Below are 57,405 nucleotides of genomic sequence, written 5' to 3' on the forward strand. Positions count from 1 at the left end.
GGCGCCCTGTCGATCCCGGGTGCGGAGTCGGAGCGGTTCCGAGCTGGCCGAGGCCCCCGCATGACCACACGTGACTGCACATGACTGCTATGCGGGAGGCCTGATGTTCCGGCTCGATGTGGATCCGGCGTTGCTGGGAGAGACGGAGGAGCGACGGCAGTTGCGCGCGGTGCTGCGGGAGTTCCTGGCGGCGGAGTGCGGACCCGAGGAGGCCCGGGGGCAGACGGCCGGTCCGCGCGGGTTCGACCAGGTGCTGTGGGAGCGGCTCGCCGGGGAGATCGGGGTGCACGGGCTCGCGCTGCCCGAGGAGTACGGGGGAGCCGGCTACTCGTTCGCCGATCTCGCCGTGGCGCTGGAGGAGACCGGGCGCGTCCTGTGTCCCGCGCCGCTGCTCCCGACCGTCGTGCTCGCCGCGCACGCCCTGCTGGCCGGCGACGAGCGCGCGGCGTGCGAGCGCTGGCTGCCGGGGATCGCGACGGGCGCCCTCACCGCGACCGTCGCCGGGTTCCTGCAACCGGCGCGGATCACCGCCGAGCGCGGGCCGGACGGCTGGCTGCTGCGCGGCGAGGCGGACTTCGTGCCCGACGGCGAGGGCGCCGACGTGGTGCTGGTGGCGGCCCGGGCGCCGGACGGGCCACGGCTCTTCGCCTGCGAGCCGGACACCGGTGGCTGCGACCGTACGGCGCGCCGGGTGCTGGACCTCACCCGCCGTCAGGCCCTGCTCCGCTTCCGGGGAACGCACGCCGAACCGGTCGGCGACGCGGGACAGGCGCCCGGCATCGTCGACGCCGTACTGGACGCCGGGCGCACCGCGCTGGCCGCCGAACAGCTCGGCGGCTGCGCCCACGCGCTGGACGCCGTAGTGGAGTACGTCTCGCACCGAACTCAGTTCGGGAGAGCGGTCGGGTCCTTCCAGGCGGTCAAGCACCGTCTGGCCGATCTGCTGGTGGACGTGGAGGCGGCCAGGTCGGCGTCCGGCTACGCGACCGCCTGCCTCGCCGACCGGACCGCGGGGGAACCGCGGGTGGCGGCGAGCGCCGCCGCGCTGGTGTGCGCCACCGCCTACCGGCGGGCCGTGACGGAATATGTGCAGCTCCACGGGGGGATCGGCTTCACCTGGGAGCACACGGCCCACCTCTATGTGCGCAGGGCGCGGGCCGACGAGGCGCTGTTCGGCACGGCGGACGACCACCGGGTCCGGCTGGCCGGGATCCTCGGCCTCGCCGGGCTGCCGGGCTGAGCGCTCGACGGGACCCGTTTCGGCCGACCCCGCGACGGGACCGTTGACAGGGTGTCGAGTGGCCCCGAGAATAAAATGAAGTCAGTTCAGTTTGAGAGATGTGAAGGAGAGAGCGGATGGCAGTCGAAGACGAGATCCAGTTCGAGCGGGACGGCCACGTGGCCCGCGTCTGGCTCAACCGGCCCCACAAGAAGAACTGCGTGACCGTGCCGATCCTGAACCGGCTGGACGAGATCATCACCGAGGTCGACGCCGACCCCGAGCTGCGCGTGCTGATCCTGCGCGGGCGCGGCAACACCTTCTGCTCGGGCTTCGACCTGGACAGCCTCAAGGCCGACTTCATCGGCAGCTCCACCGCCATCGACGTCGCCGTCCTGTCGGCGAAGGTGTGCGACCGGCTGTACTCGATGCGAACCCCGTCCATCGCGGTGCTCGAAGGGCATGTGACGGCAGGCGGCTTCGAGCTGATGATCTCCTGCGACTTCGCCATCGCCGCGGACGACGCCCTCATCGGCGACTTCCACATCCGCCGCGCTCTCTTCGGCGGCGCCGGACCGATCTACCGCGTGCCCCGCATGATCGGTGTCCGCAAGACCAAGGAGCTGATGCTCACCGGCAAGCTGCTCAGCGGCGTCGAGGCCGCCGAGTTCGGCCTGATCAACGACTCCGCGCCGGCCGACAAACTCGACGCCACGGTCGAGGAGTTCGCGGGACAGCTCACGGACAAGAGCCCGTTCACCATGTGGATCACCAAGATGACCATCGACCGGAGCCTCGACGCCGACATCCAGTCCCTGATGGTCATGGAACACCTCGCGGTCGGCGTCATGCTCAACTCCGAGGACGCGGCGGAAGGCGTCTCCGCGTTCCTGGAGAAGCGCGAGGCGAAGTGGAAGGGGCGCTGACGGCCGTGCCCGGCGCCCACCCCACGACAGACCCGGCGCCGGGGCCCGTGGCCGAGCACGCGTTGCGCGGGTCCCGCTGCGCGGCCTGCGCCGTGACCGTCCACCCGGTGGACCCCGCCTGCCCGAGCTGTGGAGGCCCCGCCGAGCCGGTGGTCCTCTCCACCACGGGCACCGTGTGGACCTGGACCGTGCAGCGGTACGCGCCCAAGTCACCGCCGTACGTGCCGCCCGAGGGCGGGTTCCGGCCGTTCGCGGTCGGCTACGTCGAACTCCCCGAAGGCGTGAGGATCCTGGCGGTCCTGGACGGTGTGCGCCCCGAGGACCTGAGGATCGACATGCCGGTCACGATCACGACGGGCGACGGCGTACCGCGCGCCCGCCCGATCGACCCGGAGGGTCTGTCCCTCGGCCTCCCGATCGCCCCGGGCGGTGTCGCGCGTGGCCGTCCTGCCGACTCGGAAGGGGCGGCGCCGTGAGCGCCGCCGACGTCCTGGTCTGCGGCGTCGGCATCACACCGTTCGGCCGGTCGGAGGCCACCGGGATGCAGCTCGCCGTGGAGGCGGTGCGCGCCGCGCTGGCCGACGCCGGGCTGCCCTGGTCCCGGGTGCGGGCGGCGTTCGGCGGCAGCGACGCCGCCGGGAACGCCGACACCCTGGTCACCCGGCTCGGCCTGACCGGAGTGCCGTTCGTCAATGTCCGCAACGGCTGCGCCACGGGCGGCAGCGCCCTGGTGTCCGCCGTCAACGCGCTCCGCGCCGGCGCCGCCGACGTCGCGCTCGCCGTCGGCTTCGACAAACACCCGCGCGGCGCGTTCGACCCGCGCCCCGCCGACTGGGGGCTGGAGGAGGCGTACGGCGGCGAGGGCCTCATGGTGACCACCCAGTTCTTCGCCATGAAGATCCAGCGCTATCTGCACGACCACGGCCTCACCCCGCACACCCTCGCCCTCGTCGCCGAGAAGGCGTACGCCAACGGGGCCCGCACCCCCCACGCCTGGCGCCGCGAGCCACTGGACGCGGACGAGATCCTGGCCTCGGGCATGGTCAACGACCCCCTGACCCGCTACATGTTCTGCTCACCCGGGCAGGGCGCGGTCGCCCTCGTGCTGTGCAACCGCGCGGTCGCCCGCGAACTCGGCGGCGCCGCCGCCCCGGTCGCCCTGCGCGCGGCGGTCGTCCGCACCCGGCGGTTCGGCTCCTTCGAGGTGTTCAGCCCCTGGGCGCCCGGCGGCACACCGACCTCCGTCAGTACGGACGCCGCGCGAGCCGCGTTCGAGGAGGCCGGGATCGGCCCGGACGACATCGACGTCTGCCAGCTCCAGGACACCGAGAGCGGTGCCGAGGTGATGCACATGGCCGAGTGCGGATTCTGCGAGCACGGCGAGCAGAAATGGCTGATCGCCTCCGGCGCGACCGCGATCGGCGGCGCGCTGCCGGTCAACACGGACGGCGGCTGCATCGCCAACGGCGAACCCATCGGAGCCTCCGGGCTGCGCCAGGTCCACGAGATCGTCCAGCAGTTGCGAGGCCGCGCCGGCGAACGCCAGGTACCGGGCGAACCGCACACCGGCTTCACCCATGTCTACGGAGCACCGGGCGTCAGCGCCTGCACCGTGCTGACCCGCTGAACGGAAGGGAGGGGAGGGAGGTGACGCGTACGCGTACGGCGCCCGGACCCGCACCGGAGCCCGAGGAGTTCCGCGCCGAGGCCCGCCGCTGGCTGGCGAAGGTGGCGGAGCACCGGGGCCCCCGGGGCCGGGAGTGGGGTCACGGCGACGACTCCGTGGCCGTGTTCGAGAACTGGACCGAGGACGAGGAGCGTACGCACACCGAGCGCATCCGTGCCTGGGAGCGCACCCGCTACGACCAGGGCTGGGGAGCCCTCGGCTGGCCAGAGGAGCACGGCGGACGCGAACTGCCCGCCTACTACGAGCAGATGTACCGCGCAGAGGAGGCCGCCTTCGACGTCCCCCGGCGCACCGAGGTCTTCCCCGTCACCCAGCAACTCGTGGCCCCGGCGATCCGGATCTGGGGCACCGAGGAGCAGAAGCGGCGCTGGCTGCGCCCCATGCTCCGCACCGACGAACTCGCCTGCCAGCTCTTCTCCGAGACCGAGGCCGGCTCCGACCTGGCCGCCGTCCGCACGAAGGCGGTCCGCGACGCGGACGGCGACGCGGACGGCGACGGCTGGGTGCTGAACGGCCACAAGGTCTGGACGTCCGGCGCCCGCGTCGCCACCTGGGGAGTCGCCGTCTGCCGCACCGACCCCGACGCGCCCAAACACGCGGGCATCACGGTCTTCCTGGTCCGCATGGACGCCCCCGGCGTCACGGTGCGCCCGATACGGCAGATGACCGGCGGCTCCAGCTTCAACGAGGTCTATCTGGACGACGTCCGGGTCCCCGACACCGACCGGCTCGGCCCGGTCGGCGAGGGCTGGCGGGTGACGCTCACCGTCCTCGCCGCCGAACGGCTGGACTCCGGCACCCTCGGCCTGGACAACGCGGACCGCGCCCTCGACCTCGCCCGCCATCTGCCCCGCCCGCTCACCGGCGGCGAACAGCAACAGGCGGCCGAGCTATATGTCCGTACCCTCGTCCAGCGGCTGATCGGCCTGCGGGTCACGGCGGCCCTGGTCGCGGGCCGTGAACCCGGCGCCGAGGCCTCCGTCGGCAAGCTCTACGCCACCGCGACCCTGCGCGCCACCACCGACCTCGTCCAACAGCTGCTCGGGCCGCGCCTGGCCGCCGACACCGGGGAGTGGGGCACCTTCGCCTGGACCGAGCACCTGCTCGGCGCCCCCGGTTACAGCATCGCGGGCGGCAGCGACGAGATCCAGCGCAACATCCTGGCGGAACGGGTGCTGGGACTGCCCAGGGAGCCCAGACCCGTCGAGCACACCAAGACGCCGAAGGAGCCCACGAGTTGAGCACTCAGACCGACGTGACCCGACTCGCCGGGCGCGTACGCGAGCGCCTCGCCGTACTCCACCCCGGCGAACCGCTCGGCGACCTGGAGACACTGCCCGGCGGCCACTCGGGGCTCACCTACTCCCTCACCGCGGGCCCCACCGCGTACGTCGTCAAGGCCGTGCCTCCCGGGCAGCGGCCGGTCGGCCGGAACGACGTGCTGCGCCAGGCCCGCGCGCTGCGCGCCCTCACCGGCCAGGTGCCCGTACCGGGTGTCGTGGCCGTGGACGAACGCGAACCGGCCTGGTTCGCCATGGAGTTCGTGACCGGTGAGGCGATCGAACCCGTCCTCGACGACCACCGGCTCGACGCCGGCCTGTGCCGTACGCGGATGCTGGCGCTGGCGGGCGTACTGCGCGGGCTGCACCGGACCGGGACGCCCGCCCTGGACGCGTCGGAACCCCTCGGCCCGGCCGCCGAACTCGACCGGTGGAGCCGCACCATGCGCGCTGTACCGCCCGAACTCCGCGTTGGTGCCGAGGAGTTGCTTGAGCGTCTGGCGGCGAGTGTGCCCGAAGGCATGGCGCCGGTCCTCACCCACGGCGACTTCCGGCTGGGCAACGTGCTGTGCGTGGGCGAGCGCCCCGCCGCCGTCATCGACTGGGAGATCTGGGGTTTCGGCGACCCCCGTGCCGACCTGGGGTGGTTCCTGCTCTTCACCGACCACCGGAACTTCCCTCGCCTGGGCCATGAGATCCCGGGCCTGCCCACCGAGGACGAACTGCTCGCCGCCTACCTCGACGGCCGCCCGGCCCCGCCCGCCCTCGACTGGTTCCGCGCCCTGGCCCGCACCAAGATGGCCGCGATCATGGGCCACAATCTGCGCCGCCACCGCGAGGGCAAGCACCACGACCCGGACCAGGAACGACTGCCCCCGACCATCGCGGCGATGATCCGCACGGCACGCGACATCCTCGGCTGAGGGCGAAGGAGCGACACGCGCATGGACTTCGAGCTCTCCCCTAGGACACGGGAACTGCACGCGCGCATGGCCGCGTTCATGGAGGAGTACGTCCTCCCGGCCGAGGCCGTCTACGACCGGCAGCTCGCCGAGGCGGGCAACCCCCACCGACAGCCCGCCGTCATGCGGGAGTTGCAGGAGAAGGCCCGTGCCGAGGGGCTGTGGAACCTGTTCCTCGCACATGGCGAGTGGGGCGCCGGCCTGACCAACCTGGAGTACGCCCCGCTCGCCGAGCTGGCCGGACGGTCCGTCATGGGCCCCGAGGTGTTCAACTGCTCGGCCCCCGACACCGGCAACATGGAACTGCTCGCCCTCTACGGCACTCCCGAGCAGCAGGACCGCTGGCTGCGGCCCCTGCTGGCCGCCGACATCCGGTCCTGCTTCGCCATGACCGAGCCCGAGGTCGCCAGCTCCGACGCGCGCAACATCCGTACCCGCATCACCCGCGACGGCGACTCCTATGTGGTCGACGGCCACAAGTGGTACACCTCCGGGATCCTCGACCCCGACTGCGCGCTGATCATCCTCATGGGCGTGACCGACCCGGACGCGGAGACCTACCGGCAGCAGAGCATGCTGCTGATCCCGCGCGACACCCCCGGCGTCACCGTCCTGCGCGATCTGCCGATGTTCGGCTACACCGACCGCTGCGGCCACGGCGACGTGCTCTTCGAGGACGTACGCGTACCGGTCGGGAACCTCCTCGTCGGCGAGGGGGAGGGCTTCGCGCTCGCCCAGGGACGGCTCGGCCCCGGCCGGATGCACTACGCCATGCGTGCCATCGGCTTCGCCGAACGCGCCCTGGATCTGATGTGCCGCCGGACCCTGAACCGGATCGCCTTCGGCGGCCCCCTCTCCGACCAGGGCGTCGTCCGCGAATGGATCGCCCGCAGCCGCATCGAGATAGAGCAGCTCCGGCTGCTGGTCCTCAAGTCGGCCTGGCTGATGGACACCCGGGGCAACGCCGCCGCCCGCACCGAGGTCGCCGCCATCAAGGTGGCCGCGCTGGAGGTGGCGCACCGCGTGGTGGACCGGGCGGTACAGGCCCACGGCGCGGCCGGCGTCAGCGACGACACCGTCCTGGCCCGGCTGTACGCGATCACCCGGGCGCTGCGTATCGCGGACGGCCCGGACGAGGTCCATCTGCGCACGGTGGCCCGGCGGGAACTCGCCAAGTACCAGAAGGAGCAGGCGTGAACGGACACCCACCGCAGGCACCGCACCCATCGCAGGCACCGCACGCAGTGCGGCCACCGCGGGTTCTGCACGGCCGGGTCGCCGTGATCACCGGCGGCTCGCGCGGGATCGGCCTCGGTATCGCCGGGGCGTACCGGGAGGCGGGCGCCCATGTCGTGATCGCCGCCCGCAAACCGGACGGGCTCGCCCGGGCGCGCGCCGAACTCCTGCGCGTCAAGGGCGACGGTGACATCCACGAGGTGGTCGCCAACGCCGGGGAGCCCGAACAGGCCGAGCGGTGTGTCGAGGAGACCATGGCCCGCTTCGGCCGCCTCGACATTCTGGTCAACAACGCCGCCACCAACCCGTACATGGGCGACCTGCTCGATCTGGATCCGCCGCGCGCGGAGAAGACCGTACGGGTCAACCAGTACGGGATGATCGCCTGGACGCGGTACGCGTGGCGGGCGTGGATGTCCGAGCACGGGGGAGCGGTGGTCAACATCGCCTCCGTCGGCGGGCTGATCGTCGACCCGCACATCGGCTGGTACAACGCCACCAAGGCGGCGATGCTGCATCTGACCCGGCAACTCGCCTACGAACTCGGCCCCAAGGCGCGGGTGAACGCCGTCGCGCCAGGCCTGATCAAGACCGAACTGGCCCGGGCCGTATGGGAGCCGAGGGAGCCGATCCTCACCGCGAAGCTCCCGCTGCGCAGGCTGGGGACGGTCGAGGACGTGGCGAACGCGGCGCTGTTCCTGGCGTCCGACGCGTCCTCCTGGATGACCGGCCAGACGCTGGTGCTCGACGGCGGCGCCACGGTGCTGCCGATCGGGGTGGACGCGTGACGGCCGCCCTCTTCTCCCTGCACGGCCGTACCGCCGTGGTCACGGGTGCCTCCTCGGGTCTCGGCGCCCGGTTCGCCGCCGTACTCGCCGGGGCGGGGGCCACCGTCTTCGCGGCGGCCCGGCGCATCGACCGGCTGAGGGAACTGGCCGGCTCCGACCCCCGCATCCACCCCGTGGCCTGCGACGTCGCGCGCGACGAGGACCGCGTACGGCTCGCCGAGACCGTGCTCGCCGCCACCGGACGGATCGACGTCCTGGTCAACAACGCGGGCGCGCCCGGTGCCGTACGGGCCGAGGACGAGAGCGCCGAGGACTTCGCGGCGGTGCTCGCGGTCAACCTCGTGGCGCCGTTCCATCTCGCCCGGCTGATGGCCGAGGCCTCCGACGCGGAGAGCCGCTCGGTCGTGAACGTCTCCTCGGTGCTGGGTCTCGTCTCCGGTGCCCCACTGGGCGGCGCCTCCTACGCCGCCTCCAAGGCGGGCCTGATCGGGCTCACCCGCGAACTCGCCGGGCAGTGGGGCCCGGCGGGGATACGGGTCAACGCGCTCGCCCCCGGCTGGTTCCGCTCGGAGATGACCGACGAACTGTTCGCGGACGACCGCTCCCGCCGCTGGGTCGAACGGGGCACCATGCTGGGCCGGGGCGGCGCACCGGGCGAACTGGACGGAGCGCTGCTCTACCTCGCCTCGGACGCCTCCACCTACTGCACCGGCCAGGTCCTCACCGTCGACGGCGGATGGACGGCACGATGAGCGGCGACACGGTGAGCGGCGGCCCGATGAGCGGCGGCACGGTCCGCGTCGAGGTCGACGACGCGGGCGTGGCGCATGTCGAGATGTGCCGCGCGGAGGCGGGCAACGCGATCGACCTGGCCATGGCGAGGGGACTGCTGGCGGCCGCCAGGACGTGCGAGGGCGCCGACGGCGTACGGGCGGTGCTGCTCACCGGACGGGGGCGCTCCTTCTGTGTCGGGGGCGACCTGCGGGAGTTCGCCGCACTGCCCGGTGACCGGCTGGCCGCGCACCTCGACCGGGTCACGGACGCGCTGCACGGGGCGCTGCGGGTGTTCGCCGCGCTGGACGCGCCGCTGGTGGTGGCGGTGCAGGGCGCCGCGGCGGGTGCCGGACTCGGACTCGCCGCGGCGGCCGACCTGACCCTCGCCGCGTCCGACGCCACCTTCGTCGCCGCCTACACCGGTATCGGGTACTCCCCGGACGCCGGGGTCAGCTGGTCGCTGCCACGGCTCGTCGGCCCCAAGCGGGCCCTGGACCTGCTGCTGACCAACCGGCGGATCACGGCGTCCGAGGCGGCGGACATGGGGCTGGTCAGCAGGGTCGTCGACGCCGGCCGGCTGACCGAGGAGGCCGGTGCGACCGCCGAACTGCTGGCTCGCGGGGCCACCAGGGCGTTCGGTGCGACCCGCCGACTCGTCGCGGCGGGACTCTCGTCGGGCCTCGACGCCCACCTGGACGCGGAGGCGCGCGGGCTCGCCGACGCGGCGGTGTCGGCGGAGGGCCGGGCGGGCGTGGCGGCCTTTCTGGCCAGGCGACGGCCGGACCACGGTGTTTCCCGTGCCATCTGACTTCGTAACCGAGTTCAAGTAGGTCTACCCTCAGACATCCGATCGGCGACCGGCGCCGGTCATGGAGCGCAGGGAGAGCCGATGGCGAGGGCGCGGATCGTGGATCCGGACCAGGGGCCGAGGTCCAAGCGGGCGGCCATTCTGGAGGCCGCGGTCGAGTACTTCGGCGAGACCGGCTACGAGACCACGAAATGGTCGGACGTCGCCGACCGGGTCGGCATCGGGCAGACCGCGCTCTACCACTACTTCGAGTCCAAGGCGCACTGCCTGCTCACCATCATGCGGCTGGAACTGCAGCGTTCCCACGACATGTTCACCGAGGCGACGGCCGACAAGGAGGATCCCGTCGAGGCGATCAAGGCCGGGACCCGCGCGGCCTTCGCGGTGTCGGAGCAGGAGATCCGGCAGATGCGCGTCCTCCAGGCCAACATGTCGCTGCTCGCCACGCCGAGGAAGTCCAAGCGCGAGGAGGCCGAGCGGATCGCCGCCCGGCAACTGGTGCAGATGGTCGAGCGGGACTGGACGAACCTGCTGGTGCGCGGCATGGCGAAGGGCGCCTTCCCGGTGCGCGACGCCCGTATGCTCGGGCTGGCCGTGCTCGGGATGATCGTGAGCGTGTGGCGGTGGTACCGCCCGACCGGGGCGATCCCGCTCTCGGAGATCAGCGAACTGATCGAGGGATGCGTGGTCCGCATGGTCGGGGAGTAGCTCCGGAACGGGCGCGTGCCCCGCCTCTTGTGGTGGGCGGGGCACCCCCTTATCCTCAAACTGAATTGAACTCAGGTTGAGGCCCGGCAGGGAAGGGGCGGAGAGCATGGTGCTTCGCGAGTACATGGCCCGCATGGACGGTCCGGACCCCGAGAAGGCCCTGGAGCTTCTGGAGCCCGGGTTCCGCTTCCTCATCGCCCTGCCGACCGGTGAGCGGACCGGCGACTCGAAGGCCGACTTCGCCGCGTACATCGCCGGCCGGAACGCCGTGGACCGGGTGCACGAGATCGTGCGGTCCTCCGTGGACCGGGACCTCGAAACCGTCTACGGCTTCGTGGTGGACGCGGGCACCACGACCGGGGCGTTCCTGTCGGCCGCCGTCGTCTCGCCCGCCGGCCTGATGGCGCGCTACCAGTCCCTCTTCACCCCCGCCTTCCACCTCGTCGACCGGCCCTGATCAGGAGGCACAGCGGATGCCCGTGACACAGACGCAACCGTCGACGCCCGCCCCCTTCCTGAGCGCGTGGTTCGCGCTCCTCGACAGCCCGGACGCGTCCCGGATCCTCGATCTGATCAGCGACGACTTCTCGTTCTCCATCCTCTTCTCCACCGGCGGCGACGGCGCCACCGACTTCCACGGCGGCCGAACCGAGATGGAGGGCTACCTCGCGCAGCGCGAGCAGGGCACCCGCACCCATCACCTGCTGACCGGTAGTGCCCACGGCCACGACGAACTGTTCCTCGGCGAGGTCCGCCGCTCCGGCGTGCCCGAGGCGACCTTCGTGGCCTCGGCCCGGCTCGACCCCTCCGGCAAGGTCCGCCGACTCCTCATCGGACGGTCGCCCGCGGTGCTCTTCTCCTGACCCGCTTGCGGCGCTCTCGTCTGACCCGCTCGCCCTCACCCGGGAGGTGCCATGTACAACCTCGTCCTGCTCGCCGCACGGCCGCCCGACTGGACCCATGAACGGTTCATCGACTGGTGGCGGGGCGACCACGCCGAACTGACCCGCCGGCTGCCCGGACTGCGCTCCTGGCGCCACACCGAGATCGACGCGGCGCTGGAGCCGCGTTCCGAGGGCTGGGACGGACTCTCGGTCCTCGGCTTCGACACCGCCGAGGACCTGCGCAAGGCCCTGGACAGCCCGGAATGGGCGGCGGCCGTCGCCCAGGTCGGCGACATGCGGGGCCGCCGGATCGCCGTCATGGGCGACGAGCGGGAGATGCACGCGGGCTGACCGCCCCGACGAGCGAAAGGGCAGGGGCCGGATGCGACAGACCGTACGGGAGTTCCAACAGCTGGCAGAAGAACGCGACTTCACCGCCGTTGTCGACGACCACGGCCACCACACCGCGCGGGACCTCCTCGACGCCGCCGTGACCCTGGCGGAGGCGATCACCCCGGACGGCACGGCCGTCGGCACGGTGCTGGTGCAGGCCGACAACTCCTGGCGCACCGTCGCCGCCACCCTGGCCGTGGGGATGACCGGCGGAGTGCTCGCCCTGGTCAACCGCCACACCACGGCCGCCGAGTTCGAGGCGGCCCTCGACGACATCCGGCCGGACGTCGTCGTCGCCGAGCCGTCCGCACTGCGGGAGTGGCACGGACCGAGGATGCCCACGGGCGGGAAGGCGGAGGCGCTCGGCGGCTGGACCGTGCTGGGCGACCGGGGCCCGCGAGACGTCACGCGCTGGAACGGCGGCACCGTCATCGGCCTCACCTCCGGCTCCACCGGACGCCCCAAGGGCGTCGTCCAGTCCGAGGCCGCCCTGCGCTACGCCTGCGCCCGCACCCGCGAGATCAACGACCTGCGCCCCGGTGACGCGGTGGCCGCGATCGTCCCGCTGTCCTCCACCGCCGCGTACTGCTTCGGGGTCTGCATGTCCCTCATGCTCGCCGGACCGCTGGTGCTGACCGGGCGATGGGACCCCGGGGTCGCGGTCGAGCGGATGGCCGGGCACCGCGTCCGGTGGACCATGTGCGTCCCGACGATGGCCCTGCAGATGGGCGCGGCGGCATCGGGCTCCCGGGCCCTCGAAGGGGTCCGCTCGATCACGGTCGGCGGCGGCCCCATGGACCGGGGCGCGCTCGCCCGCGCCGAACGCTCCCTCGGCACGCGGATCCTGCGGGTCTTCGGCATGTCCGAATGCCTCGGCCACACCTCGCCGCGCCCCGACGACCCCGAGGAGATCCGGCTCGGCCGCGACGGCCGCCCCTTCCCCGGGACCGAGCTGAGATGCGTCGGCGCCGACGGAACCGTCCTCGGCCCCGGCGACACCGGACACGCGCAGGTGCGCGGCCCGTCCCTCTTCCTCGGCTACGCCCGCGACGGCGCCGTCGAGCCGCCCGCCCTCACGGCCGACGGCTTCCTGCCCACCGGAGACCTCCTCATGACCGCCGCCGACGGCACCGTCACCGTCATGGGCCGGGAGAAGGACGTCATCATCCGGGGCGGCCGCAACCTCGACATCACCGAGATCGAACGCGCCGTCGCCAGCCACCCCAAGGTGGCCCGCGTCTGCGTCGCCCCGGTCCCGGACCCCCTCCTCGGCGAACGCCCCGCCGTGCTCGTCGTGCCCGAGGACACCGCCGACGAGCTCCGCCTCGACGACATCACCGCCCACCTGGAACGCGCCGGCCTGTCCAGGGCGAAGTGGCCCGAGTTCGCGTTCACCGTGGCCGAGCTGCCCCAGACCAGGGTCGGCAAGCTCGACCGAGGGGGCGCCCGGGACCTCGTACGCGACCTGTACGAGCGGCTCTCCGAGGCGCACCCCGCACAGCGACGACTGGGAGACGTATGACCACCCGTTTCGACCGAGGACAGTGGGCGCAGGGCGGAGCCCAGACCGTACGGCCCGGAGTGCACCGCGTACCGCTGCCGCTGCCCGACGACGGGCTGCGGGCCGTCAACGTCTACGTCCTTGAGGAGGACGACGGGCTGGTGCTCATCGACGGCGGATGGTCGATCCCCGAGTCCCGCAAGGCACTGGAGGACGCCCTCGCCGGTCTCGGCCGCGACCTCGCCGAGATCACCCACGTCCTGGTCACCCACATCCACCGCGACCACTACACCCAGGCCGTGGAACTGCGCCGCCTGCTCGGCTCCCGGGTCTACCTCGGCTCCGGCGAACGGCGCGGCCTGGAACTGCTCGGCGAACTGCGCACCGACCAGCCCGTCGGATCGCTGCGGACCCTGCGCCGAGCCGGCGCCCGGGAGTTGGCCGACCGGATCGAGGCGATGGACCACGGCGGCTTCGACCCCGCCGTGTGGGAGGCGCCCGACCGCTGGCTGGAGGCGGAGGAACTGCGGTTCGGGGACCGCACCTTGCGGGTCGTACCGACCCCGGGCCACACCAGGGGCCATGTGGTCTACCTCGACGAGGCGCGGGGGCTGCTGTTCTCCGGGGACCATGTGCTGCCGCACATCACCCCGTCCATCGGCTTCGAACTGGGCGACGGCCCCGGTCTGCCGCTGGGCGACTACCTCGCCTCGCTGCGGCTCATGACCGCCCTCGCCGACGCCCAGCTGCTGCCCGCGCACGGACCCGTCGGCGACAGCGTCCACGGCAGGGTCGCGGAACTGCTCGCCCACCACGACGACCGGCTCGGCGAAACACTCGCCGTTCTCGGCGGCCGGTCCCTCGACGCCCACGCCGTGGCACGGGAACTCGGCTGGACCCGGCGGAAGGTGCCGTTCGGGGACCTGAACCCGTTCAACCAGATGCTGGCCGTCAACGAGACGGCGGCACACCTGGACGTCCTCGTGGCCCACGGTCGCGCCGACCGCGCTTCGGTGGACGGGGTGGACCTGTACACGCGATGTGTCCCCGGCGCCGGCGACGGTGACCACGCGTCGGTCACGGCACCGGCGCCGGCGTGACCCGGGCGGGCGGCGCCTCAGCGGGCCGTCCAGCCCCCGTCGACGTACAGCTCCGAGCCGGTCATGAAGCCCGCGTCGTCCGAGGCGAGGAACGCCACGGCGGCCGCCACCTCTCCGGTCGTGCCCAGCCGGCCGAGCGGGGTGCCCTCGATCATCGCGGTCAGCCGAGGGGTGCCCTTCCACAGTTCACGGGACAGGGGCGTCTCGATGAACCCGGGGTGCAGCGAGTTGACCCGCACCCCGCGCCCGCCCCAGTGCAGCGCGGCGTTCTTGGTCATCAGCCGTACGGCGCCCTTGGCCGCGTGGTACGAGAACTGGGCGCCGAAGCCGCCGACCGTACCGAAGATCGAGGCGATGTTGACGACGGAGCCGCCGCCGGACCGCTCGATGGCCGGGCCGCCGTGCTTCATGCCGAGCCACACACCGGTCTGCGTCACCCCGACGACCCGGTCCCAGCCCTCCCGGGTCTCGGACTCCACCGTGGCCATGGTCGCGATCCCCGCGTTGTTGACCAGCACCGACAGACTGCCCAGCCGGTCGGTCACCTCGGCGACGACCGTCTCCCAGGCCGTCTCGTCGGTGACGTCCAGGCCCAACCCCAGGGCGCCGCCGGGCAGTTCCCCGGCGAGCTTCGCGCACCGGTCCGCGTCGAGGTCGGTGACCACGACGGTCGCGCCCTCGTCCGCCAGCCGCCGCACGATCGCCTCGCCGATGCCTCCGGTGGCACCGGTCACCAGCGCCACCTTCTCCGAAAGCCGCATCATCACTCCCCGGATCCCTTCCCATGTCTCTTCTCGTCCCGGACGGCTCGGGTACGCGGCAGGTCGACGGACAGACCGGAGCGCAGCAGCGCGGGCACCGCCGAACCGACCCGGTCGAAGCCCGGGCCGACGGTGCGCCCGGCGAGATGGCGGGCATGGATGCCCTCGGCGATGACCGCCAGCTTGAAGTAGCCGAGGGCCCGGTGGAAGGGCAGCGCGGAGACGTCCCGGCCGGACCGCCGCGCGTACCGTTCGGTCAGCTCCCGCGCGGAGAGGAACCCCGGGTTGGCGGCCGGGACATGCCCCTCGCCGAGGACGGGCTCGCACACCGGGTCCCAGTAGACGAGGAGCAGCCCGAGGTCCGCGAGCGGATCGCCCAGCGCGGCCATCTCCCAGTCGACGATCGCGGCGATCCGCCCCGGGTCCCCGGCGTCGAGGATGACGTTGTCGAGCCGGTAGTCCCCGTGCAGGACCGCCGGTTCGGCACCGTCGTCCCGGGCCAGAGGCAGTGCGCGTACCAACGCCTCGTGCAGCACGTCCAGTTCGGGCAGTTCCCGGGTGGCGACCCGGTCCCACTGGCCGCGCCAGCGCCGCACCTGCCGTGCCACGTACCCGGCCGGGCGCCCGAACCCGCCGAGCCCGATCTCGTACGGATCGAGCGCGTGCAGCGCCGCCAGCTGGTCGACCAGGGCCTCGGAGCACCGCCGCGCGTCCTCGACGGGCAGCAGGGCCGCCCGCTCGCCGTCCCGCAGTACGGCGCCCTCGACGAACGAGACGAGGGTGAACGGGGCGCCGAGCACCGACTCGTCGGCGCAGGACAGCACGGTCCGGGGCACCGGGACGTCCGTCTCGGCGAGCGCGGCCATGACGCGGTACTCGCGGTCCATGTCGTGCGCGGTCGGGGTGAGCGTGCCGAGCGGCGGGCGGCGCAGCACCCAGCGGTGCGTGCCGTCGGTCACGAGGTACGTGAGATTGGACCGCCCGCCGAGCAACAGGCGGACGTCCAGCGGGCCGGCGCAGCCGGGGACCTCGCGCTCGACGAAGCGCTGGAGCGCGGGCAGGTCCACCCCGGCCACCCCGGCCAGGCGCCCGGCGTTGCCGGTGGCCGTCATCCCGCGCCCCCTAGCACGCGGGCGGCCTCTTGCCCCGGCCCGGCGCCCCCGCGCTCCCGCGCCGCCCGTACCGCACGTTTGGCGATGGCCCACCGGTGGGTCTCCGAGGGCCCGTCGTAGATACGGAACGGCCGGACCTCCCGGTACAGCGCGGCCAGCGGGATGTCCTCCGAGATGCCGAGCGCCCCGCAGATCTGGACGGCGCGGTCCACGACCCGGCCCACGGCCTCGGACACGAAGGTCTTCGCGATGGAGGTCAGCTGGGCACCGGGCCCGCCCCGGTCGAGTTCCCAGCAGGCCCGCCAGAGCACCGCCCGGCTCGTCTCGATGTCGATCTCCGAGTCCGCCAACTGCTGCTGCACCATGCCGAGTTCCGCCAGCCGCCCACCGAAGGCCCGGCGCCCGGCGGCCCGGTCCAGAGCGATGTCCTGCGCCCGCCGGGCCACCCCGAGCCAGCGCATGCAGTGCGTCAGCCGCGCGGGGCCGAGCCGCACCTGCGCGTACTCGAAGCCCCGGTGGACCTCACCGAGGACCGCGTCGTCGGGGACCTCGCAGTCGTCGAGGGCGAGTTCGCTGTGCCCGCCGAACAGAGCCCGGTCGAGGGTGCCGATGTTCCTGACCACCTTCATGCCCGGAATGCCGGCGGAGATCAGGAACATGGTCGCCCCGCCCGGGTCGCCGGGTTCGCCACCCGTGCGTGCCATACAGATGGTGAACGCGGCCCCGTCCGCCCCGCTGATGAACCACTTGCGGCCGTTGATCCGCCAGCCGCCCGGGACCCGGACCGCCGTCGCGGCCAGCGCACGCGGGTCGGAGCCGGCCCCGGGGGGAGGCTCCGTCATCGCGAAGCACGAGCGGGTCTCCCCGGCCGCCAGCGGCGCGAGGAACCGGGCCTTCTGTGCCTCCGTGGCCACAGCGGCGAGAAGATGCGTATTGCCCTCGTCGGGCGCGGCGCAGTTGAGGGCGAGCGGGCCCAGCAGGGAGTATCCGGCGGCCTCGAAGACGACCGCCTGACCGCGCAGATCCAGCCCGAGGCCGCCCCACCGCGCCGGGACATGCGGGGCGAACACCCCCGCCGCACGAGCCGCCTGCTGGAGCTCGCGCCTCAGCGACTCCGGACCCGCGTGCACATCGCCGTGGCACTCATCCTCCACGGGCAGCACGGTCTCCCGGACGAACCCGGCGGTCCGCCGCGCGATGTCGGCGACCTCCCGGTCGATGTCGAACTCGATGGCCATCCGGCCCCTCTCGATCCAGTACGTGCTTGTACGGGGGCGTACGACGTCGCTTTCTGCACGGGGCGTACGAGGTCACTCCCTGACCCCGCGCCACGCCAGCGCGCCGCCGTCGATGACGTACGAGGCGCCGGTGATGAACGCGGCGTCGTCGGAGGCCAGGAAGCAGGCGAGCCCCGCCACCTCCTCCGGCCGGCCGAGCCGCCGCACCAGCTGTGGCGCGGTCAGCTCCCGTTCCATGGCGTCGCGGTCGTCGGCAGCCTCGAAGAAGTCCCGGGTCAGGGACGTCTCGATGACTCCGGGGCAGAAACAGTTGCAGCGCACGGGCGCCAGGTCGACGGCGGTGACCTTGGTCAGGTGGATGACGCCCGCCTTGGTGGTGCCGTAGACCGGGGCCAGGGGGAAACCGGTGAGCCCGGACACCGACGCCGTGTTGACGATCGCGGGTCCACGCGTGGAGCGCCGCAGATGGGGCGCGGCGAACTTGGTCGTGAGCCAGACGGCCTTGAGGTTGACCTCGTAGACGGCGTCCCAGACCCCCTCGGGGAGGGTGTCGACCGCACGGTCCTGCGGGCCGTCCACCAGCGCGGATTCGATCACCCCGGCGTTGTTGACGAGGACGTCGAGCCCGCCGAACCGTTCCGCCGTGCGCGCCACCATGGCCTCGATGTGGTCGCGGTCGCGCAGATCGCAGACGATCGGCTCCGCCTCCGCCCCGGCGGCACGGACGAGGTCGGCGGTCTCGGCCGCGGTCGCCCCGTTCCGGTCGGCGACCGCGACCGCCGCCGCGCCCCGGCGCGCCATCTCCACGGCGATGGCCTGCCCGATGCCCTGCCCGGCGCCCGTCACGAGCACCGCCCTGCCCTCCAGCGAACCCCCGCCCATTCCCCTGCCCCCGCTCACAGCTTCTCGAAGATGTCGGAGCCCGCGACCGACATGGCCACGAAGACACCCGCAGACGTCACCAGCGTCATGACGAGCGCGATGGCCGCGACCAGCGGATAGGAGCCGTTGGACCAGTAGTCGAACAGGATGGTGCCCATGACCTGTGTCGTCGGGGCCCGGACCAGGAGCGAGGCCGTGAACTCATGCGTCAGCAGCACGAACATCAGCGCCCCGGCACCCGCGAGCGTGGGACGCAGCAGCGGCAGCATGATGTCGGTGGTGGTCCGCAGCGCGCCGGCCCCGCTGGTCCGTGACGCCTCGACGTACGTGTCGCCGAGCGCCACCATCCCGGACAGCTGCATCCGGGTGGCGAACGGCAGCATCAGCGTGACGTAGACGAGGACGATCACCGTGCGGGTGCCGTACAGGATGAACGGCTCGCGGCTGTACGTCAGCAGGAAGCCGGCGCCGAAGACGACGGCGGGGATCCCCAGGGGCATCGCCACGATGAAGTCGACGGCGGCCCGGACGATCCGGAACCGGCGCCCCTTGAGGAGCAGGGAGGCGGCGACGAAGCCGAGGGGGAGCGCGATGGCGACGGAGACGACGGAGGTGGTGAGGCTGTTGACGATCGCGTCGGTGATCCCCGATTCCTGGAACACCCGCCGGAAGTTGTCGAGCGTGAACCCGCTCGGCTCGATCCTCCCGCTCCAGAAGGAGGAGAGCGACACCACCAGGAGCGCGCCCAGCGGCAGTGCCAGTGCCACCAGGCCGTAGAGGAGGATGCCGGTGACCGCGGCCCACGACGGCCGGCCCCCGGACCGGAACGCCTTTCCGCCATGGGTGACGAAGCGGCTGTGGTCGCCGAGGATCACCTTCTGGAAGAGGACGACGGCGATGCCGAAGAGCAGCAGCGGTGAGCCGATCGCGGCGGCCCGGCCGTAGTCGACGGGGCTCTGCGACACGGCGGCGTACATGTCGGTGGTGAGGACGTCGATGCCGTTGTTCCGGCCGAGCAGCAGGGGGCCCGTGAACTGGCCGAGCCCGAGGAGCAGGGCCACGAAGCCCCCGTACACCAGCACCGGGCGCAGCAGCGGCAGCGTCACCCGGAAGAACACCCCGGCGGCCGACGATCCGCTGACCTGGGCCGCCTCGATCAGCTCCGCGTTGATGTTGCCGAAGCCGGCGCTGACGAACAGGTAGACGAAGGCGGTCAGCCCGAAGCCGGTGATGATCACGATCCACGGCAGGGTGTAGATGTCGACGGGGCCCTCGGCGAGATGGTTCCACCAGGGCAGATGGCGCAGGGCCGCGTTGAGGTAGCCGGGGCGGGGCGAGAACAGGAACGCCCAGCCGGTGACCGCCGCCACGGCCGGGACGACGATGGGCAGGATCGGCACGACGCGCAGCAGCCGCAGCCGAGGGGGCAGCCGGGTCGCCGCCCAGGCCAGGAAGGTGCCGAGGACGAGCGCGATGGCCAGCGAGCCCAGCGCCAGACCTGCCGTCCTGCGCAGTGTCTCCGCCAGGTCCGGGGTGTCGAGGGCGGCACGGTAGCCCCGGGCGTCGTCCTCGAAGGCCAGCCGTTGCAGGCCCACCAGCGGGGCGATCACCAGATAGCCGATGGCCGCCAGGAACACGAGCGCGCCGAGCCGCGGCAGATGGCGCCGCGCCCGGGTCAGTGCCGTCGGCCGCGGCGGGTCCGGGCGAGGCGGTGTCGCCGTGGAGGAAGGTGCGGGAGCGGGTACGGCGGGTGCGGCCATGACGTCACGCCCCCACCGGGGTGGCGGGGGCGTGCGCGGCCGTGCGTACCCCGTCGGCGTCGTAGTAGATGGCCGCGTCCTTGGCGAACCACGCGGTCACCCGCTGTCCCCGGGTCAGACCCCGGGCCCAGGGCGTGCCGGTCAGGGGTGCCCGGGCGTGCAGCCGGCTGCCCGCGATCGTGACGACCACGTCCATATGGCGCCCGCCGAACTGCGCGTCGACGACCTCCGCCGCGAGTCCGACGCCATGGCCCGGCGGCTTCTCCTCGGCCGGACAGAGCTGAAGGTCCTCGGGGCGCAGCCGGGCGGAGATCTCGCCGTGCGCGCGGGGCACCGGGAGTTCGCCCGCCACCGCCCGGCCCGGGTCGTCCGTCCGGCCGTCGGCTTCCGGTTCGCCGGTGAGGGTCCAGCCCTCGCCCGTCCGCCGGAGCGACAGCCGGTTCGACATGCCGATGAACCCGGCGACGTACTCGGTGGCCGGTTCCTCGAAGACCCGCTCCGGAGTGTCGAGTTGCTCGATCCGCCCCGCCTTCATGATCGCCAGACGGTCGCCGAGCGCCAGCGCCTCGCTCTGGTCGTGGGTGACGAACACGGCGGTGAAGCCCAGCCGTGCGTGCAGCTCGTGCAGCTGGGCGCGGACCTGGTCGCGCAGCCGGGCGTCGAGGTTGCTCAGCGGCTCGTCGAACAGCACCAGGTCGGGCCGGGCCGCCAGACCACGGGCGAGGGCCACCCGCTGCTGCTGGCCGCCGCTGAGCTGTGCCGGATAGCGGTCGAGCAGGGCGGCGCAGTCGACGAGTTCGGCCGCCTCCTCGATCCGCCCGCGCGCCTCGTCACGGGGCACCCGCCGGGTCTTGAGCGGATAGCCGATGTTGCGCCGCACCGTCATGTGCGGCCACAGCGCGTACGACTGGAACACCATCCCGATCCGGCGCTTGTTCGGAGGGAGGTTCACCTTCCCGTGTATGTCCAGCACCGTCCGGTCGCCCAGCGAGATGCGCCCCTCGTCGGGTGTCTCCAGACCGGCCAGACAACGCAGGGTCGTGGTCTTCCCGCAGCCGCTCGGGCCGAGGAGAACGATGAACTCGCCCGGTTCGATCTCCAGGGACAGGTCGTCGACGGCGACCGCCGGCGGCTTGCCGGCGAACCTCTTCGTCAGACCCTCGATGCGCACGTGGGACACGGGGGCTCCTCACATCCAAAAGATCAGGTGGGTGGGCACCCGTCGGCGCGGGTGCCCACACTGCTGTGCGTGGGGCCTGGCAGATGTGGTCCACCGCCCCTACTGGAACAGGGACTTCCACTTCTTCTGGTACGCGGCCACGGCGTCCGGCGTGAGCTTGGCCGGGTCCTGCACCCGTACCTTGTCGTTGGTGATCACCGTGCCGGGGATGTCGGGCAGTACCGAGCCGGCCGACGGGGTGATCAGTTCCTGGCCCTTGGCGGTCACCATGAAGTCGGCGAAGAGCTGACCGGCGTTGGGGTGCGGGGCGGTGTTCAGCACCATGCCGTAGTACCGGGCCCCCCACGCGCCGTCGGGCGGCATGCGGTAGTCGACCGGCGCGCCCTTGTCCTTGGCGGGTTCGAGCGCGATCGGCGCGACGAAGCTGCCGGCGGCGATCTCGCCGGACTGCAGCGCCTCGCCCATCGGCAGGGAGCTGGGGTAGATACGCGGCTTCTGGGCGGCCAGCTTCTTCACGAAGTCGGCGCCGTACGTCTCCTCCAGCCACAGGTAGAAGTCGACGAGGGAGGGCGCGGTGGGCTCGACGACGCCGATCTTGCCGTTCGCGAGGGACGGGTCGAGCAGGTCCGGGTAGTCGGTCAGCCCCTGGGGATGGAGTTTGGTGTTCCAGCCGAAGGTGAGCACGGCGGAGTTGGTCTCGAAGTAGTTGCCCTTGTGGACGTACCGCTTGACGTCGTAGTCGCCCTTGCCGGTCAGTTCGGGACCGGTCGGAGCCAGGAAGCGGCCGGCCTCGGCCTGTGGCTTCACCCAGGAAAGGCTCGCGCTGACGTACATGTCGGCGATGCCCTTGCCGGAGTTGAACTCCGTCTCGACCTTCACCCCGAGGTCGCCGTCGACACCGCGCACGGTCTTGACGTCGATGCCCGGGTACTTGGCCTCGAAGGCCTTCGCGAGATTGTTGAGCGAGGTCAGGTCCTGCGCCGAGTAGACGGTGACCTGCCCCTCCTTCTTCGCGGCGGCGACCAGTTCGTCGATGCCCGCCGACGCGGGCACGAGCTTGGACTCGGCGTTGGTGTCGCTGCCGCCGCCGCACGCGGCGGTCAGCAGTGCGGTGATCGATAGCAGGATGAGCAAAGCGCCGCGCCGTCGCGGTTCTGATCTCATTCTCGGCTCCCTTGCCTGAAACCGGCTCCCGGCCCGGACCGGCACCCCATCCGAGTGACTTCGCCCCGGAGGGTGGCTGGACGGCCAAGATTTCAGGGAAATTACCAAACTGAACTAGGTTGGGCAATAGTTCGCGCACGGGTGAGAGGGGGTGGGGGTTCGGTGGGGTGTGCTCGATCCGGGGTGCGTGGGTGAAGAGAAGGGTGCCGCTGCGGCATGTAATGCCTGTCCAGCAGCCATCTGGTGCGGTGGCGGAGGTCGTGCGGGCGGGGTGCGGGCCCTGGTCGGGCAGGAGACCGCGATGTTGATTGAACTCATGTCAGTTCAATGACGGTCGATGGAAGATCCGGTCAGCCGCCGGGGTTCTCACGATGCGCGACGCCGTCGATCCGCACAAGCGTCTTGCCCGTGTTGTCGCCCCTGAGGAGCGCCGCCAGTGCCGCCGGTGCCTGCGGCAGCCCGTCGACGATCGTCTCGCGGCAGTGGAGCCGGCCCTCGCGGAGCCAGGCGCCCAGCTGTCGCCTCACCTCGGGCAGCAGATGGGTGTGGCCGCTGCCGCGGAAGCCGCGGATGGTGAGGCTCTTCGTCACCGCGAGCATCAGATTGCCCGGGCCCTGCGACTTGCCCGGGCCCTGCGACGGCTCCTCCGTCGCGTACTCCGAGATCATGCCGCAGATCGCGACGCGCCCCGACGTCCGCAGCGCGCCGACAGCGGCTTCGAGATGGTCGCCGCCGACGTTGTCGAAGTACACGTCGATACCGTCCGGCGCCGCCTCGCGCAGCAGGTCGGGAAGGGGGCCGTCCTTGTAGTTGAACGCGGCGTCCAGACCGAGTTCCTCCAGGAGGTGACGCACCTTCTCGTCGGAGCCGGCGCTGCCGATGACGCGATGCCCACGGATCTTCGCCAACTGCGCGACGAGGCTGCCGACGGCACCGGCCGCCGCCGAGACCCACACCACGTCTCCGTCGCGCAGCTCCGCGACATGGAAGAGGCCGGCGTAGGCGGTGAGCCCGGTGCCGCCCAGTGCGCCGAGGTGAGCCTGCGGCGGTGTGCCGCGTACGTCGAGCTTCGTGAGGGTGCCGACCCCGCCGAGTGCGTCCTTCCCCGCCTCGACGACCGCGTAGTCCCGCCAGCCGGAGGCGTGCGACACCGTGTCGCCCGGGGCGAATCCGTCGGCGCGGGACTCCAGGACCTCCCCGACGGTCATGATCCCGTCCATCGGCTGGTCGAGGGGGAAGGCCGGAAAGTATCCCGGCGGCGCCTTCTCCCGCAGCCGCACCCGGAGAGCGGCGTCGACGGACGTCCAGGTGTTCCGGACCAGCACCTCGCCCTGTTGTGGCCCGCGGACCCCGACCTCGACGACACGGAAGTCCGACGCCCGGACCTCGCCGCGGGGATAGGCGGTCGGCCGGATCTCACGGCCGACCACCACCGCGTCCGCCGCCGGGGACGGGCGACCCGCCCCGGCTCCGGCGCGTATCTCGTCCATGAACTGAACTTGTATCATGGGGAAGGCGGTGCGTCCATGCTGGCAACGGCAAACTGCTCCTTGATGCGACCATACTTGAAGTGAGTTTGGTTCCAGATGAAAGGGGTGTCGTCGCCGCGTGCGAACCCGTGCCAAAGGCCCGGGTCAACGGCGTAATCTGCGGCGCAATGGACACCGACCTGCGAGGACCCCAGGGCCGGGCTCCCGCCGGCGCCCACCTGTGACGTTCGATCTCCGACGCTCGACGAGGAGCCGCTCGTGACCACACCTGACGAGACGAGACCGCACCCCCGCAACTCGGGCCTGCGCGTCGACCTCAACCTGGCCGCGGCCGTCGCACTCAACGCCCGTCACGAGGGCCACTCCGTCGTCATCCGTTACGCGGGCGGCGATCTCACCTACGCCGAACTGGACGACAGGGCCGCCCGCCTGGCCACCGTCCTGGCCGACGGCGGCGTGGGCGACGGGGACCGGGTCGCGTACCTCGGCCTGAACAGCAGCGCCTTCCTCGTCACCCTGCTGGCCGCCCATCGGCTGGGGGCCGTCTTCGTGCCAGTCAACTTCCGCCTGGCGGCAGCCGAGTTGGAGGCCGTGCTCCACCGCAGCGGCGCCACCGCCCTCATCTGCGAGGAGGGCCACCGGGAGGCCGTCGACGAGGTGCGCGACCGTACCCCGCTCACGCGCTTCCTCCTGGTGGACGACGACCCCGAGGTGCCCACCGGGGGCGCGGCGGGCTGGGAGTCATGGGCGCCCCTCCTCGCCGCCGCCGTACCCGCCTCCGCCGTCGCCGCCAAGTACGCCGACGACCCGGCGATCCTGATGTTCACCTCCGGCACGACCGGCACCCCCAAGGGCGTCGTCCTGACCCACGGGAACGTCTTCTGGAACGCGGTGAACGTCGAACTCCGTCTCGACACCCGCCGGGGCGACGTCACGTACGCCGTCGCCCCGCTGTTCCACATCGGCACCCTGAACAGCTTCGTCCTGCGCACCCTGGTACGCGGCGGCACGGTGGTCGTCAGACGCGGGTTCGACCCGGAGAGGAGTCTCGACGACCTGGTCACCCACCGGGTCAACTCCCTGTTCGCCGTCCCGCAGATGTTCGCCGCCCTGGCCAGACAACCCGGCATGTTCGACCGGGACCTGAGCCGTCTGCGGTCGATCGTGGTCGCGGGCGCGCCGGTGCCGCCCTCGCTGATCGAGACGTACGCCGAGCACGGTGTGCTGCTCCAGCAGGCGTGGGGCCTGACGGAGACGGCCCCGTTCGCCACCCATCTGCCGGCCGAGCGCACGCTGGACAAGCTCGGCTCCGCGGGCATCCCGATGCCGTTCACGGAGGTCCGGGTCGTCGACACGGCCACCAACGCGCCACTGAAACCGGGTGAGCCGGGGGAGATCGTGGTCCGAGGCCCGAATGTCACCGCCGGTTACTGGAACAACCCGGAGGCGAACCGTGCCGCCTTCGACGACGAGGGCTGGTTCCACTCGGGCGACATCGGCCACCTCGACGAGGACGGCTACCTGTACATCGTCGACCGGCTCAAGGACATGATCATCAGCGGCGGGGAGAACGTCTACCCGGCGGAGGTCGAGCGAGCGCTGGCCTCCATGCCCGGCGTGGTCGACGTCGCCGTCGTCGGGACTCCCGACGAACAGTGGGGCGAGACCGTACAGGCCGTCATGAGCGCGGACGGTACGTCGGACATCACCCTGGAGGCCGTCCACGCGTACGCCTCGGGAAGGCTGGCCCGTTACAAGCTGCCCCACCGTCTGACGCTCGTGCCGGCCGTCCCGAGGAACGCCGCCGGAAAGCTGGACAGGGCCGGCGTCCGGCGCCTGGCCGAGGAGGGGAACTGACGACGCTCGGGGATGCTCAGGGTGCCGGCCTTGAGGAGATCACGCGCCGGCGGGGCTCGCGCGTGACGGGCCGACCTCCCTCAAGGCATGCGGCTCAACAGGCGGTCACGGTCGACCAGTTGGCGCTTGAGCACCAGTCCGATGTGTATGGCCGGACGTCCCCCGGCCTCGACACGACGGGAGCCGGCCCCGTGTGCGCTGTGCCGGGGCCGGCTCCGTCGTGTTCCTCGGCACCGGTCAGAAGTCGTCCGGTGTCCTCACACGGTCGCGGATCCAGAAGCCCGCGGGCTTGAGGGAGGACGTGCCGGTCCACGAACCGTTGTTGGCGCAGGTTCCCGGCTTGAAGACGGCGCCGCTGCGATGGTCGTCGGAGAAGTTCCAGTTGACCCAGCTGATCTTCTTGGCCGCCAGCAGATCGAGATAGCGCTGCGACATGGCGAAGTCGTTCGCGCCCTCACCCGCGTAGTTCTGGGTGCCGAACTCGGTGACGAAGACGGGGATGCGGTCGGCCGCGCGGGCGAGGGTCTGGAGATACTCGTCCCGGTGCGAGTACGCGTAGAAGTGGAACGTGTACATGATGTTGGCCGCGTTCACCGGGTTGTTGACCACCTCGGACTCGTTCGCGCCCTCCGACACACCGAGCGAGGACCATGCGCGGGTGCCGACCAGGACCGGGGTGTTCGGGTCCTTGGCCCGGATGACGGGGATGAGCTGCTCGGCGTAGCTCTTGATACGGGACCAGCTCACACCGCTGGGCTCGTTGGCGATCTCGTACAGCAGGTTGTTCTTGTCGCGGTGGCGCTGGGCGATCTCGGAGAAGAAGGTCTTGGCGCGGGCGAGGTTCTGGTGCGGGTCGCCGGGGTCGAGCATGTGCCAGTCGACGATGGCGTACATCCCGCGTGCCGTGGCCTGCTCGATGGCGGAGTGCACCAGGTCGGTGAAGCGGCGCGGATCGGTCTCGTAGCCGCCCTCCTGGACGTACATGGAGACGCGCAGTACGTCCGCCTTCCAGTCGGTGGCGAGGGCGTTGAGCGAGCCGTTCGTGACGCACTGGCTGTACCACTGCAGACCGTGGGTGCTCATCCCTCGGAGCTGGATCGTTTTTCCTTGCTGGTTGCAGAGCTTGGTGCCGCAGACCTTGAGCTGTCCGTTGGCGGCGACGGGGGTGACCGCCGTCGGGGCCGCGGGGCCGGCCTGTGCGGTTCCCGGGAGCAGGACGAGGCCGAGTAGGAGCAGCACGGCGACGAGGGGAGTGGATCGTGCCGGTCTCATGGGGGACTCCTGGCTAACTGGTAGGAAACTTTCCTAACAGAAAGGGAATTAGCAGTTGGTCCGGACCTTTGCAATAGATCTGACAAGACCACGACAACATCGCTCCGTACGGCACCCGCGTCTTCGCGTGTCACATCCCCGCCGTACGGCCGGTCTTACGGAGGGAGACAGAGGACCGCCCCGTCAGGGCGGGCCGCTCCGGGAGGGAATGAGGCGATGGCGACGCTGGACGGGAAACCCGCGAGCGAGGTCGTCCGCGCGGACACCGCCACCGAGGGCCCCGCCCCCGATGCGTCCGAGGGCGTGCCGGACGCCTATCGGCAGGCTTCCGCCGAGGTGGCCGACCGGCTCGGTGTTCTTCCGGGGGTGGGGCTGAGCACGGGGCAGGTCGCCGAGCGTACGGCGGTCTGGGGCGCCAACCGGCTCTCCGAACCGGCCCGGCGGCCGGAGTGGCTCAAGTTCCTGGACCAGTTCCGCAACTGGCTCATCGTCATCCTGCTGATCGCCGCCGTGGTGGCCGGAGCCGTCGGTGACTTGAGGGACGCGGTGGTGATCACCGTCGTGCTCCAGATCAACGCCGTGCTCGGCTACTGGCAGGAGCGTCGGGCCGAGAGCAGCCTGGAGGCGCTGCGCCGCATGCTGGTGCCCATGGCGAAGGTCCGTCGCGACGGCACCGAACAGGTGGTCGGGGCCCAGCTTCTCGTGCCCGGTGACGTGGTTCTGCTGGAGGCCGGCGACCGCGTACCCGCCGACGGCAGGCTGACCGTGGCGGAGACCGTCGAGGCGGACGAGGCGGCCCTGACCGGTGAGTCCCAGCCGGTCGCCAAGAGCGTCACGGCTGTCGACCCGACCTCGGCCGACCCGGCGCCGCTCGCCGAGCGCACCAGCATGCTGTTCATGAACACCGCCCTGACCCGGGGCCGCGCCGAGATGGTCGTCACCGCCACCGGGATGCGCACCGAAGTCGGCGCCATCGCCGAGGCGCTGCGCACCGGGACGGAACCGCCGAGCCCGCTCCAGGTCCAACTGGACAGCCTCGGGCAGCGGTTGGCGCTGCTGAGCGGAGTCGCGGTCCTCGCCTACGCCCTGAGCGCATGGGTGCGCGGCGAGCCGCTGTCGGACATCGCGCCGCAGGCCGTCGCCCTGGCCGTCGCCGCGATCCCCGAGGGCCTGCCCGCCGTACTGGCCCTGACCCTGGCCCTCGGCGTGCACCGCATGGCCCGTCGCGGAGCCATCGTCAAACGGCTCGCCTCGGTGGAGTCGCTCGGTGCGGCGACCGTCGTGTGCAGCGACAAGACCGGCACCCTCACCCTCAACGAGATGACCGCGCGCACCTTGTGGACCGGCGGCAGGCTCTACGACGTCACGGGGGAGGGGTACGGGACGACGGGCACCCTCCGCATCCACGGCGAGGACCGGGCGTCCCCCGCCGATGCCCTCCCCGGCGCGGACGACATGTCTCCCCCGGACGAACTCCGTGACGCGGTGCTTCCCTTCGCCCTCTGTAACGACGCGCACCTCACCGACGGCTACTTCATCGGTGACCCGACGGAGGCCGCCCTGGTCGCCCTGGCGGCCAAGGCCGGTGTGGACGCCGACTGTGCGCGTACGGAACACCCCCGCCTGGGCGAGCTGCCGTTCGACGGCGCCACCAAGTACATGGCCACCTTCCACACCGACCCCGACGGCCGAACCCGCGTCCATGTGAAAGGCGCGGTCGACGTGCTGCTGGGCATGTGCACCGACATCGTCACCCAGGACGGTGTGCGCGCCCTCGACGAAGGGCACCGCGACGAGATCCTCGCGGTGACGGCGCGGTTCGGCGGCGCCGGACTGCGGGTGCTGGGCGCGGCCACCGCCCTGCTGGGCGCCACGCCGAGCACGTTCACCCCGGACGTCCTGCCCGGTCTGACCCTGGTGTCGATCGCCGGGATCGCCGACCCGCCCCGCCCGCAGGCCCGGGACGCGATGGCGCTGTGCCGCACGGCGGGAGTGGCCGTGAAGATGATCACCGGTGACCACGCCGACACGGCGGCGGCCATCGCCCGTGAGCTGGACATCGCCGGCGAGGTCGTGACGGGCGCCGAGCTGGACCGGATGACGGAGCGACAACTCGCCGAACGCGTCGACGACATCGGTGTGTTCGCCCGTGTCGCACCGGAACACAAGGTGGTGATCGTACGCGCGCTGACCGACCGGGGACACATCGTCGCCATGACCGGCGACGGTGTCAACGACGCCGCCGCGCTCAAGGCCGCCCACATCGGTGTGGCAATGGGCGTCACCGGCACGGACGTGGCCAAGGAAGCCGCCGACATGGTCCTCACCGACGACGACTTCTCCACGATCGTGCGCGCCGTCCGCGAGGGACGGGCCATCTACGCCGACATCGTCAAGTTCGTCCGCTTTCAGCTCGCCACCAACATCGGCGCGATCCTCACCCTGCTCAGCGCCTCCCTCGCCGGACTGCCCTCCCCGCTCACGGCGGCCCAACTGCTGTGGATCAACATCATCATGGACGGTCCGCCCGCCATGGCCCTGGCCGTCGACCCCGCCCGCGACGATGTGATGAGCCGCCCGCCGCGCGACCCGGGCGAGCGCATCCTGGACGCCCGCCGCCTCCTCGCCATCGGCTGGGCCGGCGCGGTCATGGCCGCGGGGACCGTGACACTGTTCGCCGTCGCCCGCTCGTACGTCGACGCGGACACCGCCCTGACCATGGCGTTCACCACGTTCGTGCTGTTCCAGCCGCTCAACGCGCTGAGCGCCCGCACGGACGACGGCCCCCTGCTGGGGCGCTACCAGCTCCGCAACCGCGCGCTGTGGCTGTGCCTGGCCGGCGTCGTCGCCGTACAGGTCGCGGTCGTCCAACTGCCCTGGGCGGGCACGGTCTTCGGGACCGTACCGCTGACCCTGCCCCAGTGGGCCCTGTGCCTGGGCACCGCGTCCACGGTGCTCCTCGCCGAAGCCGCCCTGCGCGCCGCACGGTCGGCGCCGCGCGGCCACTGATGTCACACCGGGGCTCGCCGAACTGTCTCTATGGATGACGGACGAGAAACAGAGGGAATCATGCGTGAGATCCTGATCGTCGGTGGCGGTTACGCGGGTTTCTACACCGCGTGGGGCCTGGAGAAGTCGTTGCGGTCGGACGAGGCGAGGGTGACGGTCGTCGACCCGCGCCCGTACATGACGTACCAGCCCTTTCTGCCGGAGGTGACGGCCGGTTCGGTCGAGGCACGCCACGCCGCCGTGTCGTTGCGGCGTCATCTGCGCAGGACCCGGCTGGTCGCGGGGAGCGTGACGGAGATCCGGCACGCGGACCGGGCGGTCACCGTCCGGCCGGCGGACGGAAGCGACTACGAGCTGGTCTACGACATCCTCGTCGTCACCGCCGGCGCGGTGACCCGTACCTTCCCCATCCCCGGAGTGGCACAACGGGCCATCGGTCTGAAGCACGTGGAGGAGGCGGTGGCCATCCGCGACCGGCTGCTGACCGCGTTCGACCAGGCGGCGTCACTGCCGCCCGGCGCCGAACGGCGGAAGCTGCTCACCGTCACCTTCGTGGGCGGCGGATTCTCCGGGGTCGAGGGCTTCGGCGAACTGCTGTCGCTGGCCACCGCGCTGCTCAAGTACTACCCGGAGCTGGGCCCGGAGGACCTGTCCTTCCATCTGGTCGAGGCCCGGGACCGCATCCTGCCCGAGGTCGGCGACCGGCCGGGGGAGTGGGTCGTGCGCTCCCTGGAACGCCGGGGCGCGCACGTGCACCTGAACACGCGGCTCCTCTCCGCCGTGGACGGGCACGTCGTGCTCTCCACCGGGGAGGAGTTCGACTCGGAACTGCTCGTCTGGACCGCCGGCAACGCCTCCAACCCCGTCGTGCACAACCACACGGACCTCCCCGTGGACGAGCGGGGCCTGCTCGTGGTCCGGCCGGATCTCCGGGTGGGCACCGACAGCGAGCCGTTGCCGGACGTGTGGGCGGCCGGGGACGACGCGGCCGTACCCGACCTGGCGCTGCCGATACCGGGGGCGCGGACCGTACCGAACGCCCAGCACGCCGTACGGCAGGGCAGGCGCCTCGCCAAGAACATCGCGGCACACCTGCGCGGGGGCAGGATCCGGGACTACCGCCACGGCAGCCTGGGTGTGGTGGCGACGCTGGGACTGGGGCGCGGCATCTTCCAGTACCGGAGCATCGTCATCAAGGGACTTCCCGCCTGGCTGATGCACCGGGGCTATCACGTCCTGGCCGTGCCCACCTGGGAGCGCAAGGTCCGGGTGCTCACCGTCTGGCTCACCGCGGCCCTGTTCGGCCGGGACCTCGTCTCCCTCGCCTCCGTCCAGCACCCACGGGACGCCTTCGTGACGAGCGCCGACCCGCGCCCCGCCTCCCTCTCAGGAGCCCGCCATGGACGCGCGTGAAGAGGCCGCACGGGGCCTGACCGACATCGAGACCTATCTGTACCGGGAGGCCCATCTGCGCGCGGCGCACCGCCGCGTCGCGGACTTCATCGAGCGGGAGCCCGGACTGACACCGGAGCAGAAGCTCGACATCGAACGCTGGTACCTCGACGAACAGACGTACGTGGCCCGTATGGTGACGGATCACATCGCCGACAGCATCAGCGCGGTGCACGAACAGCACCGTGTGCGCCTCGGGCGCTGGCTGCGGGGCACGATGACCGCGATGACACTGATCACCGTCGCGATGGTCGGGCTGTGCGTGGTGATCGTGGAGACGGTGAGCTGACTGTACGGCTAGGCACGCCGGGCGCGGTAGAGGCCCCGGCCGGCCCGCTCGACACGGGAGGCGCCGACCAGTCGGTCCAGGGTGCTGCGCACACCGTTGATGCTTCCGCTGTCGGTGTCACGGCCGAGGGCCGCGGCGACATCACGGGCCCGCACGTCGACATCGCCGACGCCCGCGAAGTACTCCATGATCTGCTCGGTGAGCCTGCCGTACGACTTCTGGCCGTTGGTGTCGGAGCCGGAGCCGGAGCCAGAACCGGGGTCGGAGTCGATGGCCGCGGGCTCGGCGGGGGCGCGTTCGGTCCGCGGCGCGGCAGGCGGGGCCGCGTTGTTGAGCAGCAGGGGCTGGAGGGCACCGAGGGCCCGCTGCACCGAGCCGAGATGGGCCACGACCGCGGCCAGTTCCCGTTCCAGCGCCTGCTTCTGCATCCGCAGCCGGGCCAGCTCGTCCTGGAGGCTCTCGGCGGTGACCTCGATGCTGTGCCCCGTAACAGTGACCATGCGTTCCTCTCCATCCACGACCTCCGCCATCATAGGCAGTCGTCGGACACATGGTTGTGTGTTGTGAACCGGGAACGCGAACCGAGGAACGCGGCGATCTTGGTCGGGCTGAACACCCACATCAACTGATGGATGCCCGCCGCCGAGGCGGCCATTGTCAGGAACGCGATGGGCTGGTCGGCACGGTAGACCATCACACCGTTGCTGCCGTTGGCCTCGACGAACCGGGGCTCCGCCTCCCGCCAGAGCTTCGGATACGTCACCATCTTGGCCACCCGGGGCCGCCCCCGTACGGGGATGCGCGCACAGCCCCGCATGCCGTTGCCGTCGGACAGGCTGACGGTGTCGGGGGTGAGCAGGGCCTCCAGCGACGCCACGTCCCCCGTCTGGGCCGCCGAGACGAAGACATTGAGGAGCCGGCGGTGCTCGGCGGTGTCCACGGTTCCGCGCTGCTCCTCCGCCAGATGCTTGCGCGCCCGGCTCACGATCTTCCGTACGTTGACGAGGCTGAGGTTCAGGATCCGCGCGATCTCCGGGTAGGCGTAGTCGAACGCCTCGCGCAGGACATAGGCGGCGCGTTCCGTGGGGTTGAGTCTCTCCAGCACCAACAGCATCGCCATTTCGAGGGCTTCCGCGCGCTGCGCGCCCAACTCGGGGTCCGAGCTGGTGTCGACGGGCTCGGGCAGCCACGGTCCTATGTAGGTCTCCCGGCGCACCCGCGCGGACTGCGCGACATTGATGGCCAGGCGGGTCGTCGTGCTGGAGAGGAAGGCGACCGGGCTGATCACCACGGAACGGTCGGTCCTCTGCCAGCGCAGCCACACTTCCTGCACCACGTCCTCGGCCTCGACCGCGCTGCCGAGCACACGGTAGGCGATTCCGAAGAGACGCTTCCGGTGCTGCACGAAGACAGAGACAGCGTTCTCGAGATCACTCGTCGTGGGGGACGGTTCGGGATCCATGGTCCTGCGGTCTCCGTTTCTCGTGGTGCGACTGCCCATGGGCGTGACCGCGCGGCGACCGTGTGGTCACCGAAGTCGCTGGACGTCACGGCTGCTCCCATCGGGTCTGCCTCACAAGACCGAGCACGGAGCGCTTTTGTGACAGTGGAGTCGACGGTGGGGATGGTGGGCGTGGACAGTGGGGCGCGCCGCGGGCGCGTTGAGGGCGCGACCGGCCGTCGCCGGGACGGCCGGTCTCCGGCGAGTCACACGGTGTTCGCGGACTTCTCACACTGTCCGCACGCCCCGCCGTTGACTCGAACGGAACGGCGGGGCGTCGTGGTCACTCGGTGCGCAGGCCCTCCGGGCGCATCATGCGCCACAGGGGTGGCAGGCTCACCAGGGTGACGAGCAGGGTCAGTACCCCGCCCACGCCCGCGTAGGGCAGGAAGACCCACCAGTCCTCGGCTTCCTTCCGCAGCAGGTCGAGCATCACATGGCCCAGCGTCAGGCCGCCGACGGAGGCGAGCAGGGTGCTGACGACGACCGGGACGGCCGTCTGCCACAGCACCGACCAGGCCAGGGTGGAGCGCCGGGTGCCGAAGGCCACGAGGACCGACAACAGGCGCCTGCGTTCCCGGAGTTGCTCGATCTGGGACACCAGCATGCTCGCGGCGATCAGGACCAGCATCAGTGTGCCGCCGACGAACAGACCGGTCTGGACCGACTCGTAGTCCTTGTCGCGCTGCCGGTTCTGCCGTTCCCGCACCGAGAGGGTCGGGTCCACCTCGGCGGCCGTGTTGCGGATCTCGTCCGCCACGTCGGGCACACGGGGGTTCGTGTCCACGCCCGCCCAGGTGAAGGCCCCCGGCAGGGGGCCGTCCGGCAGCGCGCCCGGGGTGGCCAGGATCCCGTCGTGCCGCTGCCCCATGGGGTCGGGCACCGTCGGAACCACGGGGCTGTCCGCCGGCAGCGTCCACCGGAGCGAGCGGGGCGCACCGGCGCTGTAGCCGTCGAGGGTGACGGCCTTGCCGGGCCTGGCCGCCTGGTCGACTCTCCGACTGCCCGCGGTGTCACCGGGATTGTGGGCGACGAAGGTGTCGCCGTCGCGGCACGAGGGCAGGCGGGCCATCTTCCGCAGCTGGGCGCAGTCGCCGACGGTCAGCGACGTCACCGACCGCTCGGATCCGGTCGCGTACGCCTCGGTGTAGGCGAACGCCGAGGTCACGCCCGGTGTACGACGCAGGCCTTCCTCCAGTCGCGCGGTGCCGGCGGCGATCCCGTGCTCCGACACGAGGGTGATGTCCGGCGTCCGGGCGGCCCCGGCGCTACCGCCGCCACCTCCTCCGCCCCCTGTGCCGTCTCCGCCGGAGGGGGTCATGAAGCTTTGCTGCATCGCACCGAACATCAGCTGGAGCACGATCGCGCCCGCCGTGGCCACCATGATGCCGCTGACGGCGCGTGAGGCGGACCCGCTCGACAACTGCAGCCGCCGCACGGCGAGTTGCCATGGCAGGGGGCCGCCCCGCAGCGGGGCCACGGCCGCCTCGACCAGCCATGGCAGGAGCCCCGCGAGACCGACCAGCACCAACGTCACCCCGGCGGCGACGGGGATCGTACCGATCTCCTGCGACCGGGAGGTGACCCGGTCGGAGAGCAGGAGAACCGCCAGGCCCAGACCCGGCAGCACCAGCCGCCACCACAGTCGCCTTCGACGCGGTCGGGCGCCGCGGACGACACCGAGCGGTTCGACGGAGATCGAGCGCATCGCGGAGAGGGTCACCACGACCGAGGCGAGCGGCACCGCGACGGCGACGAGTACGGCCGGACCCAGGCGCGGGACGATGTCGCCCGGGTGGGCACCGACGTCCCACAGCCGGACGTACGCCGCCGCCTGACGGGCCACCAGGAAGAGCGCGGCGCCGAGAACCACCCCGAGGACCGAGCCGAAGAGGGCCTCGCCGGCGGCGATCCGGGCGATCATCCGGCGGTCCGCGCCGACCAGACGCAGCGCCGCCAGCCGCCGGTCCCTGCGGTCGCCCCCGAACCGCACCGCGGTGGCGATGAAGATGCCGACGGGCACCAGGAGCACCACGCACATCGTCACCACCAGCACATACAGCAGCGCGTCGAGGGAGTCGTGGCGGGGGACGTACCCGAAGCGCTCGGCCCGTACGGCTCCGCCGTCGGCACTGATGCGATCGGTGCCGGCGTAGTAGCGCAGTTCGCCCGCGTCGAGCAGACCCGCGGGCGCGATGGTGCCCACGATCCGGTAGTCGAGCCGCTCCTTCAGCAACGCGCCCTCGGGCGTGTCAAGGAGCTTCCGCAGCGCGGGGGAGACGACCATCGCGCCGGGAGCCGGGATCCTCGCGACGCCGGGCGGGGCGGGCGCGTGCGAACCGTCGGCGCGCAGGAGCATGCCGCCCACCCGGTCGGACCGGTAGTCGGTGTCGCCCCGGGCCCAGAGGAAGGAGGAGTCCGAACGCGGTACTGAGGACTCCGACATGGCATTGGACGGCTGGCGGGCGTTGCCGCGTTCGGTACGGGCGGACAGGACGTTCGGTGTGGACGCGGCGAGCAGCAGCAGGGCCACACCGAGGGCCACCCCGGTGGCGGTGAGGACGGTCCTGGCCCAGCCGCCCCGGCCCCCGGCCGACGCGAAGCGTATGCCCAGGCCGAGTTCACGGATCCACGCTCCCGCTCCGCCGGGCCCCTTCGGGGAGTCGCTCGGCGCGGGGGAGGGGGCAACGCTGGCATGGGCGCGGTCGTCGGGGCTCATGGGGCGGGCTCCAGGAGCGCGGGGAGGGTGTTGCTGAGTGACATGGTCCGGAACTATACACGCGACGTATACATGGTGTGTATAGATGTCCGAGCGACGTTGTGACGCCTGCCAAGGCACCTTGGCGAACAGTGTGTTCATCGACGTCGCCTTCACACGCGACGGTGCGACTGTTCCAACGGCGACGGCGGCGACCCGTTGTCGGCGGAGGGCGTTCGGTTCCAGGGGCGGAGCTTGTCGGGGTTGAGGACGACCCAGACCTGCACGACGCGCTGGTCGGCGATGTCGAAGCTGATGACGGCGGCGACCTGGCGGTGGTAGCGGGCGACGAGGCCGGTGGCGCCGTTGACGGCGTGGGTGGTCAGCGTGGTGCGCGGGCGGTGGGCCAGGAGCGTCAGCAGACTGTGGGCGACCTGTCTGTCGCCGTGGACGGGCCTGGTCAGTGCCCGGACCTTGCCGCCGCCGTCGAAGAACGCGGTGGCGTCCGGGGACAGCAGCGCCGCCAGCCGGTCGGCGTCCTCGCTGACACAGGCCTCGCGGACGGCGTGGACGAGGGCGTCGTGCTGGGCCGGTGTCGTGGGCCGTGCGCGCCGCAGCCGGAGGCTGGTGCGGGCCTGGTCGGCGAGCTCGGCGCACTCCGGTTCCGTGCGCCCCACGATCGCGGCGATCGCGTCGGGCGTCATCCCGAAGACGTCGTTGAGCACGAACGCCGCCCGCTCGGCCGGCGACAGACAGTCCAGCGCGTGCAGGACGACCCGGCTGACCTCTTCCGGCGGCACGACCGGACGGCCCGCCACCTCGGCCTCGCGTGCGGCGCCCTCGGCTCCCTCGGCGCTCTCGGCCCCTTCGGTGTCCTGGACGTTCTCAGCCCTCTCGGCCCGGGCGGCGGCCTCCGCCGCGTACCCGGTGTCACCGGCCCGGCCGGGCATGGCCAGCCGGTCCAGACAGAAGCCGCCGGCGGTTTTCGCGAGCCAGGACCGGGGCTGCGTGATCCGGCCGCGTACGGCGTCGGGCAGCGCGTACCACCGCCGGTAGGTCTCGTCGACGGCTCGCTCGGCCTCGACGGGGCTGCCCAGCATCCAGTAGGCGACCTCCAGCAGATACCGACGCTCCTCGACCAACTCCGCGATCGGCACCGCCTCACCGTGATCCATACAGCAGCCTTCCTCTCCCACCGCCCGTTTCTCGCCTCTGTCCGATAGACCGGACACCCCCGCGTCCTGTGACAGGGCCGCATCGGGCCGCGTGTCACACCCGCCCCGGCTGCCCGGTCTCAGAGGGCAGCCCCGGCACCTCGTCGTAGAGGCGGGACGTTCCACGATCCGATTCCGGGGCCTCCGGCCGAATGCCGAACTCTGGAGGTGTGCTCCCATGGCAGCTGGACGAGGAGACGACGCCCTGTACTGGCGCGAACGGGCGGCCTGCCTGCGCGTCGATCCCGATCTGTTCTTCCCCATCGGTGTGAGCGGTCTGACGCTCGCACAGGTCGACGAGGCCAAAGCCGTCTGCGGACGGTGTCCCGTCGTGGAGCGGTGCCTCGACTGGGCGATGCGGGCGGGTCAGGTGGAAGGCGTGTGGGCCGGCACGACGGAGAGCGAACGCCGTGCGATGAGACGGCGCGGGGTGCAGCGCACCAAGGACACGGTCACCACGGCGGCGTAGCGCCGTCCGCACCGCCGAACACAACCCCTTTTGCACGGTTCACGAAGGGTGGCAGGGACATGGGTGACGGGGCTCGGGAAACAGAGAAAAGGACCGGAGGAAAAGGGGAGAGGCTCGCCGAATGGGCCGATGGTCGCCTGGGCGTCCACAGCCTGCTGAAGGCGAAGACGCGGCGGGCCTTCCCGGACCACTGGTCGTTCATGCTGGGGGAGATCTGCCTCTACAGCTTCGTCATCATCGTCGTCACGGGCGTGTATCTGACCTTCTACTTCCACCCCTCGATGGAGACGGTCGAATACCAGGGCAGCTATGCGCCGCTGCGCGGCCAGTTGGTGTCGGAGGCGTTCGACTCGACCATGCACATCTCCTTCGAGGTCCGTGGCGGTCTGCTGATCCGGCAGGCCCACCACTGGGCGGCGCTGGTCTTCGTCGCCGCCATGCTCGTCCACATGATGCGGGTGTTCTTCACGGGCGCCTTCCGAAAGCCCCGCGAACTCAACTGGGCGTTCGGGTTCTCGCTGCTGATCCTCGGAATGTTCGGAGGGCTGACCGGATACGACCTCCCGGACGACCTGCTGTCCGGCACCGGACTCGCCGTCGTCAACGGAACGATCCTGTCCATCCCGATCGTCGGAACGTATCTCTCGATGTTCCTCTTCGGAGGCGAATTCCCCGGGGACGACCTGGTGGCGCGATTCCACTCCATCCATGTACTGCTCATACCGGCCCTCATGGTGGGACTGCTCGTCGCCCATCTGCTGCTCGTCCTCTACCACGGGCACACCCAGAAACCGGGCCCGGGACGGACCGACAGAAATGTGGTGGGCCTGCCGCTGAGGGTGCGCGCGGTGAAATCCGGCGGGTTCTTCTTCCTGGTCTCCGGTGTCATCTTCGTCATGGCCGCGGTCGCCCAGATCAACCCCGTGTGGCAGTACGGCCCCTACCGCGCCGACCAGGTCTCGGCCGGATCGCAGCCGGACTGGTACATGGGCGTGGCGGACGGGCTGCTGCGGGTCATGCCGGGTTGGGAGATCGTCCTGTGGGGCCACACCCTGGCCCTGGACAACCTGATCCCGCTGCTGGTGGGTGTCGGTCTCTTCCTCGCCTTGGGGGCGTACCCGTTCATCGAGGCCTGGGTGACCGGCGACGACCGTGAACAGCACCTCCTCGACCGACCCCGCAACCGCCCGGTGCGCACGGCACTCGGCGTCGCCTGGCTCGCCTTCTATCTGGTGGCCCTGATCGGCGCCGCGAACGACATCATCGCCATCCGCTTCCATGTCTCGGTCAACGCGGTGACCTGGGCGGTACGCATCGGCCTGATCGTCGTACCACTGGCGGCCTACGCCGTGACGAAACGGTGGGCCCTCGGTCTGCAGCGCCGGGACCGGGACGCGGTGCTGCACGGCCGCGAGACCGGCATCGTCAAGCGTCTGCCGCACGGCGAGTTCGTCGAGGTGCACGAGCCGCTCGGCCAGGAACGACTGCACCTGCTCACCCAGCACGAGCAGTACACGCCGATCGGTCCCGGCCCTTCCGTGAACGGCGGAGGCCCGGACACCGCACCCCACTTCGCCCAGCGCCTGCGCGCCGCACTCAGCCGTGGTCTCTACGGCGAGGGCACGCAGATCATCAAGCCGACCGAGCAGGAGTACAGCCGGCGTCCCGAGACAGAACCCTCTCCAGACACGACAGGTCACCGGAGTGCGCTGCCGTGAGGAACGCCTGCACGAGCCGTCGGTGGGCGACGGAGTCCACCGGCTGCCCGCGACGGCCGGTGGCCAGACGCTGCTGGGCCCGTGCGACCTGCTGCCTGGTGTTGGCGACGGAGAGGCACAGCAACTCGGCGATCCGGTCGTACGGACACCCGAAGCCCTCGCGCAGGACGTACGCCGCACGCTGCCTCGGCGTCAGCGTCTCCATCAGCAGGAGCACGGCCCGCTCCACGGCTTCCTGCCGCTCGATCACGGCCTGGGGGGTCGCGTGGTCGTCCGCGAGGTCCGGGAGCCACGGGCTGGCGCAGGATTCCCGGCGGCTCCAGGCGGACTGGACGACGTTGATCGCCAGCCGGACCGTGGTCGTCCTGAGCAGCGCCGACGGGTTCGCGACGAGCGTGCGGTCGGTGCTCTGCCACCGCAGCCACGCCTCCTGGATGACGTCCTCGGCCTCGTTCGCGTTCCCGAGGATCCGGTGGGCGATCCTGAGCAGCCCCGGTCTCGCACGGACGAACACCGACACCGCGGTGTCCAGCTCACCGACCGTCGGGTCGGCCGTCGTCATGGCCGTCTCCCGGCCTTGCGCGGCTCGGGCCAGATAGGTGTCCACGACCGGCTCCTCTGCTCCGCGATCGACCACGGGGGGAATACCGACGGCTGGGAAGGCTGTCGCCACCACCATCACGCCCGTGAGCGGCCGACCGCGCCCTTGGAAACCCGTGGGCGGCTCCGTGGTCGTGCCCGGGCGGCCGCGTGGCCGGGCGCCCGCGCGCACCGCCCCCACACGCTGTCTGGCGCATGTCACACCTGCGGGGGGTGCCCGGTCATATGGGTGACAGCAGGCGGTGGCCTGCCGATCCGAGGAGTGCAGCGATGACGAAGCACGTTCTTGAGACTGCGGCTCAGGAGCTCGCGGACACGGCGTCCATCCCGCCCTTCCTGTACGAGCTGGGTCCCGAAGGTGCCCGGAAGTTCCTCGACGAACTGCAGGCCGAGCCGGTGGAGAAACCGGACGTAGAGGAGAAGTGGATCACCGTGCCCGCCGAGGTGGGCGAGGTGCCGGTACGCGTCGTGAGGCCCGTCGGCAGCCGGGGCCCGCTGCCGGTCGTCCTCTACGCGCACGGCGGGGGCTGGGTCGTCGGCAACGCCGGCACCCATGACCGTCTGGTGCGGGAACTGGCCGTGGGGACGCACGCCGCCGTCGTGTTCGTGGAGTACGACCGCGCCCCGGAGGCCAAGTACCCGGTCGCCGTCGAACAGCTCTACGCGACGGCCCGGTGGATCACCGCCCAGGGCGCCGAGGCGGGCCTGAACGCCTCCCGGCTGGCCGTGGCCGGTGACTCCGTCGGCGGCAACATGGCCGCGGCGCTGACGCTCATGGCCAAACGGCGCGGCGATGTGACCTTCGTGCACCAGTCGCTGTACTACCCCGTCACGGACGCGGCCCAGGACACCGAGAGCTACCGGGAGTTCGCGGACGGCCCCTACCTCACGGCGAAGGCCATGGCCTGGTTCTGGGACTGCTACACCACCGACCCGGCCCAGCGGGCGGAGATCACCGTCTCGCCGCTGCGGGCGAGCCTGGAGGACCTGCAGGGGCTGCCGCCCGCGCTCGTCATCGTCGACGACAGCGATGTGCTGCGGGACGAGGGCGAGGCGTACGCCCGCAGGCTGACCCAGGCCGACGTCCCCACGACGAGCATCCGCGTCAACGGCGCCCTGCACGACTTCATGATGCTCAACCCCCTGCGGACCACCCAGGCCGCGCAGGCAGCGACGGAACAGGCCGTCCGCGCCCTGCGCACGGCCCTGCACGGCTACTGACGGCTCCCCGGAGCACGGCTCTGCGGAGCGGCGCGCAATCCATCCCATCCAGTGCCGAGGCGAGAAAGGGCGATCACCATGAGCGTCACGAGTCGGAGGCCGGCCTCGTGGGCACACTTCGGCCGGCGCCGGACCCCGGCGGGGGACAAGGGGGCGCGTCCCCCGTCATCGAGTCCGCCGGGCGGGGAGCCGCTGTCGGCGGGCCTGCGCTCCCTGCCCCGTCCGGTGGCCGCGGTGGTGGGCGCCGGTGGTGTGCTCGGCGCGGCGCATGTGGGCGTCGGATACGCGCTGGAGCAGCGCGCGTTCGTCCCGGACATGATCATCGGCACCTCGGTGGGCGCCCTCAACGGGGCCATCGCGGCAGCCCATGCCGACAGGGCCGCGCCGTGGCTGGACCATGTGTGGACCCGGCTGCGCCGCCGCGAGGTGTACCCGCTGGGCTATCTGTCCTCCCGGGCCAGCCTCTTCACCGACCGGGGCCTGCGTCGGCTCATCGCCCGGGCCGAACTGCCGTCGCGGATCGAGCAGTTGGCGATCCCGTTCACCGCCGTGGCCATGGACCTGGTCACCGGCGCCCCGGTGCCGCTCGACCACGGCGACCTGGAGTCCGCGCTCCTGGCCAGCGCCGCCATCCCCGGGGTGCTGCCCCCGGTGGTCCGCGGGGGCCGGACGCTCGTCGACGGCGGGGTGGTCGCCTACGTTCCCGTGCTCGCGGCCCTGGAAGCCGGGGCGGCCAGCGTGGTGGTGCTGTCGACCGGTCCGGAGAGCTCGCCGCTGCGGCCCGTCGGCCCCCGCATGCGCGCCGGTGCGATCGCCTCCCGGGCCGGACTGCTGCTGTTGCGCCATCAGATCGAGCGTGACCTGCACGAGGTGTCCCGACACATCCCGACCGTCGTACTCCCCACCGGCATCGAGGCCTGGCCCGCCCCCTGGGACTTCGGCCACACCCAACGGCTGATCAGCACCGCGTCCGACACGGCGGGGCGCTTCCTCGACGAACTGCACATCCGGGGGCCCGGCCTGTACCGGGTCGACGACCCTCCGGCCACCCCCGCCGGTCCGGGCGAGGCATCGACTTCTTCCCCAGTGGAGGCAGGCCTGTGAGCACCATCGCGTTCCTCAACATCAGCATGCACGGGCACATCAACCCGACGCTGCCGGTCGTGGCCGAGTTGGTACGGCGCGGCCACACCGTCACCTACCACGCCCTGCCCGAGTTCCGCGCGGAGATCGAGGCCACCGGCGCGACCGTACGCCTCTACCCCGGCGGCACCCCGTCGCCCCCCGACCCACCGACACCGCTCACCTGGATGGAGGGGCTCGCGGACACCGCCGTCCGCTGGCTGCCCGCCGTGCTCACCGACCTCCGCCGCGACCGGCCCGACCTGATCGTCCACGACAGCGCCTGTCTCTGGGGCGCCGTCGCCGCCCGTGAACTCGGGGTCCCGGCGGTCTCGTCGTTCACCACGTTCGCCTTCGGCCGCCACCTCCACAGCCCCACCCGCGGCTCATGGGACCTGCTGGCGGCGGCGCGGGCCCGGCCCCGCAGCCTCCGGGGCTATCTGCGGTCCCGTTGGGAGCTGCGCAGGCGCTACGCGGCGGGCGGGCTGCCGCTGTTCGACGTGGCGAACATCCGCCAGCCGCTCAACCTGGTCTACACCTCACGGGAGTTCCAGCCCGCCGTCGACGACTTCGACGCGTCCTACCGCTTCGTCGGCCCGAGCATCGGCGCCCGCCCCGCCGTTCCGTCGTTCCCGCTCGACCGGCTCCAGGACCCGGTGCTGTACGCCTCACTGGGCACGGTGTTCAACGCCGACCCGCAGCTGCTGCGGAGCTTCGCCACCGCGCTCGCCCCGCTGGGCGGCACCGTGATCGTGTCCACCGGGCAGAGCGACCCCGACGCGCTCGGGCCGCTGCCGGCCAACGTCCTGCCGTACCGCTTCGTGCCGCAGCCGGAGGTGCTGGCCCGTGCGGCGCTGTTCGTCACCCACGGCGGGATGAACAGCGTCAACGAGGCCCTGTACGCCGGGGTTCCGCTGCTGGTGGTGCCGCAGGGCGCCGACCAGCCCATGGTGGCCCGGCGCGTCGTCGAGCTCGGCGCCGGCCTGTCGATGCGCACGCAGGACGTCGCCCGGGGCTCCGTAAGGGCCCTCGCCCGGCGGCTGCTCCACGAGCCCGGGTTCCGGACGGCGGCGGCCGGCCTGAAGGCCGCCCAGCACAAGGCGGGGGGTGCCCGGCGGGCCGCCGACGAACTCGAACGGTATCTGCGAGCGGCCGGCCCGGTCCGGCGGCCGGTCCCCGCCGACCCGTCGCGGCGAGGCTGAGCGATGTCCACCGTCGTCGTCCTGCTGCTGTTGTTCGCCGGGCTCTCGGAGGCCGCCGGGCGCATCGTGCCCCTGGTGTCGCGTCGGCCCGGCATGTCCCGGACCTTCGTGGCCGGGCTGCTGGTGGCCGCCGGTCTCGTCGAGGGTGCCGTGTTCGCGCTGTGGCCGCTGACCGCCTGGACTCTGGCCGAGCTGGTGCGGTCCGCCCCGCCGCCGGAGGCCGGGCTGGAGTGGACAGCGACCTTGCTGGCCCCGCTGCTGTTCTCCGCCGTCCTCGCGTTCCCGCTGCTCGGGCCCCTGCTCCACATGGTGCTCTTCGTGGGCGTCGGCGCCGCCCTGGCCGGACCGCTCGCCGCGGCGTCCGGGCTCGGCTGGTGGACCGCCGCCGGGTGCGTCGCCGTCGCCGGGACCGGTCTCGGCGTCACCGTGGAGGGCGTACGGCGTCTGGTCGTCAGGGTCGGCGCGACCCGGACACCGGAGGCGATCGTATGAACGACATCCTGCTCTGGATCTGCGCGCTGGGGCCGGTCCTGATCGCCGAGGGCCTGCTCGCCCGCTACGAGGTGCTCGCCTACAGCGCCGGCTGGCGGCACCCGATCACCGAACTCCCGGACGGCGTCCCGTACGCCCGGGGCGCGGCACCCGACAGTCCCCCGGCCGCGTACCTGGTCTATCTGGACGGCATCGGCAAGCGGCGCTTCCGCGACACCCGGGACGGCGGCCAGCTCGTCAAGGCCGTACTCGCAGGGGCGCCGGAACTGCGGGTGCTGGGGCAGGTGCAGCCCTACTCGCCGCTGGCCGACCCGCTTGCCGACCGCCCGGTGTGGGCGTGGCTGCGCCGGCACGTCGGACTGCTGCTGTTCCTGCACAACGTCATGCAGGTCTTCGTCGCCGCCGACCACCGCTACCGCCCCCTGTACAACCGGGCCGTCGGCTCCCAGATCGCCACGCAGCTCACCCTCGCCGGATACCGGCCCGACAGCGGAATCCCCGTCGTGCTGCTCAGCTACAGCGGCGGCGCCCAGGTCGCCACCGGCGCGATCGACGAACTGCACACCCGGCTGCGCGCCCCGCTCGTCATCATCACGCTCGGCGGATTCCACAACGGTGCCAACGACCTCACCCACGCCGAGCACGTGCACCAGCTCACCAGCGCGGGCGACCGGATCGAGCGGGTCGGCACCTGGATCTTCCCGCAACGCTGGCCCCTGCTCCGCCGCAGCGGATGGAACCGCGCCCACCGCGCGGGCAGGATCACCGTGCACCGGCTCGACCCGGCCACCCACCTGGGCCCACGCAGCTACATCAGCCCCGACACCCGTCTGCCCGACGGCCGCACCTACCTCGACCGCACCACCGACACCGTGATCGGCATCGTCCGCGCCCACCACGGCGCGCCCACCGCCACGGACAACCCGCTGCCATGAAGGCCCATGCGCTCACGGGCGTGGCGATCCGAGAGCGTATTAACATACCGGTCGAAGCGTTCGGACCGGGGAGCAGCCATGGCGAGGAGCGGTTCAAGAGCCGCACTCCTCGGGAGACAGAACGAGTGCCGGGCTCTCGACGACCTGCTGACAGGCGCACGCGCCGGGCGCAGCGGGGTCCTGGTCCTGCGCGGTGAGGCGGGGATCGGTAAGACCGAACTGCTGCGCTTCCTCCTCGACCGCGCCACCGGATGCCGCACGGTCAGACTGGCCGGCGTCCAGTCCGAGATGGAACTCTCCTACGCCGGCCTGCACCAGCTCTGCGCACCGCTGCTGGCCGGTCTCGACCGGCTGCCAGGCCCCCAGCGCGACGCGCTCGGTACGGCGTTCGGACTGCGGGCCGGTGCCGCGCCGGACCGCTTCCTGGTGGGCCTGGCCACCTTGGGTCTGCTCGCGGACGCCGGCGGGGACCAGCCACTGGTCTGCCTCGTCGACGACGCCCAGTGGCTGGACCATGTCTCGGCCCAGACCCTGGCGTTCGTCGCCCGCCGACTGCTCGCGGAATCGGTCGTGCTCGTCTTCGCCGTCCGCGAGCCCAATCCCGCCGAGGCTCTCGGCAGCCTCCCGGAACTGCGCGTGACCGGGCTGTCCGAGAGCGACTCCCGCACACTCCTCGACTCGGTCGTCACCGGCCCGCTCGACCAGCGGGTGCGCGAGCGCATCGTCGCCGAGTCGGGCGGCAACCCGCTGGCCCTGCTGGAACTGCCCCGCCGACTGGCCGTGGGAGAGCTGGCCGGCGGCTTCGGGCGGCCCGACGCGGGCCCCCTGTCGAGCCAGATCGAACAGGGATTCCTCCGCCGCGTCCAGTCGCTCCCCGACGAGACCCGACGCCTGCTGTTCACCGCCGCCGCCGAGCCCGTCGGCGACGTGATGCTGCTCAGGCGCGCGGCCGAGCGGCTCGGCATCGACGTCGACACCGCCGCCTCGCACGCCGACGCCGCGGAGCTGATCACCCTCGGGCCCCGGGTCAGGTTCCGGCATCCGCTGGTGCGCTCGGCGGCCTATCGAGCGGCGAGCCCCGACGACCGCCGACAGGCCCACAGGGCGCTGGCCGACGCGACCGACGCCCGCCTCGACCCCGATCGCCGCGCCTGGCATCTGGCCGGCGCGACCTCGGGACCCGACGAGACGGTCGCCGCCGAACTGGAGCGCTCCGCAGGCCGGGCGCAGGCACGCGGCGGCATCGCGGCGACGGCCGCCTTCCTGCAACGCGCGGCCACCCTGACACCGGACCCGGCCCGACGTGCGCGGCGCGCCGTCGAAGCCGCCCGGACGACACTCCACGCGGGCGCGTTCGAGCAGGCGGCCACACTCCTCGCCACGGCCGAGGCCGGGCCCCTCGACGAACTCGGACGCGCCCGGATCGACGTCCTGCACGCCGAGATCGCGTTCGCCCAGAACCGCGGCAGCCAGGCCCCGTCACTGCTGCTCGCCGCCGCCCGCCGGTTCGGGCCGCTCGACGCCGGGCTCGCCCGCGACACCTACCTGGACGCCGTCGCGGCGGCGATATTCGCGGGCCGCCTGGCACAGGGCCCAGGTCTGCCGGAGGTGGGCGAGGCCGCCCGTGACGCGCCGCCGCAGCGGCCGGAACGACTGCCCGACCGGCTGCTGGACGCCGTCACCGTGCGGCTCACCGACGGCTACGCGGCTTCGGTGCCGCTGATGGAACGGGTCCTCGAAGCGTTCTGCGACGAGGAACTCCCCGTCCAGGACGCGCTGCGCTGGCTCTGGCTCGCGGGGGTCCTCGCCTCGGACCTGTGGGACGACGAGCGCGGGCACCTGCTCGCGGCCCGTCATCTGGCGATCACCCGCCGGGCCGGCGCGCTCAGCGCGCTCCCCGACGTACTCGAAGCCCGTGCGCACAGCCATCTCCTCGCCGGTGAGCTGACGGCGGCCGCGACGCTGATCGAGGAGGTCGGCACGGTCAGCGCGGCGATCGGGAGCGACCCGACGCGAGTGCTGCCGCTGGGCCTGGCCGCCTGGCGGGGCCACGAGCGCGAGGCCCGCACCCTGCTCGACGCGATCATGAGCGAGGCCGTGCCGCGCGGCCAGGGGGCCGCCGTCACCGTCTCGCACTGGTACCACGCGGTGCTCTGCAACGGCCTCGGCCAGTACACGGAAGCGCTCGCCGCGGCCCGGGAGGCGGCCGCCCACCCGTACGAGTTCGCCTCGCCCCGCTGGGGCCTGGCCGAGCTGGTCGAGGCGGCCGTCCGCAGCGGCCTGCCCCAGGCGGCGACCGACGCGCTGGAGCAGCTCTCGGAGGCGACCCGGGCCAGTGGCACCGACTGGGCGCTGGGCGTGGAAGCCCGTTCCCGGGCGCTCCTCAGCGAGGGCGACGCGGCGGAGCGGCTCCACCGCGAGGCGATCGAGCGGCTGGCCCGGACCCGGGTCCGTGTGGAGCTGGCCCGCGCGCACCTCGTGTACGGCGAATGGCTGCGCCGCGAGAACCGCCGTGTCGACGCCCGCGACCAACTGGGCGTCGCCCACGACCTGTTCAGCCGGATCGGAGCCGAGGCGTTCGCCGAACGCGCGCGCGGCGAACTGCGGGCCACGGGGGCGAAGGTCCGCAGACACACCGTCGCGACCCCCACCGCCCTCACCTCCCAGGAGGCGCAGATCGCCCGGCTCGCCGGCGAGGGCCTGACCAACTCCGAGATCGGCACCCAGCTGTTCCTCAGCCCCCACACCGTCGAGTGGCACCTGCGCAAGGTGTTCTCGAAGCTCGGCATCTCCTCCCGCAAGGAGATCCGCGCCCTGCGACTCGAAGGCGAGGCGACCTCGGCCTAGCTCAGCCCTGGCCCGCCGTGGTGTCGAGGCCGTCGACCAGGCCGCGAACGAGGGGGCCGTACTCCGGGTGGGCGAGGGCGAAGGCCATCTGGGCGACCAGATAGTCGGCCGGGTTGCCGGTGTCGTACCAGCGGCCCTTGATGACCTGCCCGTACACCGCGCGGGTGGCGGCGTAGGCGTTGATGGCGTCGGTCAGATAGACCTCGCCGGTCCGGTGCTCGTACCAGCGGCGGGTCTGCTCGCGCAGTTCGTCGATGATGCCGGGGGTGACGACGTAACCGCCGATCGCCGCGTACGACGAGGGCGCGGCGGCGGGCTCGGGCTTCTCGACCAGGCCGGTGATGCGCAGCTGGCCGTCGCCGAGGTCCTCCTTGACGATGGGCACGCCGTAGCGCTGGGACTCGGTGGGGTCCATCGGCAGGAGGGCCAGCACCGGGCAGCCGGTCTGCTCGTACGCGCGGATCAGCTGCTGGGCGCGGGGGACCTCGGCCACGAACACGTCGTCGGGCCACAGCACCAGCACCGGTTCGTCGCCGAAGGCACGGGCGGCGTTGAGCACCGGGGTGCCGTTGCCGTACGGGCCGTACTGGTCCAGATAGGTGATGTGGCCCCGGCGGGCCAGCTCCGCGACCTCCTCCACCGCGTCCGCGTAGGCCGTCTTGCCGTCCTCACGGAGCTGCTCGACGAGGGCGGGGTTGGGGCGGAAGTGGTCCTGGATGAGGCTCTTGCCGCCCGAGACCACGATGGTGATGTCGGTGATGCCCGAGTCCACCAGCTCACGCACGGTGTGCTCGATGACCGGCTTGTCGCCGACCGGGAGCATCTCCTTCGGCGTCGCCTTCGTCAGGGGCAGCAGTCGGGAACCGAGGCCGGCGGCGGGGATCACAGCCCTGCGAATCGTCGGGGACATCACGTCTCTCTTGGTCGAGCGCACACCGCACCGGTTGGTACGGCGACCCGGGCACACACGGTCGCGCGGCTCCGGGAGAAAGCCTACCCAGACGCTCCCCGGACCCCGCCGGCCCGCCCCTGGTCCAGCCGCCGCAGGGCGTCCAGGACGGCTCCCATCCGCTCGTCGAGGTCCACGAGCTCCCGGCGCAACGCGTGGACCCGGGTCTCCAGCGCGGTGGCCTCGGCGGTCAGCGACACCACGGTCGCCGCCATGCCGCCCGGGTCCTCGGGGGCTCGGGTCACCGCGGGTTCAGCTCTACGGCGGAGATGTCGAGCATCAGCTTCACCTTGTCGCCGATCAGCACGCCGCCCGTGGCCAGCGAGGAGTTCCAGTCGATCCCCCAGTCGGAGCGCCGCAGCGTGCCGCTGCCCTCGAAACCGACCCGGTTCTGGCCCTCGGCGTCCTGGCCCGCCCCACCGAACTCCAGGTCGAGGTGCAGGGGCAGTTCGACGTCCTTGATCCGGAGGAGGCCGGTCATACCGAAGCGGCCCTCCCCGGCGTCGACGATCCCGGTGGAGCGGAACGTCATCAGGGGGAACGTCGCCGAGTCCAGGAAGTCCGGGCTGGTGACATGGGCGTCCCGCTGCGCGATGCCCGTGTCGAGACTGCCGGTCTGGACACTGACATGGGCCTCGGAGCGGGTGGGATCGGCACCGTCGAGCGTGATCAGCCCTTCGAACGCGGTGAATTTCCCGCGCACGTTGGCGATCATGGCATGCCGTACGGAGAACCCTATGGTGCTGTGGGCCGGATCAATGGTGTAGGCACCCGTCAGTCCCTGATAGGGCGTGGGTTCGGAAACCGCGGTTTCCGTGCGAGAGGACATGGCGAACCGTTCCTTCGTGTGAGGAAACACAAAACTCGAATGTGCGGGGAAACGCGAAAGGCGATGAATTCGGTGGTCCCCCGCCCCTCGGCGGGGGACCACCGCGGGAGCTACTTCTGCCGCGCGATCCAGTCGGCGAACCGGGTCTCGGCGATACGCGCTCCCGGGCCCGGGACGAGCGTGTTCTCCTGCACCTGGGCGCCGGAGTACGGGGCCTTCGGGTCGGTGACGACGGTACGGGGGTCGCCCTTGGCGGCGAGCCCCTTGCGGATCAGCTCGTCGAGCTGGAACACGTCGGGACCCGCGACCTCCACCACACCGTTGACCGGAGCGCCGACCGCGGTACGGCCGACGGCCGCGGCCACGTCGTCGGAGTAGATGGGCTGGATCTTCACCGGGGCCAGACGCACGGTGTCGCCCTCGGTCGACATGTCCGCGATCCCCTTCATGAACTCGAAGAACTGCGTGGCGTGGACGATGGAGTACGGAATCCCGGACTCCTGGATCAGCTCCTCCTGGACCTGCTTGGCGCGGAAGTAGCCGCTCTCCTGGAGACGCTCGGTGCCGACCACGGAGAGCGCCACGTGATGCTGCACGCCGGCCTCGGCCTCGGCCTTGAGCAGGTTGGTCGTGGAGGTGCGGAAGAAGTCCATGACGGCGTCGTCCGCGAAGGAGGGGGAGTTGGACACGTCGACCACGACCGACGCGCCCTCCAGGACCTCGGCCAGGCCCTCGCCCGTCAGGGTGTTGACGCCGGTGTTGGGCGCGGCCGCGACCGCCTCGTGCCCGTGCTCGCCGAGCTTGCCGACGAGCTTCGAGCCGATGAGCCCGGTTCCACCGATCACTACGACCTTCATGACGGAATCCTTTCGGAAGTTCTTCTGTGTACTAGGAGAGACAGGACAGGGGCTGTTCTTGTGACACGGGATGCGCGGGAATCGAGAGATCCGCGAGAATGCCTGTCATTCGACAAGCTTTCCCTCGGTCGTCACTTCCTGCATCAGCGCGGAAATCTCCTCCGGGATCTCCGGAATGCTCTCGCGGGTGATCCCGGTCGCCGGTGACCACACGAGATTGACCTGGAAAGCGGGGTCCAGGTCGGGGTGGTCGCTGCGGTTGTGGCAGCCGCGGGTCTCGCGACGCTCCAGAGCCGCTTCGAGGGTGGCCCGGGCCGCCAGCGCGGAGGACTTGAGGTCGAAGGCGTGGGCGAGGTCCTGGAAGCCGGCGATGTCCGGGTGCACACCGACGTCCTCCATCCGCTTCTCGATCACGGAGAGCTCCGCCAGCCCGGCGCGCAGGCCCTCCTCGTCGCGGACGACGCCCGCGTGCTCGGTCATGGTGTTGCGGATCGCGCGCTGCAGGGCGCGTACGTTCTCCGGCCCGTCGGCCGTGAGCAGGTCGTCCACCTCCGCGCGGGCCCGCGCGACGGCCGACGCCGAGCGCGGCTGCGCGGTGAGCGACTCGGAGTAGGCGGCGGCGGCCCGGCCGGTGATCCGGCCGAAGACCAGCAGCTCGATGAGACTGTTCCCGCCGAGCCGGTTGGCTCCGTGCAGCCCGCTCGACGCCTCCCCGATGGCGTACAGGCCGCGTACGTCGGTGCTGTGGTCCTCGGGGCGCACCCACACCCCGCCCATCGAGTAGTGCGCGGTGGGCGCGATCTCGATCGGTTCCCGGGTGATGTCCAGCATCTGCAGGTCCAGCAGCGTCTGGTAGACACGCGGAAGCCTCGTCATGATCGTCTGCCGTGGCAGATGCGAGACGTTGAGCCACACACCGCCCTTCGGCGTCCCGCGCCCTTCCTTGATCTCCGTGTAGGAGGCCAGGGCCACCCGGTCGCGGGTGGACAGCTCCATCCGGTCGGGGTCGTAGCGGGCCATGAAGCGTTCCCCGAGCGCGTTGCGCAGGATCCCGCCCTCGCCCCGGGCGGCCTCGCTGACCAGGGTGCCGGCCGCGTTCTCCGGCTCGATGATCCCGGACGGGTGGAACTGCACCAGCTCCGGGTCGCGCAGCCGGGCCCCCGCCTCCACGGCCAGCCGGAACGAGTCACCGGTGTTCTCGTCGCGCCGCGAGGACGTACGCCGCCAGATACGGGTGTGCCCGCCCGCCGCGAGGATCACGGCGTCGGCGTGGATCAGATAGCGCGTGCCGTTGGTGAGGTCGAAGCCGTAGGCCCCGAAGACGGCGCCGTCGTGCGTGAGGAGGCGGGTGATGTAGACGCCGTCGAGCACCGGGATCTTCAGCTGGTCCGCGCGCCTGATCAGGGTGCGCTGGATCTCCAGGCCGGTGTAGTCGCCCGTGAAGGCGGTGCGCCGGTACTTGTGCGCGCCGAAGAAGCGCTGGGAGATCCGGCCGTCCTCCTCCCTGGCGAACGCCATGCCGAAGCGTTCCAGGTCGTCGATGCCCCGGGCGGCACCCTGGGTGACGATCTGCGCGGTGCGGGGATCGGCGAGGAGATAGCTCTCCTTGAGGGTGTCGGCCGCGTGCTGCTGCCAGCTGTCCTCGGGGTCCATGGTGGCCAGGGCCGCGTTGATCCCACCGGCGGCGAGCGCCGTGTGGGCGTCCTCCTTGGGGCGCTTGCCGACCGCGAGGACGTCCATGCCGGCCTCGGCGAGTTCGATCGCCGCGCGCAGCCCCGCGCCTCCGGTGCCGATCACCAGCACCGTGGTGGAAAGACGTTGTTCGGTGAGTGCCACGGTCTGCTCCGATCGCTGTGTTGTCACTTACTACGACCAGGCCGTCCCGCGATCTGTGACACGCGTCGTCGTCGGCGGCGACGAGGTGCGGAGGCGCCGACGTGTCACGTCAGGACGCGGCCCAGGGGCACGTCCGGGTCGGCGAGCAGCGTGTCGTCGAGGCCGGCCCCGGAGGCGACGAGGTGGCGAGCGCGGCCACCTCGGGCTGCCGCAGGGCGTTGGCCCAGTGCTCGACCCGGAGGTGGCGGCGGAGCAGCGGATGGTAGGCGTTGGCGACATCGCCCGTGGCGTGGATGTCGGCCGCCGAGGTCCGCAGCCGCTCGTCGGTGACGACGCCGTTCCGTACCTCCAGCCCCGCCTCCTGGGCGAGTCGGACATTGGGGGTGATGCCGACGCCCACGACGACGGCGTCCGCGGCCAACTGCCTGCCGTCGGTGAGCCGGACCCCGTCCACCCGCCCGTCCGTCCCGGTGAGGCACTCCACGTCCACGTGGGGCAACAGTGTGACACCGTGATCGGTCTGGAGTGCCGCGAACACCTCGGCCGCCTCGGGCCCGAGCACCTTCAGCAGCGGCAGCGCCCCGTGCATGAGCACCGTCACCTCGGCACCGGCCGTCCGGGCGGCCGCGGTCTCCAGACCGATCCACCCGGCACCGATCACGACGATTCTCGCCCCCGCCCGGAACGCGGACTTGAGCCGTTCGCTGTCGCCCACCCGGCGCAGATACAGCACGTTGTCGAGGTCCGCACCCGGCACCGACAGCCGACGGGGAGAGGAGCCGGTGGCCAACAGCAGCTTGGTGCAGGGGATCTGACGGCCGTCGCCCAGTGTCACCTTCCGAGCGTCGGGGTCGATCGCCCGCGCACGCGTGTCCAGCAGGAGGTCGACGTCGTGGTCCCGGTACCAGTGCTCGGGCTGCACGAAGATCGAGTCGCGTGCACGGGACAGCGCCCGGCCACCGCCGGCAGCAGTTCCCCGGGCGCGGGCCCTCACCGACGGACACGACGCGTACGTTCATCGCGTACGTTCATCGGGCTTCCTCTCGGGCTGCCGACCGACTTCCTCACCGCGTAGGACAGGAGAGCCCCCGCGCTTGTGACACCCGGGCAGGAAAGAACCGCCGTGCGCGATGGGCACACGACGGCTGCGGAGGCGAACAGCTCGCGAACGGGAGACTGTTGAGCCGACGGGCGGCGGCCGGTGACCGGCCGCCGGTGACCTCGGTTACGAAGCCAGCGTGATGGTGGTCGGTGTTCCCCGCCAGGCCATCTTCGCGTAGGGACACAGCGAGTCGGCCCTCTCCAGGAGCGGAGTGGCGGTCTCCAGATCGACGCCCGGCCACCTGACCACCAGATCGACGTGCAACAGATAGCCGCCGTCGTCCGGGTCCCGGCCGAACGCCACGGTCGCCTCGACGGAGATCGCGGTGGGATCGAGCCCGGCCTGCCGTGCCACCAGGCTGAGCGCCCCGTGGAAGCAGGCGGAGAAGCCGGCGGCGAACAGCTGCTCGGGATTGGTCCCGCTGCCGTCCCCTCCCAGTTCGGCGGGCATCCGCAGTTCGATGTCCAGCACCCCGTCGGCCGAGCGGGCTCTCCCCGAGGCCCGCCCGTGACTGGACGCGCCACCGCTGACCGTCACCGTCGTGGTGTAGATGGGGGCGAAGGCCTCTCCGTCGAAGTCATGCTCGACGGACAGATCGGGCAACGGATTCCGTTCGGTCACCGCGCGCCCACCGAACCGACTTTGCCGAATTTCATGTCGTATGCACCTTTATGTCGTGAGGGAAGCCACTGGCTCCGGACAGCTGGTTGACCGGCAAGTCACCCCGGCTGTGACACCGCCCGCGTCGCCCCCGCCGCCCGCACCGCCAGTACGGAGGGGGCGGCCCCCTCCGGCAGCGGAGCGAACCCGGACTCCCTCAGTTCCCCGATCACCTCCCCACGGGCCGCCGGCCACATCCAGAACGTCTCCTGGTGCTCACGCAGCACACCGCCCTCGCCCCGCACCCAGTACTCGAAGCGGGTCCGGATCCGGTCCCCGTCGGCCGACGCCACCATGCGTCCGCCGTACTCGTGCCGGCCGATCCACTGCGTCGGGAAGTCGTACGTGGTCGCGCGGCGCGGAAGACGGGCGGGCGGCAGCTGGACGAGCAGCACCCCGCCGGGCACCAGCGCCTCGGAGACGGACGGCCACAGGGCGCGCCGCGACACCGGGTGCAGGCAGGCGATCGTGTTGTGGCACACGGCCACATCGGCCACCCCGTGCAGATCGGCCTCGTCGAGCCGGTGCGGGTGCACGGTGACCCGCGTCCGCTGCTCGACGGGCAGCGACGCCAGGCGTGTCATCAGCGGGGACCGCATGGAACGCGTGGGCTCGACCGCGTGCACGGGGGCGTGTGACTCCATGAGGCTCATCAGCGTGACCCGCCCGGTGCCGGCGCCGACGTCCAGCACACCGACACGGGCACTCCCGACAGCGGCGCCGTACAGCCTGCGTACGCGGGCCGCGTCCCGCTCCGCCTGGAGGACGTCGTAGAACTCGGCACTGATCGCATAGGCGTCCTGCTCCTCCCGGTCGAGAGGCGGCCCGGACACCACTGAGAGGGAAGGGCGCATATCCAGCAAGACCGATCACGCACCCCATCTGTGACGCCGCGTCCGGGGCGGGCACGCTCCCCTCCCCGCCTAGCCGTGCCGTTCCCTCTGTAACGCTTTTCGCCCCCCGCCCCAAGAACCAGTGGAACCTCGAAGAGACCCATGAGCCCATGAACTCCCATGAGCCCCTGAGCCTCCGGCGACGAGGACCGGCCGGCCCGACGAGAAGGAGACGCCTGTGGACGACGCGGAACGGTTACCGGGTGGACCCGCGGAAGCGGTACGCGACCCGCGGCTCTTCGAGGAGTTCTACCGGCGCCATGTGGACGCGGTCATGCGTTTCGTGGCCCGGCGCGTCGACGACCCGCACACCGCGGCCGACCTGACGGCCGAGATCTTCCTCGCCGTCCTCGACTCCGCCCACTCCTACCGCCCGCGACTCGGCAGCGAGACGGCCTGGCTGTACGGCATCGCCCGCAACGTCGTGTCGTCGGAGCGCCGCCGGGTCGCCCGCGAGACGGAACACCAGCGGCGTATCTCCGGGCGCCGGTTGCTGGAGGCCGACGACATCGCCCGTATCGAGGACCGGATCGACGCGGAGAGCCCCGGCCGGCGCGCCCTGGCCGCACTGGCGAGGCTTCCCGAGGGCGAGCGGGCCGTCATGGAACTGATCGCGGTGGACCAGCTCACGGTCACCGAGGCGGCGGCCTCACTGGGCATCCGCCAGGTCACCGCCCGGGTACGACTGCACCGGGCACGCAAGGCGCTGCGTGAGGAGACGGACCTCAAGGCCGCGCAGCCGAGGCCGAACCCGGCGGTCCCACAGGCGAGTTCCCCGGGATCGGGGACGCCGGACACATCACTGCTGCACGTCGCGAGGGGAGAGGCATGAGCACGGGGACGAGGTTCGAGGACCGACTGCTGGCCGAGCTGAAGCGCGAGATCGAACTGCGCGAGGCCGGGGCCGAGACGGTCAGGTCTGTGGCGGCCGGGTTCGTGGCGGCCGGAGCCGACGCCGGGGTCGGATCGGGCGTGCGCCGGGCGTGGGCCGCCCTGCGCGGTCTGTCCGCTCCGGCTCTGCTCACTCCGCGACGGATCGCCGTCGTGGCGACGGTCTGTGCGGCGGCCTGGCTGGCCGTGGCGGCCGTGCCCGGTTCACCGGCCGTCCCGAAGGCGTACGCGGTGGAGCGCAACGGCGACGGCAGCGTGCGGCTCACCGTCAAGGACCAGGACATCAGCGTCGCGGAACAGCGTGAACTCGCGGGCGTGGTCCGCCCGTGGGGCATTCTCGTGACCGTCGACGTGCTCGCTCCCGGCTACGTCTGCGACCGGAGCGACGTCACCTCCGCGCTGGCGGTGATCGACCAGCAGGGCAGGCGGGTCCCCCTCATCCCCATGGAGGCGCGCTGGGACGTCACCCTGCGCCGGGGCAATGTGCTGGCCTTCGAGAACACCAGGGGCGACTCCCGGCCACGCGCGGTCGAGTTCTATGAGGCCAGGAGCGAGGCCGAGCCCTGCGTTCCGCGGAAGGTCACCCTGCCGGACGACTGAGGGCGCGCCGAAGAGCCCGACGAATCCCCCACCTCACAGGACCGGACCGCCCGATGAAACCCCCACCCTTCCCTTCGCCACGCCTGGCGCGATTACTCTCCGTGCGCACACGCATACCGACGGCATCCATGCCGTCCGGTCCGGCGCGGGTGGGCTGGCTGGACGCGCTGCGCGGCATCGCGGCACTCGTCGTGGTGTTCGACCACTCCTCGTACACCTTCATGGCGGAGTTCCGGCGCGAGCTGATGCCGCAGTTCAACACCAGCCGCTACGGCATCATGGTGTTCTTCCTGGTCAGCGGCTACATCATCCCCGCCTCGCTGGAACGCCGGGGCTGCGTCCGGACGTTCTGGATCGGACGGGTCTTCCGCGTCTACCCGCTGTGGGCGGCTGTCGTCGGCATGATGGTCGCCCTCGATCTGTGGGGCGTCGTGGAGCTTCCGGACTTCGGGGAGCAGAGCGCCGAAGCGGTGGCCATCGCTCATCTCACCATGCTCCAGGAGCTGTTGGGGACGCCCAATCTGCTGCTCATCCTGTGGACGCTCTCGTACGAGATGGCCTTCTATCTGCTGGTCGTCGCCCTCTTCACCGTCCGCCTCCACCAGCGGTCGGCGGCGGTCGCCGTCACCCTCGCCGTGCTCGCCGCCGTGAGCGCGGCGGCAGGTGTCCTGCTGCCGCCCTCCGCACTCTCGGACAGGGTCGGGACCGGCGCACTGATCGCGTCGGCCTCGGTCGCCATGGTGGTCGCCATCGGCTGTGCGAGCTCCGGATCAGCCGTGCTCCGGTTGTGCGGCGGGCTGTTGGGCGGGGTGCTCGCGCTCGTCCTGGTGCCGCTCAACGGCACGGTCCCCGTGTGGGAGGGCCTGGTGATCCTCGCCGTGATGTTCCTCGGCACCGCCGTCCACCGGGCCGAGCACGGTCGGATCACCTGGTGGTGTGCGGCACGTACAGCCGTCGTGGTGGTCGCCTGCGCCGTGGCGAGTGCGTACCGGTACGGCGACGGTGACCACTTCACCCGGCGCGGCTGGATCGTGGCC

At 71.7% G+C, this 57,405-nt stretch carries 52 protein-coding genes and 1 pseudogene (1 of these 53 only partly in view); 31 read left to right on the plus strand and 22 right to left on the minus strand.

The features are described 5' to 3' along the window. The first annotated feature begins 103 nt into the window (after positions 1-103). The 16 genes from ABT147_RS21680 to ABT147_RS21755 all read left to right on the plus strand — a co-directional run bounded on the left by ABT147_RS21680 (position 104) and on the right by ABT147_RS21755 (position 14,266). Positions 104-1,240 (plus strand): acyl-CoA dehydrogenase family protein, encoded by a 1,137-nt coding sequence (locus ABT147_RS21680; protein ID WP_351408516.1) that lies wholly within the window; start codon positions 104-106, stop codon positions 1,238-1,240. A gap of 116 nt (positions 1,241-1,356) precedes the next feature. After that, positions 1,357-2,145, plus strand: coding sequence for an enoyl-CoA hydratase/isomerase family protein (locus ABT147_RS21685; protein ID WP_351408518.1), 789 nt, complete (start codon positions 1,357-1,359; stop codon positions 2,143-2,145). Beyond that, the gene (locus tag ABT147_RS21690; RefSeq protein ID WP_351408520.1) at positions 2,130-2,621 is read left to right on the plus strand and encodes a Zn-ribbon domain-containing OB-fold protein; all 492 of its coding nucleotides are present in this window, start codon (positions 2,130-2,132) and stop codon (positions 2,619-2,621) included. Before ABT147_RS21685 ends, ABT147_RS21690 begins: the two co-directional genes overlap by 16 nt. After that, a complete protein-coding gene (locus ABT147_RS21695) occupies positions 2,618-3,772 on the plus strand; it encodes a thiolase family protein (RefSeq protein ID WP_351408522.1) in 1,155 nt (384 codons plus the stop codon). The genes ABT147_RS21690 and ABT147_RS21695 overlap by 4 nt, the downstream gene beginning before the upstream one ends. Positions 3,773-3,792: 20 nt before the next feature. Next, the gene (locus ABT147_RS21700; RefSeq protein WP_351408524.1) at positions 3,793-5,073 is read left to right on the plus strand and encodes an acyl-CoA dehydrogenase family protein; all 1,281 of its coding nucleotides are present in this window, start codon (positions 3,793-3,795) and stop codon (positions 5,071-5,073) included. Continuing rightward, entirely contained in the window at positions 5,070-6,035 is a 966-nt protein-coding gene (locus tag ABT147_RS21705) for a phosphotransferase family protein (RefSeq protein ID WP_351408526.1), read from the plus strand. The genes ABT147_RS21700 and ABT147_RS21705 overlap by 4 nt, the downstream gene beginning before the upstream one ends. Before the next feature lie 21 nt (positions 6,036-6,056). Beyond that, on the plus strand, positions 6,057-7,271 hold the full coding sequence (locus tag ABT147_RS21710) for an acyl-CoA dehydrogenase family protein (protein WP_351408528.1): 1,215 nt from the start codon (positions 6,057-6,059) through the stop codon (positions 7,269-7,271). A gap of 47 nt (positions 7,272-7,318) precedes the next feature. After that, positions 7,319-8,098: an SDR family oxidoreductase gene (locus ABT147_RS21715; protein ID WP_351408839.1), complete on the plus strand. Its 780-nt coding sequence runs from the start codon at positions 7,319-7,321 to the stop codon at positions 8,096-8,098. Next, entirely contained in the window at positions 8,095-8,850 is a 756-nt protein-coding gene (locus ABT147_RS21720) for an SDR family NAD(P)-dependent oxidoreductase (protein WP_351408530.1), read from the plus strand. The genes ABT147_RS21715 and ABT147_RS21720 overlap by 4 nt, the downstream gene beginning before the upstream one ends. After that, the gene (locus ABT147_RS21725; protein ID WP_351408532.1) at positions 8,847-9,680 is read left to right on the plus strand and encodes an enoyl-CoA hydratase/isomerase family protein; all 834 of its coding nucleotides are present in this window, start codon (positions 8,847-8,849) and stop codon (positions 9,678-9,680) included. The genes ABT147_RS21720 and ABT147_RS21725 overlap by 4 nt, the downstream gene beginning before the upstream one ends. Positions 9,681-9,761: 81 nt before the next feature. Then, entirely contained in the window at positions 9,762-10,388 is a 627-nt protein-coding gene (locus ABT147_RS21730) for a TetR/AcrR family transcriptional regulator (protein WP_351408534.1), read from the plus strand. 106 nt (positions 10,389-10,494) lie between these two features. Further along, a complete protein-coding gene (locus ABT147_RS21735; protein ID WP_351408536.1) occupies positions 10,495-10,845 on the plus strand; it encodes a nuclear transport factor 2 family protein in 351 nt (116 codons plus the stop codon). 16 nt (positions 10,846-10,861) lie between these two features. After that, a complete protein-coding gene (locus tag ABT147_RS21740) occupies positions 10,862-11,251 on the plus strand; it encodes a hypothetical protein (RefSeq protein WP_351408538.1) in 390 nt (129 codons plus the stop codon). A gap of 51 nt (positions 11,252-11,302) precedes the next feature. Then, complete coding sequence (locus tag ABT147_RS21745) at positions 11,303-11,623, plus strand: EthD family reductase (protein WP_351408540.1); 321 nt, start codon at positions 11,303-11,305, stop codon at positions 11,621-11,623. A gap of 31 nt (positions 11,624-11,654) precedes the next feature. Then, positions 11,655-13,187: a class I adenylate-forming enzyme family protein gene (locus tag ABT147_RS21750; protein WP_351408542.1), complete on the plus strand. Its 1,533-nt coding sequence runs from the start codon at positions 11,655-11,657 to the stop codon at positions 13,185-13,187. Continuing rightward, positions 13,184-14,266, plus strand: a complete 1,083-nt coding sequence (locus tag ABT147_RS21755) for an MBL fold metallo-hydrolase (protein WP_351408544.1) — start codon at positions 13,184-13,186, stop codon at positions 14,264-14,266. Before ABT147_RS21750 ends, ABT147_RS21755 begins: the two co-directional genes overlap by 4 nt. 17 nt (positions 14,267-14,283) lie before the next feature. Here ABT147_RS21755 and ABT147_RS21760 read toward each other — a convergent pair whose 3' ends face one another. The 8 genes from ABT147_RS21760 to ABT147_RS21795 all read right to left on the minus strand — a co-directional run bounded on the left by ABT147_RS21760 (position 14,284) and on the right by ABT147_RS21795 (position 23,853). Then, positions 14,284-15,033, minus strand: coding sequence for an SDR family NAD(P)-dependent oxidoreductase (locus ABT147_RS21760; RefSeq protein WP_351408545.1), 750 nt, complete (start codon positions 15,031-15,033; stop codon positions 14,284-14,286). Beyond that, positions 15,030-16,139, minus strand: a complete 1,110-nt coding sequence (locus ABT147_RS21765) for a phosphotransferase family protein (protein WP_351408547.1) — start codon at positions 16,137-16,139, stop codon at positions 15,030-15,032. The genes ABT147_RS21760 and ABT147_RS21765 overlap by 4 nt, the downstream gene beginning before the upstream one ends. Then, positions 16,136-17,377: an acyl-CoA dehydrogenase family protein gene (locus tag ABT147_RS21770; protein WP_351408549.1), complete on the minus strand. Its 1,242-nt coding sequence runs from the start codon at positions 17,375-17,377 to the stop codon at positions 16,136-16,138. Before ABT147_RS21770 ends, ABT147_RS21765 begins: the two co-directional genes overlap by 4 nt. 72 nt (positions 17,378-17,449) lie before the next feature. After that, positions 17,450-18,277: an SDR family NAD(P)-dependent oxidoreductase gene (locus tag ABT147_RS21775; protein WP_351408551.1), complete on the minus strand. Its 828-nt coding sequence runs from the start codon at positions 18,275-18,277 to the stop codon at positions 17,450-17,452. Then, a complete protein-coding gene (locus ABT147_RS21780; RefSeq protein ID WP_351408553.1) occupies positions 18,274-20,019 on the minus strand; it encodes an ABC transporter permease in 1,746 nt (581 codons plus the stop codon). Before ABT147_RS21780 ends, ABT147_RS21775 begins: the two co-directional genes overlap by 4 nt. Before the next feature lie 4 nt (positions 20,020-20,023). Next, positions 20,024-21,199 carry an ABC transporter ATP-binding protein gene (locus tag ABT147_RS21785; RefSeq protein WP_351408555.1) on the minus strand — a complete coding sequence of 392 codons (1,176 nt, stop codon included), beginning with the start codon at positions 21,197-21,199 and terminating at the stop codon, positions 20,024-20,026. A gap of 99 nt (positions 21,200-21,298) precedes the next feature. Beyond that, the gene (locus ABT147_RS21790) at positions 21,299-22,363 is read right to left on the minus strand and encodes an ABC transporter substrate-binding protein (RefSeq protein WP_351408557.1); all 1,065 of its coding nucleotides are present in this window, start codon (positions 22,361-22,363) and stop codon (positions 21,299-21,301) included. A gap of 350 nt (positions 22,364-22,713) precedes the next feature. Continuing rightward, positions 22,714-23,853: an NADP-dependent oxidoreductase gene (locus ABT147_RS21795; protein WP_351408559.1), complete on the minus strand. Its 1,140-nt coding sequence runs from the start codon at positions 23,851-23,853 to the stop codon at positions 22,714-22,716. A 258-nt stretch (positions 23,854-24,111) separates the two neighbouring features. Here ABT147_RS21795 and ABT147_RS21800 point away from each other — a divergent pair, with 258 nt between their 5' ends. Beyond that, complete coding sequence (locus ABT147_RS21800) at positions 24,112-25,710, plus strand: acyl-CoA synthetase (RefSeq protein ID WP_351408561.1); 1,599 nt, start codon at positions 24,112-24,114, stop codon at positions 25,708-25,710. A 237-nt stretch (positions 25,711-25,947) separates the two neighbouring features. Here the strand turns inward: ABT147_RS21800 and ABT147_RS21805 are convergent, their stop codons facing one another. Beyond that, positions 25,948-26,982 (minus strand): glycoside hydrolase family 5 protein, encoded by a 1,035-nt coding sequence (locus tag ABT147_RS21805; RefSeq protein WP_351408563.1) that lies wholly within the window; start codon positions 26,980-26,982, stop codon positions 25,948-25,950. A 216-nt stretch (positions 26,983-27,198) separates the two neighbouring features. Between ABT147_RS21805 and ABT147_RS21810 the strand changes: the two genes are divergently transcribed. Genes ABT147_RS21810 through ABT147_RS21820 form a run of 3 tightly spaced genes read left to right on the plus strand, consistent with a single transcriptional unit; the run spans position 27,199 to position 31,732 of the window. Continuing rightward, positions 27,199-29,991 (plus strand): cation-translocating P-type ATPase, encoded by a 2,793-nt coding sequence (locus tag ABT147_RS21810; RefSeq protein ID WP_351408565.1) that lies wholly within the window; start codon positions 27,199-27,201, stop codon positions 29,989-29,991. Between the two features lie 60 nt (positions 29,992-30,051). Then, positions 30,052-31,404: an NAD(P)/FAD-dependent oxidoreductase gene (locus ABT147_RS21815; protein ID WP_351408567.1), complete on the plus strand. Its 1,353-nt coding sequence runs from the start codon at positions 30,052-30,054 to the stop codon at positions 31,402-31,404. Next, entirely contained in the window at positions 31,391-31,732 is a 342-nt protein-coding gene (locus ABT147_RS21820; protein WP_351408569.1) for a hypothetical protein, read from the plus strand. Before ABT147_RS21815 ends, ABT147_RS21820 begins: the two co-directional genes overlap by 14 nt. An 8-nt stretch (positions 31,733-31,740) precedes the next feature. Here ABT147_RS21820 and ABT147_RS21825 read toward each other — a convergent pair whose 3' ends face one another. From ABT147_RS21825 to ABT147_RS21840, 4 genes are all read right to left on the minus strand, one after another. Beyond that, positions 31,741-32,232, minus strand: a complete 492-nt coding sequence (locus ABT147_RS21825) for a hypothetical protein (RefSeq protein ID WP_351408571.1) — start codon at positions 32,230-32,232, stop codon at positions 31,741-31,743. Between the two features lie 29 nt (positions 32,233-32,261). After that, positions 32,262-33,194, minus strand: a complete 933-nt coding sequence (locus tag ABT147_RS21830; protein WP_351408573.1) for a sigma-70 family RNA polymerase sigma factor — start codon at positions 33,192-33,194, stop codon at positions 32,262-32,264. A 322-nt stretch (positions 33,195-33,516) separates the two neighbouring features. Then, positions 33,517-35,952, minus strand: coding sequence for an FtsX-like permease family protein (locus ABT147_RS21835; RefSeq protein ID WP_351408575.1), 2,436 nt, complete (start codon positions 35,950-35,952; stop codon positions 33,517-33,519). Positions 35,953-36,104: 152 nt separating this feature from the next. Next, the gene (locus ABT147_RS21840) at positions 36,105-37,106 is read right to left on the minus strand and encodes a sigma factor-like helix-turn-helix DNA-binding protein (RefSeq protein WP_351408577.1); all 1,002 of its coding nucleotides are present in this window, start codon (positions 37,104-37,106) and stop codon (positions 36,105-36,107) included. 217 nt (positions 37,107-37,323) lie between these two features. Here ABT147_RS21840 and ABT147_RS21845 point away from each other — a divergent pair, with 217 nt between their 5' ends. Then, a complete protein-coding gene (locus tag ABT147_RS21845) occupies positions 37,324-37,614 on the plus strand; it encodes a WhiB family transcriptional regulator (RefSeq protein ID WP_351408579.1) in 291 nt (96 codons plus the stop codon). 59 nt (positions 37,615-37,673) lie between these two features. Then, the gene (gene qcrB / locus ABT147_RS21850) at positions 37,674-39,332 is read left to right on the plus strand and encodes a cytochrome bc1 complex cytochrome b subunit (protein ID WP_351408581.1); all 1,659 of its coding nucleotides are present in this window, start codon (positions 37,674-37,676) and stop codon (positions 39,330-39,332) included. On the opposite strand, the gene ABT147_RS21855 is transcribed toward qcrB, so the two are convergent. Then, positions 39,247-39,939, minus strand: a complete 693-nt coding sequence (locus tag ABT147_RS21855) for a sigma-70 family RNA polymerase sigma factor (protein WP_351408583.1) — start codon at positions 39,937-39,939, stop codon at positions 39,247-39,249. The genes qcrB and ABT147_RS21855 overlap by 86 nt on opposite strands. A 263-nt stretch (positions 39,940-40,202) precedes the next feature. Here ABT147_RS21855 and ABT147_RS21860 point away from each other — a divergent pair, with 263 nt between their 5' ends. The 6 genes from ABT147_RS21860 to ABT147_RS21885 all read left to right on the plus strand — a co-directional run bounded on the left by ABT147_RS21860 (position 40,203) and on the right by ABT147_RS21885 (position 47,751). After that, positions 40,203-41,153 (plus strand): alpha/beta hydrolase, encoded by a 951-nt coding sequence (locus ABT147_RS21860; RefSeq protein WP_351408585.1) that lies wholly within the window; start codon positions 40,203-40,205, stop codon positions 41,151-41,153. A 78-nt stretch (positions 41,154-41,231) separates the two neighbouring features. After that, complete coding sequence (locus ABT147_RS21865) at positions 41,232-42,257, plus strand: patatin-like phospholipase family protein (RefSeq protein ID WP_351408587.1); 1,026 nt, start codon at positions 41,232-41,234, stop codon at positions 42,255-42,257. After that, the gene (locus tag ABT147_RS21870) at positions 42,254-43,477 is read left to right on the plus strand and encodes a macrolide family glycosyltransferase (protein ID WP_351408588.1); all 1,224 of its coding nucleotides are present in this window, start codon (positions 42,254-42,256) and stop codon (positions 43,475-43,477) included. The genes ABT147_RS21865 and ABT147_RS21870 overlap by 4 nt, the downstream gene beginning before the upstream one ends. 3 nt (positions 43,478-43,480) lie before the next feature. Beyond that, a complete protein-coding gene (locus ABT147_RS21875; protein WP_351408590.1) occupies positions 43,481-43,969 on the plus strand; it encodes a hypothetical protein in 489 nt (162 codons plus the stop codon). Next, complete coding sequence (locus tag ABT147_RS21880; RefSeq protein ID WP_351408592.1) at positions 43,966-44,904, plus strand: hypothetical protein; 939 nt, start codon at positions 43,966-43,968, stop codon at positions 44,902-44,904. The genes ABT147_RS21875 and ABT147_RS21880 overlap by 4 nt, the downstream gene beginning before the upstream one ends. 78 nt (positions 44,905-44,982) lie before the next feature. After that, entirely contained in the window at positions 44,983-47,751 is a 2,769-nt protein-coding gene (locus ABT147_RS21885; RefSeq protein ID WP_351408594.1) for an ATP-binding protein, read from the plus strand. Between the two features lies 1 nt (position 47,752). On the opposite strand, the gene ABT147_RS21890 is transcribed toward ABT147_RS21885, so the two are convergent. The 8 genes and pseudogenes from ABT147_RS21890 to ABT147_RS21925 form a co-directional block, all read right to left on the minus strand. Then, positions 47,753-48,661: a UTP--glucose-1-phosphate uridylyltransferase gene (locus tag ABT147_RS21890; RefSeq protein ID WP_351408596.1), complete on the minus strand. Its 909-nt coding sequence runs from the start codon at positions 48,659-48,661 to the stop codon at positions 47,753-47,755. Between the two features lie 83 nt (positions 48,662-48,744). Next, positions 48,745-48,945: a hypothetical protein gene (locus tag ABT147_RS21895; RefSeq protein WP_351408598.1), complete on the minus strand. Its 201-nt coding sequence runs from the start codon at positions 48,943-48,945 to the stop codon at positions 48,745-48,747. Beyond that, positions 48,942-49,529, minus strand: a complete 588-nt coding sequence (locus ABT147_RS21900) for a YceI family protein (protein ID WP_351408600.1) — start codon at positions 49,527-49,529, stop codon at positions 48,942-48,944. Before ABT147_RS21900 ends, ABT147_RS21895 begins: the two co-directional genes overlap by 4 nt. A 110-nt stretch (positions 49,530-49,639) precedes the next feature. Beyond that, the gene (locus tag ABT147_RS21905; protein ID WP_351408602.1) at positions 49,640-50,386 is read right to left on the minus strand and encodes an SDR family oxidoreductase; all 747 of its coding nucleotides are present in this window, start codon (positions 50,384-50,386) and stop codon (positions 49,640-49,642) included. 105 nt (positions 50,387-50,491) lie between these two features. Then, positions 50,492-52,222, minus strand: coding sequence for an L-aspartate oxidase (locus ABT147_RS21910; protein ID WP_351408604.1), 1,731 nt, complete (start codon positions 52,220-52,222; stop codon positions 50,492-50,494). A gap of 184 nt (positions 52,223-52,406) precedes the next feature. Further along, positions 52,407-53,159: pseudogene (locus tag ABT147_RS21915) on the minus strand (NAD(P)/FAD-dependent oxidoreductase); the annotation flags it as partial. 288 nt (positions 53,160-53,447) lie between these two features. Further along, on the minus strand, positions 53,448-53,945 hold the full coding sequence (locus ABT147_RS21920) for an Ohr family peroxiredoxin (RefSeq protein ID WP_351408606.1): 498 nt from the start codon (positions 53,943-53,945) through the stop codon (positions 53,448-53,450). A gap of 98 nt (positions 53,946-54,043) precedes the next feature. Then, the gene (locus ABT147_RS21925; protein WP_351408608.1) at positions 54,044-54,817 is read right to left on the minus strand and encodes a class I SAM-dependent methyltransferase; all 774 of its coding nucleotides are present in this window, start codon (positions 54,815-54,817) and stop codon (positions 54,044-54,046) included. 238 nt (positions 54,818-55,055) lie between these two features. Between ABT147_RS21925 and ABT147_RS21930 the strand changes: the two genes are divergently transcribed. From ABT147_RS21930 to ABT147_RS21940, 3 genes are all read left to right on the plus strand, one after another. Beyond that, a complete protein-coding gene (locus ABT147_RS21930; protein ID WP_351408611.1) occupies positions 55,056-55,709 on the plus strand; it encodes an RNA polymerase sigma factor in 654 nt (217 codons plus the stop codon). Then, positions 55,706-56,368, plus strand: coding sequence for a hypothetical protein (locus ABT147_RS21935; protein WP_351408613.1), 663 nt, complete (start codon positions 55,706-55,708; stop codon positions 56,366-56,368). The genes ABT147_RS21930 and ABT147_RS21935 overlap by 4 nt, the downstream gene beginning before the upstream one ends. A 128-nt stretch (positions 56,369-56,496) precedes the next feature. Continuing rightward, positions 56,497-57,405 carry the 5' portion of an acyltransferase family protein gene (locus ABT147_RS21940; protein WP_351408615.1) on the plus strand. 321 nt of this gene lie beyond the right edge of the window, so 909 of the gene's 1,230 nt are visible here — the first part of the coding sequence; its start codon is at positions 56,497-56,499; the stop codon falls past the right edge of the window.

The sequence above is a fragment of the Streptomyces sp. NPDC001868 genome (genome assembly GCF_040297125.1).
In the GTDB taxonomy this organism is placed as follows: domain Bacteria; phylum Actinomycetota; class Actinomycetes; order Streptomycetales; family Streptomycetaceae; genus Streptomyces.

Excerpts from the sequence above, each read along its gene's own strand:
- ABT147_RS21680 (WP_351408516.1), top strand. The coding sequence starts at position 104 with ATGTTCCGGCTCGATGTGGATCCGGCGTTGCTGGGAGAGACGGAGGAG.
- ABT147_RS21745 (WP_351408540.1), top strand. The coding sequence starts at position 11,303 with ATGTACAACCTCGTCCTGCTCGCCGCACGGCCGCCCGACTGGACCCAT.
- ABT147_RS21730 (WP_351408534.1), top strand. The coding sequence starts at position 9,762 with ATGGCGAGGGCGCGGATCGTGGATCCGGACCAGGGGCCGAGGTCCAAG.
- ABT147_RS21805 (WP_351408563.1), bottom strand. The coding sequence starts at position 26,982 with ATGAGACCGGCACGATCCACTCCCCTCGTCGCCGTGCTGCTCCTACTC.
- ABT147_RS21935 (WP_351408613.1), top strand. The coding sequence starts at position 55,706 with ATGAGCACGGGGACGAGGTTCGAGGACCGACTGCTGGCCGAGCTGAAG.
- ABT147_RS21815 (WP_351408567.1), top strand. The coding sequence starts at position 30,052 with ATGCGTGAGATCCTGATCGTCGGTGGCGGTTACGCGGGTTTCTACACC.
- ABT147_RS21825 (WP_351408571.1), bottom strand. The coding sequence starts at position 32,232 with ATGGTCACTGTTACGGGGCACAGCATCGAGGTCACCGCCGAGAGCCTC.
- ABT147_RS21750 (WP_351408542.1), top strand. The coding sequence starts at position 11,655 with ATGCGACAGACCGTACGGGAGTTCCAACAGCTGGCAGAAGAACGCGAC.
- ABT147_RS21820 (WP_351408569.1), top strand. The coding sequence starts at position 31,391 with ATGGACGCGCGTGAAGAGGCCGCACGGGGCCTGACCGACATCGAGACC.
- ABT147_RS21765 (WP_351408547.1), bottom strand. The coding sequence starts at position 16,139 with ATGACGGCCACCGGCAACGCCGGGCGCCTGGCCGGGGTGGCCGGGGTG.
- ABT147_RS21880 (WP_351408592.1), top strand. The coding sequence starts at position 43,966 with ATGAACGACATCCTGCTCTGGATCTGCGCGCTGGGGCCGGTCCTGATC.
- ABT147_RS21755 (WP_351408544.1), top strand. The coding sequence starts at position 13,184 with ATGACCACCCGTTTCGACCGAGGACAGTGGGCGCAGGGCGGAGCCCAG.
- ABT147_RS21725 (WP_351408532.1), top strand. The coding sequence starts at position 8,847 with ATGAGCGGCGACACGGTGAGCGGCGGCCCGATGAGCGGCGGCACGGTC.
- ABT147_RS21840 (WP_351408577.1), bottom strand. The coding sequence starts at position 37,106 with ATGGATCACGGTGAGGCGGTGCCGATCGCGGAGTTGGTCGAGGAGCGT.
- ABT147_RS21865 (WP_351408587.1), top strand. The coding sequence starts at position 41,232 with ATGAGCGTCACGAGTCGGAGGCCGGCCTCGTGGGCACACTTCGGCCGG.
- ABT147_RS21900 (WP_351408600.1), bottom strand. The coding sequence starts at position 49,529 with ATGTCCTCTCGCACGGAAACCGCGGTTTCCGAACCCACGCCCTATCAG.
- ABT147_RS21885 (WP_351408594.1), top strand. The coding sequence starts at position 44,983 with ATGGCGAGGAGCGGTTCAAGAGCCGCACTCCTCGGGAGACAGAACGAG.
- ABT147_RS21790 (WP_351408557.1), bottom strand. The coding sequence starts at position 22,363 with ATGAGATCAGAACCGCGACGGCGCGGCGCTTTGCTCATCCTGCTATCG.
- ABT147_RS21780 (WP_351408553.1), bottom strand. The coding sequence starts at position 20,019 with ATGGCCGCACCCGCCGTACCCGCTCCCGCACCTTCCTCCACGGCGACA.
- ABT147_RS21845 (WP_351408579.1), top strand. The coding sequence starts at position 37,324 with ATGGCAGCTGGACGAGGAGACGACGCCCTGTACTGGCGCGAACGGGCG.
- ABT147_RS21835 (WP_351408575.1), bottom strand. The coding sequence starts at position 35,952 with ATGAGCCCCGACGACCGCGCCCATGCCAGCGTTGCCCCCTCCCCCGCG.
- ABT147_RS21890 (WP_351408596.1), bottom strand. The coding sequence starts at position 48,661 with ATGTCCCCGACGATTCGCAGGGCTGTGATCCCCGCCGCCGGCCTCGGT.
- ABT147_RS21860 (WP_351408585.1), top strand. The coding sequence starts at position 40,203 with ATGACGAAGCACGTTCTTGAGACTGCGGCTCAGGAGCTCGCGGACACG.
- ABT147_RS21685 (WP_351408518.1), top strand. The coding sequence starts at position 1,357 with ATGGCAGTCGAAGACGAGATCCAGTTCGAGCGGGACGGCCACGTGGCC.
- ABT147_RS21710 (WP_351408528.1), top strand. The coding sequence starts at position 6,057 with ATGGACTTCGAGCTCTCCCCTAGGACACGGGAACTGCACGCGCGCATG.
- ABT147_RS21770 (WP_351408549.1), bottom strand. The coding sequence starts at position 17,377 with ATGGCCATCGAGTTCGACATCGACCGGGAGGTCGCCGACATCGCGCGG.
- ABT147_RS21875 (WP_351408590.1), top strand. The coding sequence starts at position 43,481 with ATGTCCACCGTCGTCGTCCTGCTGCTGTTGTTCGCCGGGCTCTCGGAG.
- qcrB (WP_351408581.1), top strand. The coding sequence starts at position 37,674 with ATGGGTGACGGGGCTCGGGAAACAGAGAAAAGGACCGGAGGAAAAGGG.
- ABT147_RS21830 (WP_351408573.1), bottom strand. The coding sequence starts at position 33,194 with ATGGATCCCGAACCGTCCCCCACGACGAGTGATCTCGAGAACGCTGTC.
- ABT147_RS21735 (WP_351408536.1), top strand. The coding sequence starts at position 10,495 with ATGGTGCTTCGCGAGTACATGGCCCGCATGGACGGTCCGGACCCCGAG.
- ABT147_RS21740 (WP_351408538.1), top strand. The coding sequence starts at position 10,862 with ATGCCCGTGACACAGACGCAACCGTCGACGCCCGCCCCCTTCCTGAGC.
- ABT147_RS21795 (WP_351408559.1), bottom strand. The coding sequence starts at position 23,853 with ATGGACGAGATACGCGCCGGAGCCGGGGCGGGTCGCCCGTCCCCGGCG.
- ABT147_RS21905 (WP_351408602.1), bottom strand. The coding sequence starts at position 50,386 with ATGAAGGTCGTAGTGATCGGTGGAACCGGGCTCATCGGCTCGAAGCTC.
- ABT147_RS21810 (WP_351408565.1), top strand. The coding sequence starts at position 27,199 with ATGGCGACGCTGGACGGGAAACCCGCGAGCGAGGTCGTCCGCGCGGAC.